Source organism: Streptomyces sp. CNT360 (genome assembly GCF_000424785.1).
Genome location: NZ_KE384246.1, coordinates 160,482 through 217,246 on the forward strand (window position 1 = coordinate 160,482; position 56,765 = coordinate 217,246).

Genomic DNA, 56,765 nt, shown 5'->3' on the forward strand with positions numbered 1-56,765 from the left:
GTCTCCCGCTCGTCGTACTCGGGACAGTCCGGCGACGGAACGCCGCCGCCCGCCACGACGCGGAAGGACAGGGTGCCCGGCTCGGCGGTGTTGCCCGCCTTGTCGGTCGCCCGGTAGGCCAGCGAGTGGTGTCCGACCCGGTCGACGACCAGCGGCTCGCTGTAGGCCAGGTACGGGCCGCCGTCCAGGGCGTACTCGACCTTGTCCACACCGGACTTGTCGTCGGTCGCCGTCAGCGTCACCGTCGCCTTGCCGAGGAAGTTGCCGTCCGAGTTCTTCTTGCCCTCGGCCTTGCCCTCGGTCGTCGGCGGGGTGGTGTCCACGTCCGGCGGCTCGACCACGGTGAAGCTCGCCGTCTTCTCCGCCGCCGCGTTGCCCGCCTTGTCCTTGGCCCGGTAGGCGACGGTGTGCTCGCCCACATCCGTGACCGTCAGCGGCGCGGTGTAGGGCTGGAACTCGCCGCCGTCCAGCGCGTACTCGATGGTGTCCACGCCCGAGCCGGCGTCCGAGGCGGTCACCGTGACCGTCGCGGTGCCCTGGTAGTTGCCGTCGGCGTCCGTGTCGCCCTCGACCGTGGCCGAGGTCTCGGGCGGCGTGGTGTCCTCACCGGGATCGCCGCCGGTCACCACGAGGGTGCCCTGCATCTGTGTGTGCCCCGGAATGGTGCAGTGGTATTTGTAGGTGCCCGGGGTGAGGGTGACTTCCTGGGTGTGCTTGCCGCCCTCCGCGTCGGCCGGCGAGGCCAGGATGTTGAGGTCGACGTCCTGGTTGTACTCGGGGTCGGACGTGGCGAAGGTGAGCGTGTGCGACATGCCGGAGGTGTTGCCGGTCGCCTCGCTGTTCTCGAAGACGATCGTCGCCTGGCCCGCCACGGCTGTCGCCGGGGCGGAGGCGTACTTGGTCATGTCGTCGTCCGCCGTCCAGGTCAGCACCTGGTCGGCGGCCTCGGGCGCGTCGTCCCGGGCCGCCGCCGCCGGCTCGTCCGGCGCCTGGCCGCGGCCCCACGCCGTCGCCGAGGTCAGCCCGAGCACCATCAGCAGCGCCGCCAGCACGGCGGTCAGCAGCCTGGCCCGTTCCCGTCTGCCCCGTCGTCCCGTGCCACGGGACGTACTCAGCGGCCCGCTCATCGGCCCGCCCCCTTCCGCAGCGCCGGTTCGGCCATGTCCCCGGGCGCCGGGGTCGGCTCGCCGCCCTTGTAGGTGACCCGCCACAGCGCCGACTTGTCGTCGGAGGTGAAGAAGCCGCGCCCGTAGTCGAGGACGTAGAGCGCCCCGTCGGGACCGAACTTCCAGTCCATGAGGTTGCGGATGCCGCCCTCGCCGACCGGGACGATGCCATCCAGGCTCTCCGCGTGGATCGGCAGCGCCCCGACCTCGCCCTTCTCGGGCATCAGCAGTGCATGGCGCGGCTGGTCCCCGTCGTACAGGTCGCCCACGAACCACTTGCCGTCCCAGTACGAGGGCCACTTGACGGCCGAGTCGCTCCCGGCGTCGTAGCGGTAGAGCGGGCCGTCCATCGCGGCCTGCCCGCCGCCCTTGAGCCAGTCCAGCTTCAGTTGCTGCTCGTCGAGCTTGTAGCTGGGCACGCCGTTCTCGTCCCGCGGATAGTCCGGCGCCCCGCCCTGGGGCGAGTACCAGATGTTGTTCGGCTTCGCAGGCGGAATGTCGACGAGGCCGTCGTTGTTCGGTGACTCGTTCTTGAGGTGGTCGCAGTCGTACCAGTCCAGCGGCTTGCTCGGATCGGGCAGGTTGCGGTCCCGGTAGGGCTGCTTGTTGCCCATGCAGTACGGCCAGCCCTGGTTGCCCGCCTCGGTGATCTTGGCGAACGTGTCGTACTTCGCCGGGCCCCAGGTCTCGCTCGGCTCCGTCGCGTCCGGGCCGACCCAGCCCGCGTACAGCGTGTCGGTCTTCTTGTCGATCGAGATCCGAGCAGGATTGCGCACCCCCATCACATAGATCTCGCCCCGCGTCTTGCCGCCGCCCTCGTCCGGCTCCTCGCCGGTGAACAGGTTGCCCTCCGGCAGCGTGTAGGTGCCGTCGTCCTCGGGGTGGATGCGCAGGATCTTGCCGTTGAGGTTGTTGGTGTTGCCGGCCGTGCGGCGCGCGTCCGAGAAGGAGACACCCTTGAAGTCCGGCTCCGGGTTGTTGCCCGAGTACCCGTCGCTGAACTGGGAGGAGTTGTTGTCACCGGTGGCGATGTAGAGGTTGTTCTTGGAGTCCCAGGCCATGCCGCCGCCCGCGTGGCAGCAGCTGTGGATCTGCACCGGCCACTTGAGCAGGACCTTCTCCGAGTCCAGGGCCAGCTTGTCGGTCTCCTTGTCCAGCGTGAAGCGGGAGACGCGGCGCTCGGCCATGTGCGTGTCGCGGTTGATCCGGTCGTGCGGCGTGTAGTGCAGGTAGACCCAGCCGTTCTGCTCGAACTTCGGGTCCAGCTCGATGCCGAGCAGACCCTCCTCGTTCTTGACCAGCTCGTCGCCGCCGCCCTTGTTGCCGAAGACGGTCAGCTCACCCGCGAGGCTGGTCTTCTTCGTCTTCGGATCCCAGATGTGGACCGTGGCGGTGCCCTTGCCGACGTCCGGGTCGTTCCAGTCGGTGACCACCGGCTGGGACGCGTCCTCGCCGCCCCGGCCGATGTAGAAGACCCGCCCGTCCTCCGCGGTGACCAGTCCGTGCGGCTCACCGATCTGGTCGTGCTCGCCGGGCTGGTTGGGTTCGGTCACCCGGGTCGCCTCGTAGTTGGCGGAGATCGCCGCCTGGCAGTCGGCGCGGGCCAGGCGCGTCGTCCACATCAGGGCGCCGCGCAAATGGCTGCGGAAGTCGGTCTCCTGGAAACTGGCGGCGGTGCCGCCCATGGCGGTGTAGAAGGACCGCCCGCCGTCGTAGTCACGGCACCAGGAGACGGGGTGGTCCCAACTTCCGGCGTCCTGGCCCGGGGCGTAGCTGTTCGCACGGACGCGGGCGACCGTGTGGACCTTGCCGGAGGGGTTCTCCTTCCAGTTGAGCCACTTGTCCAGCCGTTTCCACTCGACAGGCAGGTCCTTGGTCGCCGGGTTCTGCCGGTCGCCGACCTCGACAACGGCCTGCTGCGCCTTCGCGGGGCCGTGCTCGGCGGGACGGGCACCGATCAGGCCGGTGAACCAGTCGGAGTACGGCTCGGCACGGGCCGCGTCGTGGACGCCGAGGAAGCCGCCGCCCGCCTCCATGAAGCTCTCCAGACCGGCCTCCTGCTCCGGGTCGAGCACGTCGCCGTCGCCGGTCAAAAAGACGACCGCGTTGAAGCGGCCCAGCTTCTTGGCCTGGGTGAAGACCGCCGGGTCGTCGGTCGCGGTGACCGTGAAGTGCTCCTGCTCCGCGCCCTGTTGACCGATCTTCTCGATGGCCTCGATCGCCGCGTCGACGGTGGGCGACTCCTCACCCGTGGCGCCGTGGAAGAGCAGCACGCGCACGTCCTCGCCGCCCGGCGGGCTGGGCAGCGCCAGCTTCTGGGCCGGCGTGTCCGGCGGTGGTCCGGCGAGCGCCGGGCTGCCCAGCAGTCCGGCCGCCAGCGCCCCGGTCAGCAGCGCCGCCAGCCTTCTGCGCCGGGGTCTCGCCCGTTTTGCACGCGGTTGGTGCCGCATGAGTGATCCACCCCTCTTCTGTCAGAGAAACGTGGCAGAAGCTAGACCCCTTTCGGCGGTTCGCCAAGAGCTATGACCACAACTCGACGAACTTTGTCCCCGGTGTGGATAAACTCCCGCGGCGGCGCTACGGTCCCAGACTGATCCGTCAACTCGCTCCACTCAGTGCTCCATTGGCCTCACGCCCGGGGAGAACGAGAACGATGACCGGTACTCCGCACGTCCCCTCCCGCCGCACCTTCAGCAGACGCCTGCTCGCGGGCGGTGCCGCCGCGGCTGTCGGCTCCAGCGCGCTGACGGCCACCACCGCCGGGTCCGCACAGGCGGCCCCCGCCGCCGCCTCCGGCCAGGTGCGCAGGGCGGGCAAGGGCGGTCAGACCCGCAAGATCACGATGTACGCGGAGAAGCTCGCCGACGGGCAGATGGGCTACGGCCTGGAGAAGGGCAAGGCCACCGTCCCCGGCCCGCTCATCGAACTGGTCGAGGGCGACACCCTGCACATCGAGTTCGAGAACACCATGGACGTCGCCGCCAGTCTCCACCCGCACGGCGTCGACTACGACATCGCCAACGACGGCACCAAGATGAACAACAGCCACGTCGAACCGGGCGGCAAGCGGACCTACACCTGGCGGACCCACGCGCCCGGCCGCCGCAAGGACGGCACCTGGCGGCCCGGCAGCGCCGGCTACTGGCACTACCACGACCATGTCGTGGGCACCGAGCACGGTACCGGCGGTATCCGCGCCGGCCTCTACGGGCCGGTGATCGTCCGCCGCGAGGGCGACATCCTCCCCGACCCCGACCGGCAGTTCACCGTCGTCTTCAACGACATGACCACCAACAACCTGGAGAAAGGCCCCGACTTCGAGGCCACGGTGGGGGACCGCGTCGAGATCATCATGATCACGCACGGCGAGTACTACCACACCTTCCACATGCACGCGCACCGCTGGGCCGACAACCGCACGGGCCTGCTGGAAGGCCCCGACGACAACAGCCCGGTCATCGACAACAAGGTCGTCGGCCCCGGCGACTCCTTCGGCTTCCAGGTCCTGGCCGGTGAGGGGGTCGGGGCGGGCGCCTGGATGTACCACTGCCACGTCCAGAGCCACTCCGACATGGGCATGGCGGGGATGCTGCTGGTCGCCAAGGCCGACGGCACGGTGCCCGGTCACGAGGGGCACTGAGCAGCCACGACAGCACCGCGCGGAAGCGTGTTAAGCTGGCGTCGTTGCGGTTTTGGTACCCATGAACGTAGGCGCGCCTGAGCTCAGTGGCTCGGGCGCGTTCTTGTTTTCCGGAGTTTCTCTGGAGGGGGTCATTGCGGCGACGCGGAGCGCACGAGGTGTGCGGCTCCCAGCCACCTCTGGAGGAGACAAAAATGGCATCCGGCACTGTGAAGTGGTTCAACTCGGAAAAGGGCTTCGGCTTCATCGAGCAGGACGGCGGCGGCGCCGACGTCTTCGCCCACTACTCGAACATCGCGGCCACGGGTTTCCGTGAGCTCCACGAGGGCCAGAAGGTCAACTTCGACGTCACGCAGGGCCAGAAGGGCCCCCAGGCGGAGAACATCACCCCCGCCTGATGCGCGCGTAGCGCAGTAGGACCGCCGGGGCCCGCACCGTCGAGGTGCGGGCCCCGGCGGCATGTGGTCACCGTGCCGTTCCGCTCCTCCCGTCACGCCGCCCGGCTCCTCCTCGTCACGGCAGCATCCAGGCCAGCACGTTCGACTGGAGCAGCACCAGCAGGCAGATGGCGAGCAGCAGCAACAGGCTCCAGGCCACGGCCTTGCGGAAGAGCACGGCCTCCTTGCCGAGCAGGCCCACCGCCGTCGCCGCGATCGTGAGGTTCTGCGGGCTGACCATCTTGCCGACCACGCCGCCGGAGGTGTTGGCGGCGACCAGCAGCGTCGGGTCCAGGCCCGCCCGGCCCGCGGCGGTCTTCTGCAGCGTGGCGAACAGGGCGTTGGCCGAGGTGTCCGAACCGGTCACGGCCGTGCCCAGCCACCCGAGGATGGGGGAGAGGAAGGCGAAGGCCGCCCCCGTGCCCGCGATCCAGGTGCCGATGGTGATCGTCTGGGCCGACAGATTCATCACGTACGCGAGTGCCAGCACCGAGCCGACCGTCAACAGCGCCCAGCGCAGCGTCAGCACCGTGCGCCCGAACTCGCGCACCGCGTCCCGCATCCGCACCCGGTGGACGAGGGCCACCACCAGGCCGCACAGCACGAGCAGCGAGCCGGGGGAGGAGAGCCACGGGAACACGTAGACCGTGGTGGAGGAGCGCTCGCCGGTCGCGGTGAGCACCTTGCCGTCGAGCCACGGCCACCGCACGGAGACATCGGTGTCCGCCAGGAAGTCCGTGACCGGGTCCCAGAGCTTGGCGACGGAGAAGACCGCGATGACCACCAGATAGGGCAGGAAGGCCATCAGCACCCGCCCCCCGGCCAGCCGCCCCCCGCGATCCGCCGCCGCGCCTGCGCCCGCGGCACCGGCCGTCTCCGGGCCCGGCCCTGTTCCCGCCGCGTCCGTCCCGGGGCCCCCGTCCGTTGTGGGCCCCGCGTCCGTTCCGGAGCCCGCACCTGCCTCGGGGTCCGCGCTCGCCCCGGATGCCGTGCCCTTTCCGGGCCCTGCGCCTGCCTCGGGGCGCGTGTCCGTACGGGGTCCCGTGCCTGCTTCGGGGTGGGCGTCTGTTCCGGATGCCGCGTCTGCTTCGGGGTGCGCGCCCGTCCCGGGTGGTGTGGCCGCTCCGGGCCCTGCGCCTGCTTCGGGGCGCGCGCTCGTCCCGGGTTCCGCGTCCGTCTCGAAATCCGCGCCCCTCTGGGGGGCCGTGGCCGTTCCGGACGGGGGCGGAGGGGGTTCTTCCGCCGGGCCGGACACCGCCGCAGCGGTCGCGCCGCCGGCCTCGGCCTCCGGGCCGGGTGCGATCCCCGCCGAGCGGGTACCGTCGGCCGACGCCTCCAGGCGCTCGCGGGCGGCCGCGCGCCGCAGGTCCTCCCGTACGCGCTCACCGCCACTCGGCTGCCACACCCGCAGGAAGGCGACGACGGCGGCCAGCGCGACCAGGGAGGCGATGATGTCGGTGAGCTCGACCGAGACGAAGTTCGCACTCACGAACTGGGCCACGGCGAAGGTGCCGCCGCACACCAGCGCGGCCGGCCACGTCTGCCGCATGCCGCGTACCCCGTCCACGAGCGCCACCAGCAGCAGCGGGACGAACAGCGCCAGCAGCGGGGTCTGCCGCCCCGCGTACGCGCCGATGTCCGCGTAGTCGATCCCCGTGAGGCTGCCCGCCGTGATGACGGGCGTGGCGATCGCTCCGAAGGCCACCGGTGCGGTGTTGGCGACCAGCACCGTGACCGCGGCCCGTACCGGGGAGAAACCCAGCGTCATCAGCATCACTCCGGTGATCGCCACCGGGGCGCCGAATCCGGCCAGCGCCTCCAGCAGCGCGCCGAAGCAGAAGGCGATGATCAGCGCCTGTACCCGCGGGTCGTCGCTGACCAGGTTGAACGCCCGGCGCAGGTCGTCGAAGCGCCCGCTGACCACGGTGAGCTGGTACACCCACAGCGCCGCCAGCACGATCCACATGATCGGGAACAGCCCGAAGGCGGCCCCCTCGGTTCCGGACAGCAGCGCCAGGTGCACCGGCATGCCGTACGCCGCCACCGCCACCACGACGGAGACCCCCAGCGCGGCGAGCCCCGCCCAGTGGGCCTTCAGTCGCAGCCCGCCCAGCAGCACGAACAAGGTCAGCAACGGTAGTGCGGCCACCAGTGCGGACAGCGCGAGGCTGTCGGCCACGGGGGACAGGTCGGGCCGGTACATGGACACCCCTCACCCTCGGACAGCGCTCGTCACGGGGGCGGCGGCTCGCACCCCGGTTCGAACTGATCGTTTTGCAAGGTTGGTTCCGGACGGGCTCGCTGTCCAGGGGTCCGGCATGATGAGCTCATGTCCCGCCGCAAGGGCGCCCCGAAGGGCCGCCGTTCCGCCACCGCTCGTCCCGCCACCGCCCGTTCCGCCGCCCCTGGCCCCGCGGACCCGTGCCCCTGCGGACTCGCGCCCTACGGCCGTTGCTGCGGGCGGTTCCACAGCGGGGCGGCGGCGCCCGATACCCCGCAGGAGCTGATGCGCTCCCGGTACGCCGCCTTTGCCGTGGGCGACGCCGAGTACCTGCTGCGCACCTGGCACCCCGACACCCGGCCCGAGCGGCTCGACCTGGCCGGCGGCCCCCGGTGGACGGGGCTGGACATCCTCGCCTCCTCGGGAGGGAGCGCCTTCCACCGCGAGGGCACCGTCACCTTCCGCGCCCACTGGGTCGGAGCCGACGGTGAGCGCGGTACGCAGGAGGAGTGCAGCCGTTTCGTGCGGGCGGACGGCGGGTGGACCTACCTCGACGGCACCGTGGCCTGACGCCGCGTCAGTCCACCACGGCGGGGGCGGCTTACTCAGGTGCTGCATACACCTGATCCCCGCCGACTCCGTCGTCTTCGCCACCGGGCAGGAGAGCGAGCGCTGCTGCCCGCGCTACGGGCCGCGGGCATCCCGCACGAGACCGTCGGCGGTGCCCGCGACGCCGACGGGATCAACGCGGTCCGTGCCACCGCCGAGGCATTGCGGGCCGCCCACCGGCTGGGTACCTGACCTGTGGCGGCCCCCGCCGCTCCCCGCCTGCCGATCCCACGAAAGCCACCGACCGAAAGCAGCACCGTGCCCCATAGTCCCGACAGTCCCGACAGCCCCGATACAGCCGTCGTCGTCACCGGCATCGGCGCCCTCACCCCCGTCGGCAGCGACAAGGAGACCAGCTGGCAGGCGCTGCTGGCCGGCAGGTCCGGCGTGGCCGAGATCTCCCGCTTGGACGCGCGTGACCTCCCCACCCGCATCGCCGCGGAGGTCAAGAACTTCGTCCCCGAGGACCACTTCGACCGCAAGCGCCTGCGCCGCTCGGAGCGGTTCTCGCAGTACGCGGTGGTCGCGGCGCGGGAGGCCGTCCGCGGCGCCGGGCTGACGACGGACGGCGACCCCGAGGCCCGCCTCGGCGTGCAGATCAACAACGCGGTGGCCGGCTTCCCCGGCATCGAGGCGGCCACCGACCAGCGGCACCAGGATCCGCGCAAGGTCAGCCCCTACTTCGTCTCCTCCGTCATCCCGAACATGCCCGCCTGCGAGGTCGCCATCGACCTGGCCACGCACGGGCCGGTCAACGCCTCCGCCCTCGCCTGCGCCAGCGGCATCCACGCCCTGCTGGAGGCGCGCCGCACCGTCCTGGCGGGGGAGGCCGACGTCGTGGTGGCCGGCGGCACGGACTCGGCCATCACCCCCGTGATGTTCACCGGGCTGAGCACCATGGGCGCGCTCTCCACCCGCAACGACGCACCCGAGCGGGCCGGCCGCCCGTTCGACGCGGAGCGCGACGGCTTCGTCTTCGGCGAGGGCGCCGTCGTCTTCGTCGTCGAGTCCGCCGCCCACGCGGCGGCCCGCGGGGCGCGCCCGTACACGGAGATCAGCGGGGGCGCGCTCACCTCGGACGCCTTCCACGTGAGCGCCCCGCACCCCTCGGGGCGGGCATACCGAGACGGCGATGCGGCGGGCACTGGCCGCGGCGCACACCGCGCCCGAGGACGTCGACTACCTCTGCGCGCACGGCACGGCCACCCGGACCAACGACCGGCTGGAGGTCCAGGCGGTGCGCGCGGTCTTCGGTGCGGCGGCCGACCGGCTGCTGGTCAGCTCGCCCAAGTCGATGGTCGGCCACATGATCGGCGCGGCGGGCGCCCTCCCGGCGATGGTCGCGGCGCTCGCCATGCGGGACGGCGCGGTGCCGCCGACGATCAACCTGGACACCCCCGACCCCGAGTGCGACCTGGGCCACGTCCCGCACACCGCCCGCACGGCGGACGTGAACACCGCCGTGGTCGACGCCTTCGGCTTCGGCGGCCAGAACGTGGTGGCCGTACTGCGTAAGCCCCGGGACTGAACCGGCCTGCGGGCACCCGCCGTGCCGCGGGCCGGGTCCCCGGGCACGGGCGCGCCTACTCGGGCGAGTCCTGAAGGACGCGGAACTCCAGGCCCGCGCGGATCAGCCGCTCCGTCAGCGCCTCGCCCATCGCCACCGACGTCGTGACCTGACCCGCGGTGGGCGGCAGCTCGTCATGGGCCAGGGACAGGGCTGCCTCGCCGAGCATCTTGGCCGTCTCGTCGTAGCCGGGGTCACCGCCCGCGACCTCCGTGACGACCCGGCGCCCGCCGCCCCGGCCCACGAACCGCACCGTGAACCAGCTCCGCGCCCGCCGCGTCTCGTCCGGGCCCTGCCCGGAAGCGAGCCGGGAGGAGAGGAACCGGCGCAGCGCCGGAAGCTGCGCGGCGGCGAAGAGACCGCCGATCCCCGCGATGCCGCCCGCCACCGTCGGCAGCCGCTTGACGGCCGCGGAGTGGCTGTAGCTGAAGGCGGGCCCGTACCGCTCCAGCGCCGCGGCGGAACGCCCCACGACCTGCGGGTCGAGTGTGGGCAGCGGTACCGCCCACACGCCCAGCTCCGCGTCGTGCCGCACCCGGCCCATGGGGGTGCGGACCGTGCGGTCCGCCGGGCGCGGGTCGGCGGCGCGGCGCGCCTTGGCCACCTTGGTCATGCGGTCCGCGCGGGCGAACGCCAGCAGGGTGCTCTCGAACGTGCCGCCGGAGACGAGGGCGTTGGACCGCACGAACGCTCGCACGGTGAGCGGCACGCCCTCGGGCAGGTGGTCCACCGTGAAGCGGGTCCCCAGGTCGGCCGGGACGCAGTCGAAGCCGCAGCCGTGCACCAGGCGCGCCCCGGTCTCCTTGGCGCGGGAGTGGTGGCGCAGGTACATCAGGTCCACGAACTCCGGCTCGCCGGAAAGGTCGGCGTAGTCGGTGCCGGCCTCGGCGCAGGCGGCCACCAGGCGGGAGCCGTAGCGGATGTAGGGGCCGACCGTGCTGGCCACCACCCGGGTGCGGGCGGCCAGGTCGGCGAGGGCCGCGCCGTCGGAGGCGTCGGCTGTTACCAGCGGCACCTCCGCCACGCCGGGATGGTCGGCGGCCAGCCTCTCCCGCAGGGTCGCGAGCTTGGCGTGGCTGCGTCCCGCCAGCGCCCACCGGCACTGCGTCGGCGCGTGCGTGGCCAGGTGGCGGGCGGTCAGCTCGCCCACGAACCCCGTCGCCCCGTACAGGACCAGATCGAACTCCCGCTCCTTGCGCTCACCCGTCGCCGCACTCATTGCCATCCCCTCGAAGACCGACTGCAGTTACCGGCTGGTACTGGCCAGGGTCTCATTTCAGCAGACGGGACAGCCGCCGGTCGGCGAGGGGCTTGCCTCCGCTCTGGCAGGTGGGGCAGTACTCCAGGGTCGAGTCCCGGAACGAGACCGAGCGGACGGTGTCCCCGCACACCGGGCACGCCTCTCCCGCCCGGCCGTGCACCCGCAGCCCCAATCGCTTGCCCGCCTTCAGCTCGGCGGCCGACAGCCCGCGGGCCCGCCCGACCGCCGCACCGAGGGTGGCGTGGAGCGCCTCGTGCAACGTGGTGACCTCCTCCTCGGACAGGTCGGCGGCCAGCTTGAACGGGGACATCCTGGCCGCGTGCAGGATCTCGTCCGAGTAGGCGTTGCCGATGCCGGAGATCACCGACTGGTCCCGCAGCAGGCCCTTGAGCTGCTGGCGCCGGCCGCCCAGCAGGGCCGCCAGCGCCTCGCGGTCGAAACCGGGGGCGAGGGGATCCGGGCCCAGCCGGGCGATCCCGGGCACCTCCTGCGGATCCCGCACCACGTACACGGCGAGGCGCTTCTGGGTGCCCGCCTCGGTGAGGTCGAACCCCTCACCCGAACCGGCCTGACCAAGGGCGTCGGCCAGTTCCAGCCGGAGCGCGAGCGGCCCCTTCCCCGGGCGGGGCGGCGCGGCGGGCAGCGACTCCTGCCACCGCAGCCAGCCCGCCCGTGCGAGGTGGACGACCAGATGGAGACCGTCCGCTCCCGCGCCGTCGTCGACCACCATGTCCAGGAACTTCCCCCACCGCCGCACCCCCGTGAAGGCGTGGCCCTCCAGCGCGTCCACAGGCGGGTCGTACGTCTTGAGCACGCTGATCGCGACCGGCAGCACACGGTGGACGGTGCGGCCGGTCAGCCGCTCGTCCAGGAAGCCCGTGAGCGCCTCGACTTCGGGGAGCTCCGGCATGGTCCCTCCTCCTGCCAAGCGGTGGAGGGGACGCCTCGGGGAGCGGCGTCCTCCACCGGAGCGGTCAGGCCAGCCTGGCCTCGTGCGTGATGGTCGTGCCCCCGAGAGCCTGGCTGACCGGGCAGTTGCGGGCTGCGTCCGCGGCGGCCGAGGCGAACGCCGCCTGGTCGATGCCCGGAACCTCGCCCTCGACGGTCAGATGGATACCCGTGATGCCGGTGCCCGGCTGGAAGTCCACGGCCGCCTTGGTGGTCAGCTTGGTGGGCGGGGTGCCGGCCCCGGTCAGGCCGTTGGAGAGGGCCATCGAGAAGCAGCTCGAATGGGCGGCCGCGATCAGCTCCTCGGGGCTGGTCCGGCCCCCGGGCTCCTCGGCGCGCGCCGCCCAGGAGACCGGGTACTCGCCGATGCCCGAGGAGTCGAAGGTGACGGCCCCCGCCCCCTCTGTGAGAGCGCCGTTCCAGACGGTGTGGGCGGTGCGTGTGGTGGCCATGGTGCTCCTTCTGGCGAATCGTCGTCGGCCCCGGATGACCTCCGTGTCACCGGGGAGGGCGGCCGGGCGGCCGGGAGCGCCGCGGCACGGCTGCCCCGCGTCCCCGTCGCAGTACCCGATCCTGCGCCTTTGCCACGTCCCGCGCACCTCCCGACGCGCCGGAACCCTCCGCTGTGCCTGTGCCTGTGCCTGTGCCTGTGCCGGTGCCGGTGCCGGTGGCCGTCCCCGTGTCCGGCGCCCGTGTGCCGTCCGGCGGGAGGGCGTCGTCGGCACCGTGCGGGGGAGGCGTACGCCCGGTGGGCGCTGCATGCGAGGACGCGCCGCCCGCCCGGGCACCCTGTACAACAACTTCCGTATGTCTCACGGCAACTGCGGCGGTACGGTATGAGACCCGACGGGTATCCAGGAGTAATCGGGCTCGTTCGGAGAGTGAAAAGAGAGTGGGTGGCGCGCAGTTATGATCAAGGGCATCGATGTCTCCTCCTACCAGCCGGAGGACTACAGCACCCGGGGGATGGAGTTCGTCTTCATCAAGCTCACCGAGGGCAAGTCCTACACGAACCCGAAGTGGGTGGCCCAGCGCAAGACCGGACGCGACGCGAAACTGGTCACCGGCTTCTACCACTTCGTCCGGCCGGGCAGCATGAAGGCGCAGGCCGACTACTTCCTCTCCAAGATCGATCTGGTCGCGGGCGACATGCTCGCACTGGACTGGGAGGACCCGGACGTCAGCAACAGCGAGAAGGACGAGTGGATCAAGTACGTCCAGGATAAGGCCCCCAAGCACAAGGTCGTGCTCTACTGCAACGTCGACTTCTGGCTGCACCGCGACACGACCTCGTTCGCGGGGGACGGACTGTGGATCGCGCACTACAACGGGAAGCCCGGCGAGCCGGGGGTGAAGCACCGCTGGCGCTTCCACCAGTACACCAGCGACCCGATCGACACCAACCTGGCTGACTTCGACAGCCGCGACGCGCTGCGGTCCTGGGCGGGCGGCTCGAAGTAGCGGCGGGCCCGGACGGCGCCTTCCGCGGTTCCACGGGACGACGCCCACGGGCGGCGCGGGCCGGGTGCCGCCGTCCCGGCTCCCGGCGGCGGTGGGCGAGGGTCCCGCCCGGTGGCCGCGGCAGATACGCTCCCGTGCATGCCGGAAGCCAACTCCCCCTCGTCCCCCTCGTCCTCGTGCTCCACCGTCCGCGAGGAGGAGCCCGCCCCCGCACCAGAGCCCGCCTCCGCGCAAGCGGGCGTCCCAGAGCAGGTGGGGGTGCCCGCAGGCGAGCGCGTCCCTGCCCAGGCGGGCACTCCCGCGCGGCAGACTTCCCCTGCGGAAGCGGGCGCTCCCGCGGAGCAACGTGCCTCCTCGGAGGAGCAGACAACGCGGGAGGGCACCTCGTCGGAGGAGCAGCTACCGGGGGAGAGCGCTTCGGTGGGGGAACGGATACCCGTGGCGGGGAACGACTTGGAGGGGGAGCGCGCCCCTGTTGAGGAGCGCGCCGCGGCGGGGGAGCGCGTCCCCGCGGTGAGGGAGGGCGCCGCGGTGAAGGAGCACGCTCCGGCGGGGGAGCACGCCCCCGCCGGGGAGCACGCCGCGGTGGGCGGTGATCCCGTGCCTGCCGGGGAGGCGGCGCACGGTGTCGGGGAGGGCGAGCAGTCCCGGGCCGGAAAGGGAAGTGCGGCCGGACCGAGCGGTGGCCCGGCCCACCGGGGCGAGGCGGGCGACCGGGCGGAGCCCGGCGCCCAGGGCCGCCCGGCGGACCCCGGGGCGGCGGACGGCCCGGCCGTCGTGGGACCCGGCGTGGGCGACGACCAGGAGCGGCCGACGCTGACGCCGCGACAGGCGCGACGCGTCCGCATAGTCCTCTCGGCCGTCGTCATGCTCGCCGTCGCCGTCGCGCTGGCCGTCCGCCTCCGGACGGCGCCCTCGGTGCTCACCGTCGGCTTCTACGGGTTCGCCCTGATCCTCTCCGGTACCGCCATCGCTCTCAGCCGCCGCGGCCGCACCCGGGTGGCCACGGCGGTGCTCGCTTTCGGCTTCGTCCTCGTGCTGTTCGGCGAGTGGCTCGTGTGACCGGGCCGCAGCGGCGCGAGGCGGCCGGAGCGGGCGGCGGTCAGATCCACTCGGTGGGGTCACCCCCCACCGCACCCGGCATGCGTGCCCAGTCGCGGGGGCTGCGTGCGCTGTCCGGCGCGCCGTCCGCCTCCCGGGCGGCCGCGCCCTCCTCCGGCCCGAACCCGACGGGGGAGAGCGCGTAGCGCACGTGCCCCAGCGGGCTGTCGGCCTCCGTCAGCCACGGCGCGGGGTCCAGCGGCGACCGGGAGTCCGCCTCGACCGCCGCCGAGCCGGCCTCCCGGTGCGGCGCTTGCGGCTCGGCGGGAAGTTCCCGCATCAGCCAGTGGGCGGTGCGTGCCAGGGAGAGCCGCACCAGACGGGAGCCCGCCGTGCCCGTGCGCTGCTCGGTCAGGGCGCGCAGCAGCCCGGCGGCGAGCAGATAGCCGGTGCCGTGGTCGAGCGCCTGCACCGGCAGCGCTCCGGGCACCAGGCCGGGCGCGTCGGCGTCATCGGTCCCGTCCCTCTGCTCGTCCGGGCCGGGCGCCGCCTCCAGGCAGGCGATGCCCGTCGCCGCCTGCACCAGGCTGTCGAAGCCCCGCCTGCGCTGCCACGGGCCCGCCGTTCCCCACGCGCTGAGCTGGCCCACCACCAGGCCGGGGCGGCGGTCCATCAGCGACTCGGGGGCGAGGCCGAACCGGTCCAGGGCCCCGGGCCGGTAGCCGGTGACCACCACGTGCGCGGAGCCCAGCAGCTCCTCGAACGTCGCCTGCCCGGCCCGGCTGGACAGGTCCAGCAGCGTCGACCGTTTGCCCAGCCCCGTGTCGGCGTGCGTACCGGGGAACTCGGGCCTCTCCGGCGCGTCGATGCGGAGCACGTCGGCGCCCAGCAGCGCGAGCGTCCGGGTGGCGACAGGCCCCGCGAGGACACGGGTGAGGTCCAGGACGCGCAGCCCCCGCAGCCCGCCCGGCCCGGGCGGCCCCTCCAGGGGAAGGGTGCCGGCCGCGTCCAGCCGCTTCAGGGCGGCCAGCGGGGTGTCCACGACGGCCTGCCGCTGGGGGTGGGCCGCCCACTGCTCGACGGTACGGACGGCGACGGCCAGGCCGCCCTCCCGGTACACCGTCTCCTCGACGTCCCGGGCCCGACGGTCGGCCAGCTCGGCGGCCACCCGGCCCGCGGCCGCCTCGTCCTCGGCCGGGCCGTGGTCCGGCATGCCCAGTGCCGACAGCAGACGGGCGCGGTGGTGCGGGTAGTTGGCGTGGGTGCGGACCCAGCCGTCCGCGGTGCGCCAGAACCGCGACAGCGGAGCGAATGCGGCCGGAGCGTGCCCGTCGACGCGGACCAGCCGGTCGCTGTGGAACGCGGTGGCCACGGCGCCGTCGTCGACCCGGACCGGGGGCAGCAGTGCGCTGCGGGCCCTGACGCAGGAGAACTCGGCGGCGGCCAGCGAGCAGGCCGCCACCGCTGCGGAGGCCAGTTCCATGACGGGCAGCTCGGACGGGAGCAGGCCGGGGCGGCGCTCGCGTGAGACGCGGCCCAACAGCGCGGGGTCCCCGTCGAGCGCAGCCCAGACCTGAGCCGCCCCCGACGACTGGGCGTCCGCCTGCTGGGGCGCCTGCCCGGTCCGCCGGGCCGCCGCACCGAAGCCGGTCGCGGCGGGGGCCGGCCCGGACCGTCCGGATTCCCCGGACGCCGGCCCCAGGTCGAACTCGGTGTCGAACTGCCCCGCACGCGCGGAACCGTGCGCGGTGTGGTCCCCCCGCGACGCGGGCTTCCCAGCCCCTGAAAACTGATCCATACCGCGCATTTTGGCACTCGAAGGCGTCGGACCCGGTGACGGCGGGGCGGTCGGGGGCTCAGGTTGCGGCGGCCGGTCGTCGCACGGCAGGACGCATCGGCCCGGGTGAGCCGACCGACGGTGCCGCACGGTCGGGCGCGGGACGCGGTGCCGCGTACGGGTGGCGCCCCTTCGAGTCCGGCTCCTGGATCACCGTCGACTGCGCCGCGGGCCTGGGCTGCTGGGCGGCCGGCGAGCAGGGGCGGGTGGCCCGCGTGGAGCCGGGACGGTGACCTGGCCGCACGCCGTGTCCCTCGCTCAGGGGTGCATGACGATCTTGCCGACGTGCCCCCTCCGGGCGAGTTCCTCCTGCGCCTGAGCGGCCTGGTCCAGGGGGAAGGCCGCGGCGACGACGGGCTGGACCCCGCCCTGGCGGGCCAGGTCCATGAGGAGAGCGAAGTGGGTGGGCGTGTGCATCGCCGAGCCGATGATCTGCGCGTTGTGCAGGTAGAGGCGGCGCACATCGAAGGTGAGGCCGTATCCGCCCAGTGCCCCGGCGACGACCCACCGGCCCCCTTCGCGCAGCAGCGGCAGCCCGTCGCCCACCAGCTCGCCGGCCACGACGTCGAGCGCGACGTCGATGCCCTCCGGGGCGGCGGCGCGTACCTGCTCGGGGATGTCTCCCGCGCGGTCGACGACGGCGTGCGCGCCCGCTTCGCGTACCGCGCCGAGCTTGGGACCGCTGCTGACGGCGAGCACCTGGGCACCGCGCGCTCGGGCGAGCTGCACCAGTGCCAGGCCGACACCACCGGACGCTCCCGAGACGAGGGCCGTCTCCCCCTTGCGGAGCCGCCCTCGCTCGACCATGCCCAGCGCCGTGCCGTAGGCGGTCGGCAACGTCGCGAGCTGGTCGTCCGTGAGCGGGGACGCCGTCACGTCGTGGACGTGCTTTGCCGGTGCCGCCACGTACTCGGCGTATCCGCCGTCGCGTTCGCTTCCCATCAGGCCGACCGGGTTGGCATCCGGTCCGTCGGTGTCGTAGAGGGCGGGGTCGACCACCACGCGGCGGCCGACGAGGTCTTCGGTCACGCCGGTCCCGACGGCCGCGACCCGGCCGGACACGTCGGCGCCCTGGATGCGCGGGAAGGTGAGCGGGCCGCGCCAGCCCGACAGCGTCTCGGGGGCTCCCGGACGGCCGTAGGCACCCTCGCGGGTCCACAGGTCGGTGTTGTTCAGGGCCACGGCACGGACCCGGACCAGTACCTCTCCCGCCTGCGGGACGGGGATGGGAACGTTCGCCGCTTCGAGCACCTCCGGACCTCCGTGCCCGGTGATCCGTACTGCTCGCATGAGCTCGGGGGTCCCCATTGTGCGCGCCTCCTCGCAGGTATACTGATCGGTGAACATTCGCCACTGTACACCGATCGGTGAAGGGGAGCCTTGTGCAGGAAGCGCGGGCCATGACGCCGGCCGGCCGCCGCATCGTGGCGGCGGCCGAGGAGCTGTTCTACGACCGCGGCATCACGGCGGTCGGCGTGGATCTGATCGCCGAACGCTCAGGCGTCACCAAGCGGACCCTGTACAACCGGTTCGGGTCGAAGGACCACCTCGTGGCGATCTACCTGGCGGAACGCGACCGGCGCTGGCGCTCACACGTCCAGGACGCCGTCGACGCCTGTGACGACCCCGTCGCAGCCGTCACCGCCCCCTTCGACGCACTGCGCACCTGGAGTGGAACCAACGGCCGTGGCTGCGCGTTCATCAACGCGCTGGCCGAGCTCCCGGATCCCGCGCACCCCGCACACCGCGTCGCCGCCGCCCAGAAGACCTGGCTGCTGGACCTGTTCGAGCAACTCGCCACCAGGGCGGGCCACTCGGATCCGGCCGCCCTCGCCACCCGGCTCCTCGTCCTGCACGAGGGCGCCCTGGCCACCCAGCCCCTCCCGCTCGACACCCTTGCCGCGACCGCCGACCTGGCGCGCTCCCTCGTCGCAGCCGGCGCGCCCCCTCGTCCTGGTGCCGGTTGACGGTCCGCTCGACTTCGCCTCGGTGCCGGCGGTGCTCCTGGCCGAACCCGGCGGTCCGGCCGCTCACGGCCCGCGCGTCGGCCCCAGCGAGCCGCACGGCAGGGTGGTTCTGGGACCACCCCTGTGGGGGTGCTGGACCGCTGGTGGACCGAACGGACCGTTCATAGCGTTGCGTTCATGATGGATGACACGACCGGAGAACGAAGAGGTGCCACCCGGCGGACGGCGCTGCGTGGGCTGGGACTCGCGGCGGGGGGCACGGCGCTGGCCACCGGGCTCGGAACCTCGCCGGCCGCGGCGGACCCGCCCCGCAGGCCCGGAACCTACGTGCTGGTGCACGGCACCCACAGCGCCGGCGCATTCTGGACGCCGATTGCGCGGGAACTGGCACTGCGCGGCCACCGCGTCGTCATGGTGGACCAGCCGCGGCACGGCGCGGAGGCTTTCGTGGCGGAGTCGTACCAGCGGCAGGACCTCACCGCGATGGCGGTCGAGCCCTCCCCGCTGAAGGGCCTCGGCCTGGACGACTACGAGGCGCGCGTCACGGGCATCGTGCGGCAGGCCGCACGGAACGGCCCGGTGGTGCTGGTCGGGCACAGTCTGGGTGGCGTGTCGGTCAGTCGCGTCGGCGACGCCGTCCCGCACCTGCTCCACCACATCTGCTACATGGCGGCCTTCTGTCCCAGCCGCGCCCTGCCCACGGCGGACGCCTGCACGGCGGCACCCGAGAACGCGAACGCCGTCAGCCCGGTGGAGCTGACGGTGGGTGACCCGGACCGGCTCGGGGTGTTGCGGCTGAACTTCCGTACGGGTGTCAGCCGTGAGCTGGCCCTCCTGAAGGAGATGATCTGCGCGGACCATCCCGACGGCGACTTCCGCCGGATACTGGCCGGCATGCAGACCGACGAGCCCGTCGCCGCCTATGCGGGCCGAGCGGTCGGCCGGGCCGGCAACTGGGGACGCATTCCCCGCACGTACCTGCGTTTCGGCGAGGACCGTACGATCGCGACCGCGCTCCAGGACAGAATGATCGCGGAAGCCGACGCGGCCACACCCGGCAACCGCTTCCGGGTGCACGATTTCCCCGAGGCGTCACACGTCGGCCCGCTGGATCCCACCCCGGTTGCGGACGTCCTGGACACGCTCGCAGAGCAGGGAGGCTAGGTTCCGTCCGGCGGACGGAACCTGGGAGCGACTCCAACACGGTCCAGGCGGACACCGCACTCCGTCGGTCGCGTCGACCGGCCGATGGCCGGAGGCGGCTCGACATCCCGCCGGGCCCCTCGGCACGCGGCCGGTGCCCGAAAGGCCCGGCCGCGGGTCCCGGGAAAGGGACGACGCCCCGGCACCACCGCCGCGACGAGGGACTCGGACGGCGCCGGGGCGGGCCGACCCGCAAGATCCACCTTGTCGGCGAGGGCGGCTGCCGTCCTTCGGCCTTCCTCCTCGCGCCCGGTCACTGGGAAACGCACCGCAGACGACCGGGGTTCCGGACCGGGCCCGGGTTCCCCGTCCCGGGCGGTCGCCCCCCGTGCATCGGCCCGCGGCGGTGTCTACCGGACCGGCCGGTGCGGCCGGCGCTCATCGATCGCCGCGCAGGTACCGAGTGACCATGGCGACCAGCTCCGCCTCCAACCTCTCGACCTGGACGGCGTGCGGAGTCGCCAGGAGCTTGTGGGTGTTCATCTCGACCGCTCCCACGATGAGTTCCGCTGCCATGCCGAGGTCCTGCACGCCGACGTCCGGATGACGGGCGAGCAGGTCGCGCACCTGCTCCACCCGCACCTTGCCGTGCCGGTCGATCGCTTCGATCAGCTCACTGGAGACCGGAGCTTCCTCGATCATGATGCGCAGCAGCTGCGGGTCGTCGCGGTGGTGGTCGATCGCGTCGCGGACCAGGGCGCGCACGGTCTCCTCCAGGCTGCCGGGGCTCAGTTCCAGCTCTTCGGCTCCCGCCCAGGCGCCGCGGTCGATGTGCCGGACCAGCAGCTCGGCGAGGATGGCGTCCTTGTTGGGGAAGTACTGGTAGAGCGAGCCGATGGACATGCGGGCGTGTTCGGCGATGCGGTTGGTGGTGCCGGCGGCGTAGCCGTACTCGGCGAAAACGTGAGCAGCGGCGGTGAGGATGCGCTCGCGGGTGAGTTCGGCGCGCACCTGGCGGGGTTTGCGACGTGGGGCGAGACGGCGTTCGGCGGGAGCCATCCGTTGATCCTTCCGGGCGGCGGAATGCGAGTAGCAAAAAGATGAATGTTTGCTCAGAATAATGCCATGAACTGCGGAAACGAGAACCGGCAGGCACCGGAGGTGTGGCCGTGATCCCCCGGGTGAGCGTGCCCCGGGAGCGCAAGATGATCACGCTGGAGGTGCGGCGGCGTGAGCTGCTCACACCCGGCTTCGCCTGCGTGACCCTCGGCGGGCCCGGTGTGCGGGATCTTGCACCGGGGGGTGCCGACCGGGCTGTGCGCCTCTTCTTCACCAGGGAAAGGCAGGGCGAGCTGAGGATGCCGACCGCCTCGAACGAGGCGTGGATGGTGCAGGTGATGGTCATGCCCAAAGCCGTTCGCCCGTGGGTACGCAACCTGACCGTCCGCCGTCTGCGCGCGGCCGATCTGGAGCTCGACATCGAGTTCGCCTTGCACGGCGCATCCCCCATGACCTCGTGGGTGCGCCGGGTCCGCCCGGGCGATCCGGCCGGGGTCTTCGACCTGGGGACCACCTACCGGCTGCCCGAGCATGCCCGGAGACGACTCCTGGTGGGTGACGAGAGCGCGCTGCCGGCCATCCTGTCGATCCTGGAGACGGACCCGCGCCCGCTGCCCACCGAGGTCTTCGTCGAAGTGGCGACCGCCGCCGACATCCGGCCCGTGCCCGTACCCGCCGGCGTGCACCTCCACTGGCTCAGCCGCGACGACGAGACCCTGCGGCCCGGCGCCCGCGCGCTGGATGCGGTGCGCGAGCGCGAGCTTCCCGAAGGGCCCCTCTACGTCTGGACAGCCGGCGAGTCCCGGCTGGCCACCGGCGTCCGGCGGCACCTGGCCGACGACCGCGGCGTCCCCAAGCGGGACATCTCCTTCCACGGCTACTGGCGCACAGGCCGGTCCGCCCCCGGCTGAAAAGGAAACCCCATGCAGCATGCACACCGGCCTGACTCCCTGCGCCGGCTCACCTCCGCCGAAGAGATCGAGGCAGTCGTCGGCCGCCCGGCCGCAATGATCACGCGCAAGCAGATCGGCGTCCTCGACGCGGGATGCCGCAGCGTCCTGGCGCACAGCCCGGTCGCGGCCTTCGGCTACCGAGCCGCAGACGGCACCGCCCGGACCACCTTCGTCGGCGGCGCGCCCGGTTTCGCGCGCGTCCACTCCCCGAAGCGGCTCTCCTTCCCTGTTTCCGGGCCGACCGTTGCACGCGGTCCGGTCTCGCTGTTCTTCCTGCTGCCCGGGGTGGGCGAGGTGCTGCGCGTCAACGGCACCGCCTCCGCCCGCACAGGCGGGGAGACAGCCGTGGACGTCACCGAGGCGTACGTGCACTGCGCGCAGGCCGTCATCCGCTCCCGTCTGTGGGAGCCGCCCGTTCCGTTCCCGGCAGCCGATCCCGTACCGGGCGCGGGCCCGTTGACCGGTCCCGGCGTGGCCGAATTCCTGGCCGCCTCACCGTTTTCGGCCCTCTCCACCTGGGACACCGACAACGGCAGCGACACCAGCCCGCGCGGGGACCGTCAGGCGGTGGCCCGCATCCTGGACGACCGCACCCTGGTCCTTGCCGACCGCAAGGGCAACAGGCGCGCGGACACGCTGCACAACCTGTTGCAGGACGACCGGCTTTCGCTCGCCGCGCTCGTTCCCGGCCGCAGCGGCGTGCTGCACCTCCACGGGCGGGCGACGATCACCGACGACGCCGCGCTGCTGAAGACGATGGCGCTGCGCGGGGCCCCTCCGCACCTCGCGCTCGTGATCGACGTCGAGTACGCCGAGGTCAGCGGCAACGACGCCGTGGCGGCCGCCCGGCTGTGGACGCCGGACGGCCGGACCGGTCGCGGTCAGGCGCCCGACATGATGGCCCTGGGCAGCGCGCACCTGGCCGCCAACGCGGCCGAGGACGGACGCATGTCCGCGTGGCTGACCAAGCTCGTCACCCGTGTGCCGGGCGCGAGCCGGCTGCTGCGGAAAGCCATGGACCGCGCCTACGTCTTCGGACTGCGCAAAGAGGGCTACGACGACGTGCGGGCCCCCGTCGCCGATCGCCACCGCGAGGCGCCGCCCGCGGGCCGGGCGGCAAAGAGCCCGCTGCGGCCCGTGCGCATCCGCGAGATACGGCAGGAGACGCCGACCGCCCGCACGCTCGTCCTCGAAGACGCGACCGGTGAGGCCCGGCCGTTCGACTTCCACCCCGGACAGTTCTTCACCCTTGTCACGGACATCGACGGCCACCGGGTGCGACGCGCCTACTCGGCCTCCTCGGCTCCCGGCGCTCACCGGCTCGAAGTCACCGTCAAACAGGTGGCGGGCGGGCTCTTCTCCACGCACGCCCACGGCGGCTTGCGTCCCGGGGACCGCCTCGCGGTACGTGGCCCCTCCGGCGCCTTCCACGCACCGGCGCAAGCACCTGGACGAAGGGTGCTCATCGCGGCCGGCAGCGGCATCACGCCCCTGATGAGCATGGTGCGAGCCCACGTGTCAGACCCTGCTGCGGACGGCAGGATCGACCTTCTCTACAGCAGCCGCACCCCCGAAGAGATCATCTTCGGTGACGAGTTGCGCCGCATGGAAGAGAACCACCCCGACCGGCTGACGGTCACCCACGTCCTCACCTGCCGCGACGGCCGGCTCACCGCCGAAGGCATCCGCCGGTGGGTGACCGGCCTACCCGGGCCCGACAGCGCGCACCACTACGTCTGCGGTCCGGAAGCCCTCATGGTCACCGTCCGGGCCGTTCTGCAACACATCGGAGTGCCGGACGCGTTCATCCACCAGGAACGCTTCACCGGTGGCGTCCCCGCTCCCACCGCCACCGCGGAACCGCAGGAGATGAGGGTCGAGAAGGACGGGAGCTTCGTCGGAGCCGCCGTGGTCGAACCCGGCCAGACCTTGCTCGACGCCGGTCTCGCCGCAGGACTGCCCATGCCCTACTCCTGCACGGTCGGCAACTGCGGCGAGTGCAGGGTGCGCGTGCGCGGCGGAGAAGTCACGCACCCCGAACACACCTGCCTCGGCCCCGAGCAGCAGGCCGAGGGCCATGTGCTGACGTGCGTCAGCTGTCCGCTGTCCCAGGTGACCCTCGACATCGCCGATCCGGCAGCCCCCGACCGTCAATGAGGCCGGGAGGCGCAGCGCAGCAGCCGGCCGCGGGGCCGCCCCCTCACCGTGCCGAGACCGTGCCGACCTGTCGGGTCACGACCGCCGTCAGCACCGCTTCGACACGTGACCCTCCTCGCCCCGGGGCAGGACGTCCAGATCGCGGCGGACCACGGAGAGCCGCTTCCCCCACCGGTGGCAGGCGGCCGCGAATCCCTTGCCGGTGTACTCGACGTCCAGCACCCGGTCGTGGTAGGTCGTCGCGTACTGCCCGCACTCGTCGTACTGGCCGCACTCCTCGGTCACCGCGAAGTCGAAGCCCGTTGTGCGGTGGCGGGACAGCAGTTCCGCCGCGTTCTTCTGGCCCGCGGCCAGTCCTGCCCGGTGCGCGCGCCGGGTCAGCAGCGCGGCGAACTCCGCGTTGTCCTTGTGGTCGAGCCGGCCGCCCGAGCGTTCGTAGGAGTCGAGGTTGTCCAGCTCGACCGCTTGATAGCCCGCCTCGGCGCAGCCGTCGATCCAGCGGCCGACGATCCGGGCCAGCGCTTCGCGGTGCGACGCCGTCGCGGTGTCGAACAGCGCCTCGTTCCACTCGCGGTCCCGCACCGGCTGCCCGTCCTTGCCGCGCAGCAACAGCTCGGGGTGGCGCCGCTCCCAGTCGTCGAGCGCACCGGGCTGGGCCTGGAACGCGTTGACGTAACAGACGTTGTAGAGGCCGGCTGCCGGCTTGGCACCGCGGTCCCGGGAGACGACGCGGACGCCGGAGGGCGGCGCGTACCCGCCGCCGATCTGGTAGTCGAACCCGGCATGCAGGGGAGGCGGCTGCACCCGCCCGGCCGACCGGCCTTGGCGGTCACCGGGGCTGTGGTCCGTGGCGGGAACGCCGCCCCGCCCGTCGCCGCACCCGGTGGCGGCCGTGACCGCGAGCAGAGCGGCGGCCACGGCGAGCACCGCCCGCCTGCGCTCGAACGGTGCGGGGGCGGCAGGGCGATGCATGTGAGGGGCTCCTGGCAGGGAAGGGGCCGCCGGGACGGCGCCGGTCGAAACGGTGGGACCTGAGGACCTGGACGGGGGAGTGGTACTCGCCGGACGGGACGGGCCCGTCGCACGGGCGGGCCCGCCCGATGGAGCGGGCCCGCCGGGCGGGGCGGAGAGGGCGACGGGGGCTCAAGGGGCGCCGCGGCGCCGAGGCGACCGGGTGGCCGTGGGCGGGGCTAGGAGCCGCCGTCCTCGTCCGGGTCCGGTTCTGCGAGCACCGTCGGCAGACCCTGCTCCTCGAAGGCCCGGCGCGTCTCGTCCGAGAGGCCGCTGTCGGTGAGGAAGGTGTCGAAGATCTCGGGTCCGCCGATGCGGGCGAAGCACTTGACGCCCGCCTTCGAGGAGTCCGTCACCACCACGGCCCGCCCGGCGTGCTGGGCCATCAGCCGGTTGATCCGCCCCTCCGCCTCGTCGTGCACGGTGGCACCCGTGTGCGGGTCCATGCCGTTGGCCCCGATGAAGGCGATGTCCACGGTGATCTCACCGAGCATCAACTCGCTGTAGGGCCCCGTCAGCTCGAACGTCCGCGAATGGGCCACCCCGCCCGTCAGCACCGTCTTCACCTGCGGTCTGACGGCCAGTTCGTAGGCGATGTTCAGCGCGTTGGTGACGATCGTCAGGTGCGGCTGCGGCCCCGGCTCGGCCAGATCGGGCCGGGTCACCAGCGCGCGGGCGATCTCCGTGGTCGTCGTACCGCCGCTGAGCCCCACCACGCTGCCGCGCTCCACCATCGCGGCAGCCGCACGGGCCAGCGACTGCTTGGCTCCCACATGGTGTCCGCGTTTGTAGCGGATCGGCAGGTCGTACGTCACCGCGCTGAGCACTGCGCCGCCCCGGGTGCGGGTGAGCAGCTGCTGTTCGGCGAGCGCGTCCATGTCGCGGCGCATCGTGGCCGCGGAGACCTCCAGCTCGGTGGCCGCCTCCTCGACCTCCATACTGCCGCGCTCGCCGAGCAGTTCGAGCAGAGCGTTCATCCGCTCATGGCGCTTCACCTGACGTCTTCTCCTTCTCCCGCCCCTCGCCCCCCACCACGTTCAGCAGGCGCGCCGCCTCGCTGCGGACCGCTTCCCGCGCCGGGGCAATGTACTTGCGCGAGTCGATGAGCGCGGGATCGGCCTCCAGTACCTTACGCACGCCCTGGGTGAAGACGGACACGAGATGCGTCGATATGTTGATCTTGGTCATGCCCGCTGCCACGGCCGCCCGCAGTTCGGCGTCGGGAACCCCCGAGGAGCCGTGCAGCACCAGGGGGACCGCCAGCTTCTCCCGCAGCCCGGCGACGAGTTCCAGGTCCAGCTTCGCGGTGCGCTCCCGCATGGCGTGCGAGGAGCCGACGGCGACCGCCAGCGCGTCCACGCCCGTCGCCGCCACGAAGGCCAGCGCCTCGTCGGGGTCGGTCCGCACACCGGGCGCGTGCACCCCGTCCTTGCCGCCCACCTCACCCAGCTCCGCCTCGACGAAGACGTCGCGGTCGTGGCACCAGGAGGTGAGCCGCGCGGTCGTCTCGACGTTCTGCGCGTACGGCAGCGTGGAGGCGTCGACCATCACGGAACCGACGCCCGCCGCGACGCCCTGCCGTACCAGTTCGGCGTCGGTCACGTGGTCCAGGTGCACCGCGACGTTCGTCCGTGCGGCTTCCGCCAGCGCGAGCGTGGCGCGGGTGATCGGCAGCAGGCTGCCGTGGTAGCGGACGCAGTTCTCGCTGATCTGGAGGATCAGCGGGATGCCGGTGTCGTCGGCCGCGGCGACCAGCGCCTCGGCGGTCTCCAGGTGGATGACGTTGAAGGCGGCGGCGCCGGTGCCCGCCGCGCGGGCTTCGTTGACGACGACACCCGTGGAAACGAGGGGCATCAGGGGCTCCTTGGGTGGGAGACGGGCGGTTCGCGGCGAACCGCCGCGCGTGGGCCGGGCCGAGACCGCGAGCGGCGGACGACGGGCCCCGGACGGCTCGTCCTCGGATGCGGGGGTGAGCGGCGTATCGCGGACGGCGGTCGGGGTGGGCGGGTCGGCGGACGACGGGGTGGCTGCGGCGGGTCCCGGACGACAGCTCCGGCCGGCGGCGGTGGTCCTGGACGATGGCCCGGGACGCCGGGACGCCGGGACGCCGGGACGCCGGGACGCCGGGACGGCGGGAAAGGGGGCCCGGTGCGGCGGGCCCGGAGCGGTGGAGTCGGGGGCGGGTGCGGCGGATGGTGGTCGCCCGTGCTCGGCGTTCGGGCCCCGGGCCGCCCGCCCCGTGTGAAGCCGCCGGGCCGGCTCAGCCCTCCAGCATCACCGAACGCGTCAGGCTCCGCGGGCTGTCCGGGTCGAGCCCCCGGGCCCGTGCCCGCTCCAGCGCGACGCGGTGCACCAGCACCAGGTCGGCCAGCGGGTCACGGGTGCCGTGGCAGACGAACCGGGCGCCGGTCGCCGCGACGTCGCTCTCCAGCCCCTCCGGTGCCTGCCCGAAGAGCCAGGTGACCCGGCCGGGAGCGGCGATGGCTATCGGCCCGTGCCGGTACTCCATGGCGGGGTAGGACTCGGTCCAGCTCTGGGATGCCTCCCGCATCTTCAGCGCCGCCTCGTTGGCGAGCCCGTAGGTCCAGCCGCTGCCCAGGAAGCTGAACTGCTCGGCGTCCACCCACTCCTGCTCCACGGGGCACGTCAGTGCCTCCTGGGCGTCGCTCACCGCGCCCGCCAGGTCCTCACCCAGGTGTGCGCGCAGCAGGGCGAGGGTGGAGGTGGCGAACCGGGTCTGCACCACGGACTTCTCGTCGGCGAAGGGGAGTGCGACCGTCTCGTCGGACAGTTCGGTGGCCGGCGTCCCGGGGTCGCCGAGCACGGTGACGGTCGGGATCCGGCCGTTGACCGCCTCCAGGACGCGCAGCACCTCGGTGGTGGTGCCGGAGCGGGTGATGGCGACCAGTGCGTCGTATCCCCTGGGGTCGCCGAGGAAGGCCTCGGAGGCCGCGAAGGCGTCCGTGACGCCCTGCCCGGAGCCCTCCCGCAGGGCCGCGAAGGCCTGCGCCATGAACCACGAGGTGCCGCAGCCGACAACGGCCACGCGCGCTCCCGCGGCGGGCAGCGGAGAGCCTGCGGAGCCGATCCTCGCCGCAGCCCGCCACGTGTCCGGCTGGCTGCGCAGCTCCTGCTCCATGTGTGACGTCTCGCCCATGCGAGCAACCCCTCCTGGGAACGGGCCCACTGCCGGGCCGATGCGTAAAGCTGCGTGAAACATCTGACTTTCATGCAATTTTACGCATCGGCGCTCGCGCTGTCCATCCCACCGGCGGGTGAACTCCCGACGGGGCCGCCTCCGCGTGGTCCGCGCTCCGCACCGGCCCCACCGCCTCGCCTCGGCGCACCGGCCCCACTGCGCAGACCCCGCCGTGCAGGCCCTCCCCGGTTTCCGCGCAGCGGTCCCGGGGAGATGATCGCCTCAACGGCGCCGTGTCTCCACGAGGAAGCACCCGAACTCGACCGCCCGCACGTGCACCACGGCCACCCTCGGGTCCGCGCGCACCGAGGCCAGGCTCTCCCCCACGGTGCCCGCTGCCGTCCGGCCCGGTTCCACGAGCAGGCCGCCCAGGATGCGGCCCTTTGCCGCGTAGGTGCGCAGCACCCTGCGTGCGCCCGGCATCGGGTCGGGGCAGCCGCCGGGGGCGCCCGCGCGGCCGCCGCGGTCGGGCGGGTGGACGAAGACCGGGCCCGCCTCGTCGTACGGGCCCGGGCCCGCGCCGGTCTCCTCGGCCCAGCGGCGCAGCGGGGCGTACGACACCAGAGCGAGGGTCTCGCCCGGCCTGCTCCGCTCCAGGCGGCAGCGCAGCGATGTGCCGCCGTCGGTGTCGGTCGTCAGGCGGGGTGCGGCTCTCGCGTCGTCACGCGCCCGCAGCCGGGTCAGCGTCTCGGGCGCGAGGGCCCGGATCTCGTCACCAGTCATGCGACGAGCCTGCGCCGGCGCGCCGGCGCTTCGGCCGGGGCCATTCCGACGTGGCGTTCCGGGGGCTTGTGGAATGCGGGAGGGGTCCATAGCATCCCCGGTGTTACATCATTAGTGTCACAGTGCTGGGGGCTTGCTCGATGGCAGCAGCTCGGGAACAGGTGCCAGGCCCGCTGGCCGGGGTGCGCGTCGTGGAGCTCGCCGGGATCGGTCCCGGTCCGTTCGCGGCCATGACCCTCGCCGACCTGGGCGCCGACGTCGTCCGCGTGGACCGCCCCGGCGGCGGTTCGCTCGCCATCCCGGCCGAGTACGACGTCACCAACCGCAACAAGCGCTCCGTCCTGCTGGATCTCAAGCAGCAGCGCGGCGTCGCCACGGCGCTGGAACTCGTCGAGCGCGCCGACGTCCTCGTCGAGGGCTTCCGGCCCGGGGTGGCCGAGCGGCTCGGGGTGGGACCTGACGTCTGCCTCGCCCGCAACCCGCGCCTGGTGTACGGCAGGATGACCGGCTGGGGGCAGGACGGCCCCCTCGCCCGGCGCTCCGGCCACGACATCGGCTACATCGCCGTCACCGGTGCCCTCGGCATGACGGGACCCGCCCAGGGTCCTCCCGTCGCCCCCGCCAACCTGCTGGGCGACTACGCGGGCGGATCGCTCTACCTCGTCCTCGGCGTGCTGGCCGCGCTCCACCACGCCCGCGGGCCGCAGGGCGCGGGTCAGGTGGTGGACGCCGCCATCGTGGACGGCACGAGCCACCTCACCGCGATGATCCAGGGGATGCTCGCGGCGGGCGGCTGGCAGGACCGCCGGGAGGCCAACCTGCTGGACGGCGGCTGCCCCTTCTACGGCACCTACGCCACCTCCGACGGCGGCTTCATGGCGGTGGGCGCTCTGGAGCCGCGGTTCTACGCGGAGTTCGTCCGGCTGCTCGGCGTCGAGCAGGAGGCCCCGCCCCGCGACGACCTCGGCGCGTGGGGGCGGCTGCGGGAGGTGATCGCCGCCCGTTTCGCCTCCCGTACGCGCGCGGAGTGGACGGAGGTCTTCGAGGACACCGACGCCTGTGTGGCGCCGGTGCTCTCCCTCACCGAGGCGCCCGCCCATCCGCATCTGGCGGCCCGCGGCACCTACGTCGAGCACGGCGGCATCACCCAGCCCGCCCCGGCCCCCCGGTTCTCGGCGACGCCCACCCGGATCGCCTCGGGCCCCGCCCTGCCGGGCACCCACACCGACGAGGTCGCCAGGGAATGGGGGGTTCCCTCCCTCGCCGAGCCCGCAGGCGAACCGGCCGACGGCCCGGCCGCCGCGCACGACACCCGCACCGGACCGTCCGAAGGAGAGGGCCCCACCTCATGAAGCGACAGATCCTCACCGCGGACCACGAGGCGTTCCGGGAGACCGTACGTACCTTCCTCACCAGGGAGGTCGAGCCGCACTACGCGCAGTGGGAGCGCGACGGTGTCGTCTCCCGCGAGGCGTGGCGGGCCGCCGGCCGGCAGGGGCTGCTGGGGCTCGCCGTGCCCGAGGAGTACGGCGGCGGGGGAGAAGCCGACTTCCGCTACGCCGCCGTCCTCGCCGAGGAGTTCACCCGTGCGGGCGCGCCCGGGCTGGCCATCGGGCTGCACAACGACATCGTCGGCCCGTATCTCACCTCGCTGGCGACCGACGAGCAGAAGCGGCGCTGGCTGCCGGGCTTCTGCTCCGGCGAGACCGTCACCGCCATCGCCATGACGGAACCGGGCGCGGGCTCCGACCTGCAGGGCATCCGCACCACCGCCGAGGACAAGGGCGACCACTGGCTGCTGAACGGGTCGAAGACGTTCATCTCCAACGGCATCCTGGCCGATCTCGTGATCGTCGTGGCCGCGACGACGCCCGAGGGCGGGGCGCACGGGCTGAGCCTGCTCGTGGTGGAGCGCGGCATGGACGGCTTCACCCGCGGCCGCAACCTCGACAAGATCGGCCAGAAGGCGCAGGACACCGCGGAGCTGTTCTTCACCGACGTCCGGGTTCCGAAGGAGAACCTGCTCGGCGAACTCGACGGGGCGTTCGTCCACCTGATGACCAACCTCGCGCAGGAGCGCATGGCCATCGCCGCGGCCGGAATCGCCGCGGCCGAACACCTGCTGGAGATCACCACCGCGTACGTGAAGGAGCGCACCGCCTTCGGCCGCCCGCTGGCCAAGCTCCAGCACATCCGGTTCGAGATCGCCGAGCTGGCCACCGAGTGCGCCGTCACCCGCGCCTTCCTGGACCGCTGCATCGAGGACCACGCCAAGGGCGAACTGGACGCGGTGCACGCCTCCATGGCCAAGTGGTGGGCCACCGAACTGCAAAAGCGCGCCGCCGACCGCTGTCTGCAACTGCACGGCGGGTACGGCTACATGAACGAGTACCCGGTGGCCAGGGCGTTCACCGACGGCCGCATCCAGACGATCTACGGCGGCACCACCGAGATCATGAAGGAGATCATCGGCAGGTCGCTGCTCTCCTGAGCCGCCCCCGGCGCCGGCTCACCGGCCACCGTGCCGCCGTCCTAGGCACCCACACGAAAGGCACCCCTCGTGAGCACAGAAGCGTACGTGTACGAGGCCCTCCGCACCCCGCGCGGGCGCGGCAAGGCCAACGGAGCGCTGCACGGCACCAAGCCCGTCGACCTGGTCGTGGGCCTCATCGACGAGCTGCGGCGCCGCATGCCGGATCTCCAGCCGCAGGCCATCGACGACATCGTGCTCGGCGTCGTCGGCCCTGTCGGCGACCAGGGCTCGGACATCGCCAAGATCGCCGCGCTCGCCGCCGGGCTGCCCGACACGGTCGCCGGCGTCCAGGAGAACCGCTTCTGCGCCTCCGGCCTGGAAGCGGTCAACATGGCAGCCGCCAAGGTCCGTTCCGGCTGGGAGGACCTGGTGCTGGCGGGCGGTGTGGAGTCCATGTCCCGGGTGCCGATGGCCAGCGACGGCGGCGCCTGGTTCAACGACCCGATGACCAACTGGGACACCGGCTTCGTGCCCCAGGGCATCGGCGCCGACCTCATCGCCACCGTCGAGGGCTTCAGCCGCCGCGACGTGGACGAGTACGCGGCCCGGTCCCAGGAACTGGCCGCCCACGCCTGGAAGGACGGCCGCTTCGAGCGCTCCGTCGTGCCTGTACGCGACCGCAACGGGCTGACCGTCCTCGACCACGACGAGCACATCCGCCCCGGCACCACCGCCGACACCCTCGCCGGGCTCAAGCCCTCGTTCGCGGCCATCGGCGACATGGGCGGTTTCGACGCGGTGGCGCTGCAGAAGTACCACTGGGTCGAGCAGATCGACCATGTGCACCACGCGGGCAACTCCTCGGGCATCGTGGACGGTTCGGCGCTGGTTGCGATCGGCAACGAGGAGGTCGGCAAGCGGTACGGGCTGCGCCCGCGCGCCCGTATCGTCTCGGCGGCCGTCTCCGGAGCCGACCCGACGATCATGCTGACCGGTCCCGCTCCGGCCTGCCGCAAGGCCCTCGCCAAGGCCGGGCTCACCGCCGACGACATCGCCGTCGCGGAGATGAACGAGGCGTTCGCTGCCGTCGTCCTGCGGTTCCAACGGGACCTGGGCATCCCGCTGGAGAAGATCAACGTGAACGGCGGCGCCATCGCGATGGGGCACCCGCTGGGCGCCACCGGGGCGATGCTGCTCGGCACGTGCGTGGACGAGCTGGAGCGGACCGACCAGCGGTACGGGCTGGTCACGCTGTGCGTGGGGGGCGGCATGGGGGTCGCCACCGTGGTCGAGCGGCTGTGACCGCCGCGTCCCGCGCCTTCCGCACCACAGACCAGCTCTCACCCGGAACCGGAGACCAAGCCATGCCCCGCTCGACTCGAACCACCGACTCCACCGACTCCGCTGCCTCCACCGCCGCCTCGACCATCCGCTGGGACCAGGACAGCGACGGCGTCGTCACGCTGACCTTCGACGACCCCGACCAGTCCGCCAACACCATGAACGAGGCCTTCCAGAGGTCGCTGACCGCGGTCGCCGACCGGCTGGAGGCCGAGCGCGAGAGCGTGCGCGGCGTCATCATGACCTCCGCGAAGAAGACGTTCTTCGCGGGCGGCGACCTGCGCCTGCTCATCCGGGCGCGTCCCGAGAACGCGCAGGAGGTCTACGACAACGGCATGCGCATCAAGCGCGATCTGCGCCGCATCGAGACCCTCGGCATCCCCGTGGTCGCCGCCGTCAACGGCGCGGCGCTCGGCGGCGGACTGGAGATCGCGCTCGCCTGCCACCACCGGGTCGCGCTCGACGCGCCGGGCTCGAAGATCGGCTGCCCCGAGGCCACGCTGGGTCTGCTCCCGGCGGGCGGCGGCGTCACCCGTACGGTACGGCTGCTCGGTGTCACCGACGCGCTGTTGAACGTGCTGCTCCAGGGGCAGCAGTACCGCCCCGCGCGTGCCAAGGAGGTCGGTCTCGTCCACGAGGTCGTGCAGACCCGTGAGGAGATGCTGGCCGCCGCGCGGACCTTCATCGAGGCCAACCCGGAAGCGCAGCAGCCCTGGGACGCCAAGGGGTACCGGATCCCCGGCGGGACACCCGCCCACCCGAAGTTCGCCGAAAACCTGCCCGCATTCCCCGCCAACCTGAAGAAGCAGACAGGCGGCGCCCCTTACCCGGCGCAGCGCAACATCATGGCAGCGGCCGTCGAGGGCTCCCAGGTGGACTTCGAGACCGCCCAGGTGATCGAGGCCCGGTACTTCGTGGAACTGGCCTGCGGGCAGATCTCCACCAACATGATCCAGGCGTTCTTCTTCGACCTGCAGGCCGTCAACGCCGGCCGCAGCCGCCCGGACGGCATCGCGGAGCGGAAGGTCACCAAGGTCGCCGTCCTCGGGGCCGGGATGATGGGCGCCGGCATCGCCTACTCCTGCGCCCGGGCGGGCATCGAGGTCGTCCTCAAGGACGTCTCGCAGGAGGCGGCCGACAAGGGCAAGGGCTACTCGGCGCGGCTGCTGGACAAGGCGCTCAAGCGGGGCAGGACCACCGAGGCCGAGCGGGACGCGCTGCTGGGCCGCATCACGCCCACCGCCGATCCGCAGGACGTGGCGGGCTGCGACGCGGTGATCGAGGCGGTGTTCGAGGACCCCGCCCTCAAGCACAAGGTCTTCCAGGAGATCCAGGATCTCGTCGCCCCCGACGCCCTGCTGTGCTCCAACACCTCCACGCTGCCCATCACCGGCCTGGCCGAGGGCGTCTCGCGGCAGCAGGACTTCATCGGGCTGCACTTCTTCTCGCCCGTCGACAAGATGCCGCTCGTCGAGATCATCAAGGGCCGCGCGACCGGCGACGAGGCGCTGGCGCGCGCCTTCGACCTCGTACGGCAGATCCGCAAGACGCCGATCGTCGTCAACGACTCGCGCGGCTTCTTCACCTCACGTGTCATCGGGCACTTCATCAACGAGGGCGTCGCCCTGCTGGCCGAGGGCGTCGATCCGGCCACCGTGGAGCAGGCCGCCGCCCAGGCCGGCTACCCGGCCAAGGTGCTCTCCTTGATGGACGAGCTCACCCTGACCCTGCCGCGCAGGATCCGTGACGAGACGCGGCAGGCCCTGCGCGCCGAGGGCAGGGACCTGCCCGCGCACCCCGCGGACGCGGTACTGGACCGCATGGTCGACGAGTTCGGCCGCACCGGCCGCAGCGGTGGCGCCGGGTTCTACGACTACGACGAGAACGGCAGGCGCACCGGCCTGTGGCCCGGGCTGCGCGAGCACTTCGGCACGGACAGCCGGAGCGCCGCGGACGGCCCCGGCGAGGGCATCCCCTTCGCGGACATGCAGGAGCGGATGCTCTTCTCCGAGGCGCTGGACACCGTCCGGCTGTTCGAGGAGGGCGTGCTCACCACGGTGGCCGACGCCAACATCGGCTCCCTCATGGGCATCGGCTTCCCGGCCTGGACCGGCGGCGTCATCCAGTACATCAACGGCTACGCGGGCGGGCTGCCCGGATTCGTCGCCCGCGCACGCGAGTTGGGCGAACGGTACGGGGAGCGGTTCGCCGTGCCCGCGCTGCTGGCGCAGAAGGCCGCGCAGGGCGAGACGTTCACCGACTGACCCGGCGGCGGACGGCGGGCCCCGCGTCACTCCGGCGCGGGGCCCGCATCCGGGCGCGGCGCGCTCTCCTGCGGGAAGACCTGCCGCAGCTCCTCCTTCATCGAGCGCTGGAACGCGGTCACCAGCGCCTGGACCACCATCGGCTGCATGTGCGCGGACAGCGACTTCATCCGCTCCAGCCTCTCCGGGTCCGACTCCTGGCCCCGGTAGGGGTCCCACACCTCCTGCTTGAACAGCCGGCTCAGCTCCCGCGCCGCCGAGCGGGAGTGCTCCAGCACCACCTCGCGCGCGGCCAGCAGCGCCTCCTGCGAGACCGGCACCTGGAGCAGCCGCACGCCGAGCTGGACGAGCGTCGGATCGACGCGGAAGACGTCCGGGTCGGCCGTACCGGCGATCACGCTCATCGCCTCCAGCCGCTTGAGGTCGTCGTCGGTCAGCTCCCGGCCGACGCGCCCCTCCAGCTGGGCCCGGGTCGTCTCGTCCACCGTGTCGGGCATCCAGGAGGCGACGACCGCCCGGTGGATGGCCAGGTCGTGCGCGCTGATGTCGTCCGGGAGCCGTTGCAGGTAGCGCTCGATGGCGGCCAGCGTCATGCCCTGGTTCTGGAGTTCTTCTATGAGCGCCAGCCGGGAGAGGTGCTCGGGCCCGTAGTGGCCGACGCGGCGCGGGCCGATCGTGGGCGGCGGCAGCAGGCCACGGGTGCTGTAGAAACGGATGGTGCGCACCGTGACGCCCGCCCGGGCCGCGAGCTGGTCGACGGTGAGCTGGTCGGCGGAAGCCTCCGTGGTTCCTTCCTGGCGCCCCATCTGCCGTGCCCCTCTCACCGCCGTGCCGCCGGCGGGCCGTCCGAACCGATCACGTTCAACAGTATTGCTGTCGCACCACTCCTGTGAAACCTTCGGAAACCTCTTTCGGCTCCCGGAGGCGCCATGACCACGCTGCTGCGACTCCCCGTTGAGAACCCCGCCGACCTCACGCTCTGCGACCTCCTGCTGCGTGACGAGGAGGACCACGGCGAGCTCGCGGCGCTGTCCTGGTACCCGGCCGGTGTCGCGGACGGCGAGCCCACCACGCTGACCTGGTCCCGAGCCCGCCACCGGATCGCCGAGGTCGCCGCCGGACTGACCGCGCTGGGTGTCGCGCCCGGCGAGCACGTGCTGCTCATGATGGGCAACCGCCCCGAGCACTGGCTGACCGATCTCGCCCTCGTCCACCTGGGGGCCGTTCCGGTCTCCGTGTACCGGACGGCGGCACCCGAGCAGATCGCCCACATCGTGCGGCACTCCCGGGCGCGCCTGGCCGTGGTCGGCGGAGCGGACGACCGTGCTCGGTGGGAGCCGCTGCTCACCCGCCCGGGCGGCCTGGAGCGGCTCGTGGTCGCCGACGACGCCGCGGCCGGCCCGCACGTCGGCTGGAGCACCCTGGCGCGCCCGTACGAGACGGCCGTCTTCGAGCGGGCCTGCCGCCGGGTGCGGCCCGGCGACCCGGCGACCGTCGTCTACACCTCGGGCACCACGGGCGACCCCAAGGGCGTGGTCATCAGCCACCGCAACGTGGTCCTCAACGCGCTCGCCCTCGACCGGGTCGCCGAGGTGCCCGACCACGCCGACCACCTGTGCTACCTGCCCTTCGCGCACATCGCCGAGCGGATGCTGGGCATCTACCTGCCCCTCTCCCGCGCCGGCCACGTCCACCTGTGCGACGACCCGGCACAGATCGTCCCGCTGGCCCGCAGGCTGCGCCCGGCGGAGTTCTTCGGCGTGCCGCGCATCTGGGAGAAGCTCGCGGCCTTCGTGCGTACGGCCGTGGAGGCGCTGCCCCAGGAGCGGCGGGCAGCCGTCGAGGACGCGGGCGAGGTGGCCCGCGCCCACGTCCGCTGCCGCGAGCGCGGCCAGACGCCTCCGCCGTCCCTTGCGGCGGCGTACGCGCGCGCCAGGAGCGAGGTGATCGAGCCGCTGCTGGCGCAGGCCGGCTTCGAGCGGCTGGTGTGGACGGCCAGTGCCTCTGCGCCCATGCCGCCCGACGTGCTCGACTTCTGGGCCGGCCTCGGTGTCGCGATCATGGACGCCTGGGGGCTGACCGAGACGACCGGAGCCCTCACCCTCAACGGTCCCGACGCCTTCCGGCTCGGCTCGGTCGGCCGCCCGCTGGAGGGCACCGAGATCCGTACGGCGCCGGACGGCGAGATCGAGGTCCGCGGCACCACCGTCTTCGAGGGCTATCTGCGCTCCGACGGCACCGTCGAGCCCGGCACCGACACGGACGGCTGGTTCGCCACCGGAGATCTCGGCCGCATCGACGACGAGGGTTTCCTGTGGCTGACCGACCGCAAGAAGGAGATGATCGTCACCTCCACGGGGAAGAACGTGTCTCCGGCGCTGGTGGAGAACGCCCTCAAGGAGCACCCGCTGATCGGCCAGGCCCTGGTGCACGGGGACGGCCGCTCCTATCTGGTCGCGCTGCTGGTCCTGGACGGCGAGGCGGCCCCCGCGTGGGCGGCCCGCCGCGGGATCGACGCCACCCCGGGGGAGCTGCCGGACCACCCGGCCGTGCGGGGCGAGGTCGACCGGGCCGTCGCCGCCGCCAACGCGCGGCTCAGCAGCACCGAGCAGGTCAAGAGGTACCGCCTGCTGGCCGGGGAGTGGAGCGTGGAGACGGGCGAGCTGACGCCCTCGCTCAAGCTGCGCCGCCGTGTGATCACCGAGGCCCACCGGCGGGAGATCGACGCGCTGTACGGCGACCCGCCAAGTGAAGATCAGGTGTGAGATGTTCCCCCCTGTGACCTGCGTCACCGCATAGTTGGCCAGTGCAGGGAAAGGTGACGCCTTGGTCCGCAGCCGCGAGCGCGGCAGTCGGCCCGGCAACGCCCGTACCTAAGTGAGTTGGACCAATCGTGAGCAACGACGTCGTCCAGGACGCCATCCCGCCGCAACCCGGCGGAGGCGACCGGGCCGGATCAGCTGCCCCGCAGGGGGCGACGGACGCCGGGGACACCGGCTACAGCAAGGACCTCAAGGCACGTCACATCAACATGATCGCCATCGGCGGGGCGATCGGTACCGGACTCTTCCTCGGCGCGGGCGGCCGGCTGGCCTCCGCCGGACCGGCCCTCGCGCTGGCCTACGCCGTCTGCGGCCTCTTCGCCTTCTTCGTCGTCAAGGCGCTGGGCGAGATGGTGCTGCACCGCCCCTCCTCGGGCTCCTTCGTCTCCTACTCGCGCGAGTTCCTGGGCGAGAAGGGCGCCTACGTGGCCGGCTGGATGTACTTCCTCAACTGGTCGACCACCGGCATCGCGGACATCACCGCGATCGCCCTCTACACGCACTACTGGAGCTTCTTCACCGACATCCCCCAGTGGGTGCTCGCCCTCGTCGCGCTCGGCGTGGTGCTGGTCGTCAACATGATCTCCGTCAAGATCTTCGGCGAGCTGGAGTTCTGGTTCGCCGTGGTCAAGGTGGCGGCCCTGGTGATCTTCATGGTCATCGGCATCGTCCTGCTCGCCACCCAGCACCCCATCGACGGCTCCACCCCCGGCCTCGCCCAGATCACCGACCACGGCGGCGTCTTCCCCAACGGCCTGATGCCCGTCGTCATCGTCATGCAGGGCGTGGTGTTCGCCTACTCCTGTGTCGAGCTGGTCGGTGTGACGGCGGGCGAGACCGCCGAGCCGCACAAGGTGGTGCCCAAGGCCGTCAACGCCATCATGTGGCGCGTCGGCTTCTTCTACGTCGGCTCGGTGCTGCTGCTCGCGCTGCTGCTGCCCTGGGACCAGTTCGCCGACGGTGAGAGCCCGTTCGTGACAGTCCTGTCCAAACTCGGCGTCCCCGGTGCCGGCGACGTGATGAACCTCGTGGTGCTCACTGCCGCCATGTCCAGCCTCAACTCCGGGCTGTACTCCACGGGGCGCATCCTGCGGTCCATGGCCATGTCCGGCTCCGCGCCGAAGTTCACCGCACGGATGAACCGCAGCCAGGTGCCCTACGGCGGCATCCTGCTGACCGCCGCCGTCTGCGTCGTCGGCGTCGGGCTCAACTACGTGGTGCCGGGCAAGGCGTTCGAGATCGTGCTGAACATCGCGGCGCTCGGCATCATCAGCACCTGGTGCACCATCATGCTGTGCCACTGGGTGTTCGTGCGGCGCGCCAAGGCGGGGCTCATCGAGCGGCCGTCCTTCCGGCTGCCCTTCTCGCCGGTCACCGAGTGGGTGACCATCGCCTTCCTGGTCGGCGTCGTGGTGCTGATGTGGAACGACCCCGATGTCGGGCGCAGGACCGTGATGCTCGTTCCGCTGATCGCCGCCGCACTGGTCGCCGGCTGGTTCGGGGTACGGGGACGGGTACGGGCCGCCGCGGACCGGCAGGAGCTCCCGTAGCGGCCCGACCGGCTCCCGTGCCCGGACACCCGCCGCACGGCACGGGCGAACCCCCGCCCCTCCCGCCCGAACGGGCGGCAGGGGCGGGGGTTCGCCCGTTCCCGGGGAGGCTCAGCGCAGGCGCACCGGGAGTGCGTAGAGCTCGTTCTGGGTGACGGCCGGCTTGTTGCGCAGCTCAGCCGGATCGACGGCGAGGGAGAGCGCGGGGAACCGCTCGAAGAGGGCGGGCAGCGCCACCAAGGCCTCCAGCCGGGACAGCGGCGCCCCGGGGCAGACGTGCGGCCCGTGCCCGAAGGACAGGTGCCGTGTCGGCGTGCGCGTGACGTCGAAGCGCTCCGCGTCGGGCCCGTGCTGCCGCTCGTCCCGCCCGATGGCGCCGTAGGCGATGATCACCGCGTCGCCCTGTTCGAGGACCGTACCGCCGACCTCCAGGTCCTCGGTGGCGAACCGGATCAGCACGTGCGTGGTCGGCGCGTCCCAGCGCAGCGTCTCCTCGATGGCCGCCTCCCAGCTCACCTCGCCGGAGCGCACGAGGGCGAGCTGCTCCGGGTGGGTCAGCAGAGCCCGCACGGCGCTCACGATGAGGCTGATGGTGGTCTCGTGTCCCGCGGTGATCAGCACCTGCACGGTGGCGACGATCTCCTCGTCGCTGAGCGAGTCCCCCTCCTCGGCGGCGGCCAGCAGCGCGCTGGTCAGGTCGTCGCCGGGGGCCCCGCGCTTGTCGGCCACGATCCCGCCGAACAGCGCGCCGAGTTCGGCGATGATGGCCTGCACCTCCTCGCCGGGCGTGACGCTGCTGAAGAAGCCGTCGAAGAGGGTGCGCAGCCGGGGGATCTGCGTGGTGTCGACCCCCACCAGCTCCCCGATGACGGCCATCGGCAGCGGGTAGGCGAAGGCGGACTTCAGGTCCACGCGGCCCTCGGCGTCGGCCGCCGCCGCCAGCTCGTCCAGCAGCCCCCGGGTGATCTCCTCGATGCGGGGCCGCATGGCCGCCACCCGGCGCGGGGTGAGCGCCTGCGCGGTCAGCGTGCGCAGCCGGCGGTGCTCGGGCCCGTCGAAGGTCAGCATGCTGGGACCCGGATCGGCCAGCCCGATCAGCGGCCAGCTCCTCGGAATCTCCCCGCGCTGCCACGCCGCCCAGTGGTCGATGTTCTTCACCAGCCTGCTGTCGGTCAACAGCCGCCGCGCCTCGGCGTGGTGGGTGACCGCCCACACCCGTACCCCGCCGGGCAGCTCCACCGGAGCAAGGGGACCCGCGGCACGCAACCGGGCGCCCTCGCCCGCCAGATCGCGGACGAGCGGATCGAGCACGACCAGCCCGGCGGTGCCCTCGGGAGCGGGACCGGTGGCGGGTGCGCCGGTGCCGGTGACGGGGCACGAGAGGGGCTCGGTCATCGGGAGCCTCCTGCGGCGCTCGTGGGCGTGGGGGTGAAGCGGACCGGCAGCGAGGCGAGACCACGCAGGAACGGCGAGGGCCGCCACACCAGTGCCTGCGGGCTGACCGCCAGATCGACGTCGGGCAGCCGGTCCAGCAGTACCTCGATGCCGGTGCGGGCGATGCCTTCGGCGATGTCCTGCGCGGGATAGGGGCAGCGGTGCTCGCCGTGCCCGAAGGAGAAGAAGGCGTTGTTGCCGCCGGTGAAGACCGTACGGTCGGGCCGCACCTGCGGGTCGCCGTTGGCGGCGGCGAAGCTGAGCATGAGCAGGTCGCCCGCGGCGATGTGGCGCCCGGCGAGCTGGGTGTCACGGGTGGTCCAGCGGCCGGCGATGTTCTGGGTGGGCGTGTCCTCCCACAGCACCTCGTTCATGGCTTCGGCGACGCTGTGCCGGCCACCGGTCAGGGAGGCCGCGAACCGGTCGTCGGTCAGCATCAGGCGCAGCGAGTTGCCGATCCAGTCGGCGGTCGGCTGATGCCCCGCGACGATGTTGACCATCATGTCCTCGACGATCTCCTCGAAGGAGAAGCCGTCGGCGTAGTCGTGGTGCAGCATCCGGGAGGCCACCCCCGCCGCGGGGACGGCGCGCCGGGAGGCCAGCAGGGTTTCCATGGCGCCCTTGACCCGGTCGCGTCCCGCCAGGGCGCCGGCGCCGCCGTCCACCAGATCGTTGATGCTGGGCACCAGGGCGGCGCCCTCGTCGTCGGTGAACCCGTACAGTCGGGCGAGCACCAGTGCGGGCAGCACCTTGGCGTACTCGGCGATCAGGTCGGCCGAACCGCGTCCGCACAGTTCGTCGATCAGCCGGTCGGCGAACCGCTCGGCGTGGTCCCGCAGTTCGAACGGGTCGACGGCGGCCAGCGCGTCGCTGACCAGCGCGGAGCGGCGCTGATGCCGCTCGCCCACGGTGTAGAGGATCGACGGCTGCTTGCCGACCATGGGCAGCAGCGGCCAGTCCGCGGGGATGTTCGGCCACTGGTTCCACAGGCCGGAGTCGCGGCTGTAGAGCGCCGGGTCGGAGGTGATCTGGTGCAGCTCCCGGTAGCCGAGCACCAGCCAGCACGGCACGTCACCGGGCAGTACGACCGGGGCCAGCGGGCCGTGCTGCTCGTACATGTCGCGGTAGATCCGCGCACGGTCGTCGTTCTGGAACCGCGGGCCCAGCAGGGGAACCGGCTCGGTGCCCTGGTGCGCGGGGCAGCCGGGCGGCGGCGGGGCGGCGGGGCTGTGGTGCGGAGCGGGTGTCACTGGGCGGTCTCCCGGCGCGCTGTGGACAGGGCGTACAGGTGCTGCACGAGGGCGAGGAGGACGTCCTTGCTGGAGGTGCGGGAGCGCGCGTCGCACGTCAGCAGCGGTACCTCGGCGGGCAGGTCGAGAGCCTCGCGCACCTGCTCGGCGGTGTGCCGGGGGCCGCCGAAGTCGTTGCTGGCGACGATGAACGGCGTGCCGTGCGCCTCCAGCCGGTCGATGGCGTACCAGGAGTCCTCCAGGCGGCGGGTGTCCACCAGGACGACGGCGCCGAGGCTGCCGGAGAAGAGCCGGTCCCACAGGAACCAGAACCGCTCCTGGCCGGGCGCGCCGAACAGATACAGCACCGTCCGGTCGTCGAGGCTGATCCGGCCGAAGTCGAAGGCGATCGTGGTGGTCGTCTTGTCGTGCACACCGGTCAGGTCGTCGACGCCCTCCCCGGCCCGGGTCATCGTCTCCTCGGTGTTCAGCGGACGGATGTCGCTGACCGCCCGGACCATGGTGGTCTTGCCGACCCCGAAGCCGCCGACGATCACGATCTTCAGCCCCTGCGCCGCGGTGCTGAGCAGCGGGGGGCGGTCCTCGGTGTGCGCGGTCGCCACCGGGTTCGCTTCAGATGTTGCGGAGTCCAACGAGCACCTGCTTCAGGATGTCGGGATCGGGCAGTGCGTCAGCGGTCTGCGCCCGGCGCGGATGGCGAGCGGTGATCTTTCCCTGGGCGAGCAGGTCACCCAGCAGGATGCGGACCACGCTCACCGGCAGGCCCAGATCGGCGGCCAGTTCCACGACGGCGGTGGGGAAGCGGCAGATGCGGAGGATGGCGGCGTGTTCCGACTGCATGCCGCGCACGGGGGCGCTCTCACTGACCACCAGGGTCACCAGGTCGAAGGTGTCGGCCCCGGCCGCCGAGCGGCTGCGCCCGCCGGTCACGGTGTACAGCCGGTCCGGGTCCTCGTCCCGGCCCGGTCGCGTCATGCCGGTCCGCCCCCGCGCCCGTCACCCGCGGTCTGGTGGCGCGGCGGGGCGCTCAGGTGCTCGCTGAGCTGTTCGATCAACTCGTTCATGTTGTGGCCCACCAGGCCGACGTCGGAGTTCTCGTCCGCGACGACGGCCAGATGGGCACCGTCACCCGCCTCCACGACGAACAGGATGCCGCCGTAGAACTCCGCCATCGCCTGCCGTACGCCCCCGTTGCCGTCGCCGAACTCCACGGAGGCGCCGTGCGACAGGCTCTGGATACCGGCCGAGATGGCCGCGAGCTGGTCCGCCTGGTCGACGGAGAGCTCCGGCGTGCGGCACAGCTTGAGGCCGTCCCGGGACAGCACGAGGGCGTGCCGGGCCCCGGGGGTGCGCTCCAGCAGACTCTCCAGCAGCCAGTCGAGCTTGCTGTCAGTGATCATTCGGTGTCGTCCTCCGAGTGGGAAGAGGAGCGGGCGGGGGAGGGGGAGGAGGCCGTGGGACGGCCGCCTTCCGCGTCGGATCGGGGAGTGCTCTGCCGGGGCGCGTCCGTCTCGGCCGGGGACGTCCCCTGCACGGCACGGCGGAAGTCGCTGAACCGTGCGCCGGAGGGGCGCTCGGGGCGTGCGGCGGCCGGAGTCCGGCCGTCCTGCCCGCCCGGGCCCTCGGCGCCGGACGGGCGGTCGGAGGAACCGGGGCGGGACGCGGTGGCCCGGGCGACCGCCGCCAGCGTCTGGCCCCGGCGCCGCTTGGGCAGGCCGCTGGCGCCGTACTCCTGCGGCGGAGGCGGAGCGGTCGCCGACTCGCCGGTGCGCGGGCCCGCGTGCGCGCCGGACCCGCCGTCGTCACGCGCGCCGCTGCGGAGGCCGGCGTTCTCGCCGGTGCGCGCGTCCGGGTGCTCGCCGGTCTGTACGCCTTCGTGCTCGATCGTTCGTGCGTGGGTGTACGCGCCGGTGTCCGCGCTCCGGTGCTCGTCCGTGTGCGCGCTCGCAGACTCGGCGGGGTGGCTGCCCGCGCCCGTGTCGTGGCCGAGGACGGGCCCGCGCGTGCGCGGGGAGGGCTCCGGCTGCCGGGCGTGGGCCTCCTGCGGGCTGCCGTACCCGGCGGCCGGGGCACCGCTCCCGTGCGCGGCTCCGGCGACCGGAGCCGGCCGGGCCGCAGGGGCAGGAGCTGCCGCCGGGGCGGGGGTGTCCGCGCGGCGGGGCTCGGTCACCAGTTCCCGCGGGATGCGGACGAGTACGCCGGTCCCGCCGTGCGCGGAGGGCCGGAAGGAGACGGACAGGTTGTGCTTGCGGGCCAGCCGCCCCACGACGGCCAGCCCGAGCCGGGTACCGGAGAGCGTGGACAGGTCGCCGTGCTGCGCGGAGACGGCCTGTTCGGCACGGCGCAGTGCGACCTCGCCCATCACCAGGCCGCCGTCCTCGACGGTGACGACGATGCCGGCGGCCACCTCCTCGACGTACACGTGGACTTCGGAGGTGGGCGGGGAGAAGTTCGCCGCGTTGTCCATCAGTTCGGCCAGCGCGTGCATCACGCCCTCGGCCGCGTGGCCGGCGACGGCCGCCTCGCTCGTCGAGTGCAGCCGCACCCGCTGGTAGCCGCTGATCCGGCCCATCGCGCCGCGCAGGATCGACTCCATCACGATGGGCTTGGCCCATCGGCGGCCCGAACGGGCGCCGGTGAGCACGGCGATGGAGTCGGCGATCCGGCCGGCCTGCGCCGTCCTGTGGTCCAGGTGCAGAAGGTCGGCCAGCACGTCCTCGTTCGCGTGCCGGTGCTCCATCTCGCGCAGGTCGGCGGCCATGGAGGTGGCCAGCGCCTGGACACGTCCGGCCGCGTTGGCGCACGCGGACATCGCGGCGGCGCGCATGTTCTCGCCCTTGTGCACCTCCCGCGCGAGGGTGACCAGCACCCGGCGCTGCGTCTCGGAGGCCACCGCGGGCGCCTCGGCCAGCGCGGTCTCGGCGGAGCCGCCGCCGCGCAGCGTGTCCACCACGGCGGGCACCACCGCGTCGGCGAAGGAGGCGTCGGCACGGTCGCGTTCGGCCAGCCGCGCGTCCCGGGCCGCCAGGCCCGCGCGCAACTGCCGCCCCGTCAGTACCGCGCGGGTGGCCACGGTGACCGCCGCGCACAGGACGACACCGGCCGCGCCGCCGCCCCAGGCGACGGTGCTCCGCACGGACTCGTCGGAGGCGAACACGACGCTCACCAGCACGAGCGCGACGAGCACCACGCAGAGCAGCAGGGCGAGTGCCGTTCCGCCGGCGGTCCCGGCTCCCTTGGCCGGCGGCGGGGGTGTCTCGGGGGAGGTCATCAATCAGGTCCTAGGGGACGGAACCGGGCAGGGGCGAGAGCTGATGCCGCAGCCCTCCGATCAACGTCGCACCAATATAAGTCAGTTAGTGATCACGAAACGACGGTGGGGTGTTCCGGTTCGGAAGAGCGCGCGGCGCGGTCCGTGCGGACGCTCCGTCGCGAGTTTTCCGAGGACCTGGCCGGGATCGGGCGGGCCGCCGCGTGCGGAGGCATCATGGAGAAGTGTGAAGGTACGTGCGAGAAAACCAGCCCGGACCGAGCCGGAGCCCCCGCCCCCGGACGGCATGCTGTGGGACGTGGCCGGAGACATCCGCGTCCTGCTCACCCTGCCCGGTGCGCTGACCATGCAGGTCGCCCACCCCGCCGTCGGCGCCGGCGTCGACCAGCACTCCGTCTTCCGCACGGACCCCTGGGGCCGAGGCGTGCGCTCCGTGAACAGCGTGCTGCTGTGGGTGTACGGGGGCGAGGAAGGGATCGACGAGGGGCGCAGGCTCCGCGAACTGCACAAGACGATCCAGGGCGTCGATGCCCACGGGAGGCGTTACCACGCGCTCACGCCCGACTACTACGCGTGGGTGCACGCGACCGGCTTCCCCTCCTTCCGGCACGGACAGCGCTACCTCGGCCGCCGCCCCTGGACGGATGCCGAGGAGCGGCAGTTGTACGCCGAGTGGCTCCAGGTCGGCCGCGTCCTGGGCATCGACGACCGGGACATGCCCCAGACGCTGGAGGAGTTCTGGCCCTACTGGCACCGGATGCTCGCCGAGGAGATCGAACCGACCGCGGTCGTGCGTGAACTGGTCGAACCTGACACCGGGCTCCCCCCGCCGCCCCTCGGGCCCGCACCGGTCCGGGCCGCCCTGCGGGTCGGGTGGCCGCTGGCGGCGCCCCTCTTCGCCCGGCTGCGGCGGTTCGCGACCATCGGGCTGATGCCCCCCGACGCCCGGCGCGCGCTGGATCTGCCCTGGACGCCGCGCCAGGAGAAGCGGCTGCGGCGTCTGGGCCGTGTCGTCGCCCACGTGGTGCCGCTGCTTCCCGAACGACTGCGGTACCTGCCGTACGCCCGCCGGGCACGCCAGGCGCGGTGACGGTCACCACTCCCGGCGGGGCGTCGGTGTGACCAGGGGGCGCCTGCAGCGGGCGGAGTCCGGGTCCCTGTCAATAAACTGTTGACGCCCGCCGCGGTGGTGGCCCTGGACACCTCGCCGGTCGCTCCCGCGGCGGAAACGGCCCGCCCCGCGACGTGGGAGCCGGCGCCGGCAGTCCGGAACCCGGGGCGCCGCCCTCGCCCGCGACACCCGCCCCGCCGCCCCGTGCACCTCGCGGGACTCACCGGCTGAGTCGGCTGCCGGGGCCGCCACGCCCGCGGCGGAGCTGCCCGGCGCTGGGGCTGCCGTCCAGTCGTTCAACCGGACGGCGGCCCCAAAAGTGGCGTCAGTGCGCCGGGTGTTGCACCGAGTGAATCTTTTTCCACGAGGCGGGACGCTTCGGCGTGCTCTTCGCGGCGGATCCCTTCCCGGCGGAGTCCGGGCCCGCCTTCGGCTTGGCGGGCTGGTGGAGCCAGGTGTCGAAGAGGTCGGCCAGCGGTTCGCCCGACACCTTCTCCGCGTAGGCGACGAAGTCGCCCACGTTCGCGTTGCCGCCCTTGTGGTCCTGCGGCCAGCCCTTCAGGATCGCGAAGAAGTCCTTGTCCCCGATCTTCTTGCGGAGCGCCTGGAGGGCCATCGCGCCCCGGTCGTAGACCGCCGCGTCGAACTGGTTGTCCGGCCCCGGGTCGCCCGGCGCGACCTTCCAGAAGTCGTCGTCGGCCGGGTGCGAGGCGTACGCGTAGTCGGCCAGTTCCTGCGCCGTGCCCTCGCCCTGGTCCTCGGACCACAGCCACTGCGAGTAGGCGGCGAAGCCCTCGTGCAGCCAGATGTCCTTCCACCCCTTGAGGGAGACGCTGTCCCCGTACCACTGGTGGGCCAGCTCGTGGACGACGACGGAGGTGTTGGAGCCGTTGGAGAAGTCGTCGGGGCTGTAGAACGGGCGGGTCTGGGTCTCCAGCGCGTAGGTGGTGTCCGTGTGGGGCACGTAGCCGCCCACCGCGTCGAAGGGGTACGCGCCGAAGTAGCCCTCCAGCCAGTCGACGATCTCGCCGGACCGCTCGACGCTGGAGCGCGCCGCGCCGTCGACCTCGCCCAGGTCCTTGCTGTAGGCGTTGACGACGGGCAGCCCGGAGTCGGTCTCGCCGGTGGTGATGTCGAACTTGCCGAGTGCCAGGGTCGCCAGGTAGGTGGCCTGCGGCTGCCGGGACCGCCAGTTCCAGCGTGTCCAGCCCGCCTCGGAACGCTTCGACTGGAGGGTGCCGTTGCTGATGGCCTGGGTGCCGTCGGGCACGGAGACGCTGACGTCGTAGCTCGCCTTGTCGGTGGGGTGGTCGTTGCTGGGGAACCACCACCAGGCGGACTCGGGCTCGTTGGCTGCGACGCCGCCGTCCTCGGTGCGCAGCCACGAGGTGAAGCCGTTCACCTTCACGGTGGAGGGGACGCCGGAGTAGCGCACCACGACGGTGGCCTTCTCGCCCTTGGCCAGCGGTGCGGCCGGGGTGATCTCCAGCTCGTGCGCGCCGGAGGTGGCGAAGTGCGCCTTCTTGCCGTTCACCCGTACCTCGCTGACGTCCAGCGAGAAGTCCAGGTTGAAGCGGGACAGGTCCTGCTCGGCGGTGGCCAGCAGGGTGGCGGTGCCGTTCAGTTCATCGGTCTTCGGCTGGTAGCTGAGCCGAAGGTCGTAGTGGGAGACGTCGTATCCGCCGTTCCCGTAGTCCGGGTAGTAGGGGTCTCCCGCACCCGGCGCTCCCGGGGACGGTTCGGCCGCCGAGGCCGGGACCGCCAGCAGCAGCGAGGCCGCCACCATCGCACCCGGGACGATCAGTCTGTGACGCACGAGTCCTCCAGCTCTTCCGTCAACGCCGCCGCAGTGCACCCCGGTTCGGGCTGCCGCGTCAGGCGTCTTCACATCCGAAGGGTATGTACTCACGCGCCACACCGCATGTCCACAGCAACTACTGTCATACGTTCGCCATCCGGACGTCACACGCCGCCTGGTGCACACCCGGTGGTGCATCCGGCAGCGCCTCGGACGGCGCTCCGCACCGGCTGCGGGCGGCCGTGCCGGCCCCGGCTCACCCGGTGGCGGCCGGGCCCACCAGCCGCGCCGCGTCCACCGCGCAGCCCCACGAGACGGTGACACCTGCCCCGCCGTGCCCGTAGTTGTGCACGCACAGCGACGTGCCGCCGCGACCGTCGGGCACCCGCTCCGCCTCCAGCCGCACGCTGGGGCGGAACGGCCGCAGACCGACCCGGTGCGCGAGGACCCGCGCCTCCGCGACCTCGGGGCGGACGGCGGCGCAGCGCCGCACGATCGCCTCGGCGGTCGCCGCATCCGGCTCCCGCGACTCGGCGTCCTCCTCGGCGGTGCCGCCCAGGATCAGCCCGTAGGGCTGCGGCAGCAGATACGTCGTCTCGCTCGCCCCTGCGGCAGCGGCCACGTACCACTCCTCGACGCCCGGGTTCTCCACCACGAGGATCTGCCCGCGGACCGCGCGCACCGAGGGGTCGGGGACGAGTTCGCGGGCGCCGAGCCCGGCGCAGTTCACCACGGACGGAGCCTCGGCCGCCGCCTGTTCGAGGGAGTGCGCGGCGCGCTGTTCCCAGCGCCCGCCCGCGGCCTCGAACCGCCCCCGCAGGTAGCCGAGATAGGCCGGCATGTCGACGATCGGTGCCCGGGGCGGGGTCCCGGTGAGCGCCGTCCACTCCGCGGGCGGCGTACTGTCCGGCATGCTGCCGCGCACCAGCCGCACACCGGTCGTCGGCGGCTGCTCGGCGAGCCAGGAGAAGTGCCGGAAGGAGCGGACCGCCCACTGGAGCGCCTGCTTCTCGGGGGCGATCCGGTACGGCCAGATCAGGCCGCCCGCGACCGCGGAGGTCGTCGAGTCCGGCTCCTGGGGGCTCCACAGCCGTACGTCCGTGCCCCTTCCCCGACCGCCCCGACCGCCCCGGCGTTCGGCCAGCACCACCGCCGTGGTGAGTCCGATGACCCCGCCGCCTATGACGACGACGGCACCCTCGGGCGTGCCGCCGCCCCGCGTCACCTCAGTCATGACCCGGACAGTACTCCGCGGCCGGTCCGGTCCCCGTCGCCCCCTCCAGCGCGGTCAGCAGCGCCAGCGGGGTGGCCGCCGCCCAGGCCTGCGGCGAGCAGGCGTGCGGGTAGGGGACCGGGAACGGGTGCTCGGTGCGGGCGTAGCCGGCCAGCACCTCCGGGAGGCGGTAGCCGTGCCGGGCTGCGGCCTCCAGCAGACCGTCCGCCAGGCGCGCGGTCTCCTCGTGCAGGCCGTAGCGGGCCAGGCCCAGCGCGATCAGGGCGTTGTCCTGGGGCCAGATGCTGCCGCGGTGGTAGGACAGCGGGTGGTAGGGGGCCTGCCCGGCGGCGAGGGTGCGGACGCCCCAGCCGGAGAAGAGGTCGGGTTCCAGCAGCCTGCGCCCCACCGCCTCGCCGCGCTCCTGGTCCAGGATGCCGGACCACAGCAGGCGGCCCGCGTCGGAGGCTAGGGCGTCGAGCCGGCGGCCGGTTCCGTCCAGGGCGAGCGGCGGGAAGCCGCGGTCGGGCAGCCAGAAGTCGGCGGCGAAGCGCTCCCGCAGCGCCGCCGCGGCATCTTCCAACGCCTCGGCCCAGTCGGGGTCGTCCCAGGCGGAGCGGGCCAGACCGGCGGTGCGGCGCAGCGCGTCGTACGCGTACCCCTGCGCCTCGGCGACGAGCACCGCACCGCTGGGCAGGGAGCCGTCGGCACCGCAGACGGCGCCGGGGGAGTCCTTCCAGTTCTGGTTGGCCAGCCCCGCCTCGTGCGGCCGGTAGGCGAGGTAACCGAACTCCTCCAGCCCGCTCCCGCACAGCAGCCACCGCGCCGCCGCGCGCGCCTGCGGCTCCAGCCTGCGGGCCAGCGCTCCACCGGCCGCGCCCTGCTGCTGCGCGTAGGCGCCGAGCAGGACGAGGAAGAGCGGGGTGGAGTCGACGGAGCCGTAGTAGCGGCCGTAGGGGACCTGCCCGAAAGCGGCCAGCTCGCCGTGGCGCACCTCGTGCACGATCTTGCCGGGCTCCGCGATCAGGTCCGCCTCCTCCCGGTCGGCCTGGGTGGCGGCCAGCGCGAGCAGCGTCGCCTCGGCGAGCTGGGGCCGGTAGGGCAGGGCGAAGTACGAGGTGAGCAGGGAGTCGCGGCCGAAGAGGGTGAGGAACCAGGGCACGCCGGCGCCCGGCACGCGCAGCGGCTCCCCGTCCGGGCCCGGCACCGTGACCCGCAGCCCGGCCAGGTCGGCCAGCCCCTGCTCGCAGGCGCGGTTCAGCTTCTCCCCGTGCGGGCGGGCGGCGGGGAGGGGCGCGGCGGTCACGAAGGAGCGCCGGTCGGCGGCGAGCCGGGCCCGCACCGTCGCCGGGTCGTCGCCCAGGGCGGTGGCGGGGGAGTCCGGCTCGGGTGTGCCGTGCGGTACGGCCGCGGCCCGCAGCCGCAGTTCTGCCGTGCCGTGCGGGGGCAGCTGAAGGACCCAGCCGAGCGTGCACGCGGTACCGGGTGCCGCGCCGGCGCCGGACACGCCGTCGGTGCCCGCACCCTCCGGTGCTCCGCCGTCCTGCCGCGTCACGGAAGGAGCGGGGTCGGCTGTCACGACCGTCCGCGCGTGCCAGGCGGGACCGCGCCGGTAGTCGAACGCGACACCGTCCGGCCGCGGTGCGCTCCCGCGGGCCCCTCCGGGCTTCTCGAAGCTGCGGTGGTGGGAGCGCAGTTCCATCTGGTCGGCGAAGTCGGCGTCCACGGTCAGGGACAGGCGCAGAGTCGTCGCCGTGCCCTGGTTGCTGACGACCCGCAGCCACTCCGACAGCCCGCCGTCGGCCACGACTTGCTCACGCAGGACCGTACAGGCGGGCGGCGCCTCGCGGGTGCCGCGGGAGGTGAGGACGGCACCGCCCTGCGCACCGCCCTCGTCCCCCTCCGGGGCGGGTACGAGGACGACGGGCTCGGCCCCGTCGAGCCGCAGCTCCCAGCGGCTCAGGTGGCGGGCGTCCCGGCGGAAGAGGCCGCGCGGCATCGTCGCCCCGCCGGGCCCGCCGATGTCTCCCGAGGGGGCCAGTACCGCGAAGGTGCCGTCGTGCACGAGCAGGCGGTGTCCGGTCGCCGTCATCGTCTCAGGCTCCCTTCCCCGGTTCGGACGTCCGGGCGGGCGTGCGGGAAGGCGTCCGTGGGCCGGGAACGTGCGGCCGGGCCGCACCGGAGGCGTTGCGGGAGAGCAGGTCGAGGGCGAGCGCCGCCGTCCAGCTGAAGTCCCGCGCGCCGCGTCCGTGCCCGGTGTACGGGTCGAGGTACTCCGCGAAACGGCTCTCCGCCGCCGCGTGCAGCACCTCGGCGGCCAGTGTGTCGGCCTTTTCCCGGTGGCCGTGGAGGCGCAGACCGTGCTCCAGCAGCCAGTTGACGTTGAACCAGGCGGGCCCGCGCCAGTAGCGGTGCGGGTCGAAGGCGGCGCCCCGCAGGTCGTAGCTGGGCAGCAGGGGCACCGCCGTGCCGACTCCGAAGTGCTCCCCCGAGGCGCTGTCCGCGAGCGTCCCGGCGATCTGCGCGGGCAGGTCCGGCGCGATCAGCGGTAGCAGCCCGGCGGCGCTCCGTTCGGTCACCAGCCGTCCCACGGGTGCCCTGCCCTTACGCGTGGGCTGCGGGCCCGCGCGCAGGTCGCGGCAGAGGAACTGCCCCGCCTGGGGGGACCACAGCCGCTCGACGAGCGCGCGCGTCAGCGCGGCGGCCCGCTCCAGGTGGCCGTCCCCCGGGCGGCCGAGGGCCTCCGCGATGCGGGCCAGGGCGTGTTCGGAGGCGGCCCACAGCGCGTTGAATCCGGGGTCCTCCACGGCGAACGCGTGGTGGGCCTCCGCGTCGTGGTACCCGTGGTCGCGGTAGTCGGCGGCCAGCCGTACGTACCGCCCGTAGTCGAGGTCGGTCGGCCGGTCGGCGGCCGCTCCGTGCGCCAGGTCGGCACGCCGGAAGGACCCGGCCGCCGCGGGCTCGACCCGGGCCAGAGGACCGTCCCAGCACGGGCTGTTGTCCATGCCGGGTTCCCACGGGTGCACCACGGCTGCCAGCCCGCCGCCTCCCAGGTCCCGGTGGGCGGCCAGGTACCGGTGCCAGGCCGCCAGCCGCGGGTGGACCCGGGCGAGGAAGCCGCGTCGGGCGGACGCGGCGGGATCGGCGCGGTGCACCAGCCACGCCGCCAGGGCGTGCACGGGCGGCTGCACGATGCCGGACGTCTCCACGGCGTGGGGCGCTCCGGCTTGGGCGCCCGCACTCGACGAGCGCCAGAAGTCGGGGCTGGGGAAGTAGGCGCCGAGCGGCACGGCGCGGTTGAAGACGATGTGCGGCACCCGGCCGTCGCCCCACTGGGCGCCCAGCAGCGTCTCCAGTTCGCGCTGGGCCCGCACGGGGGACAGGTGGCGCAGCCCGATCGCGATGAAGGCCGAGTCCCAGCTCCACTGGTGCGGGTAGAGGCCGCGGGAGGGCACGGTGGAGCTTCCCGTCCAGTTGCCCAGCAGCACCCGGCAGGCGGCCCGGCGCAGGGTGCGGCGGCCCTGTGCGGTGAGCGGCGGGGCGGCGGGGCGCGCGAACGGTGGGACCGCCGGCCCGGCGGCCACGTCCGGCGGCGTCGTCATCGGTGCGCCCCGCCGGCCGGACCACTTGCCGGACCGTCCGCCGGTGCCGGTCCGCTCATCCGGGCCAGGAACGGCGGGATGGAGCGGACGGCCTCCGCGGGGTCGAGGTCGGGTGAGAGCCGGCACTCCACGGCCAGGAACCCCTCGTAGCCCGCGCTGTCCAGCGCACCCAGCCAGGCCGGCCAGTCCAGGTGGCCCGCGCCGGGCTGGAACCGGTTCGAGTCGCTGACCTGGGCGTGCCCGATCCACGGGGCGGCAGCGAGGAGGGCCGCCGCCGGATCGGCCTCCTCGATGTTCATGTGGTAGCTGTCGACGCCGATGCGCACCGCGTCGCACCCCACGGCCTGGAGCAACTCGACCGCCTGGCCGAGCCTGTTGACCATGTGGTCCTCGTACCGGTTCAGCGGTTCCAGGAAGAGCGTCACGCCCTCGGCGCGGGCGTGCTCGCCCAGTTCGGCCAGCCCGGCGAGCAGCACGTCGCGGTCCTCCGCCTCGCTGCGCGGCGGGGTGAACGGCGGCAGCCTGCGGGAGAACATGCCGTAGGAGGCGGGGGTCTGCGCGCCGAGGCCGCCGAGCTCCGCGATGACACCGAGCTGGGACTTCATCTGGTCGAGGGCGTCGCGCCGCTGGTCGGGGTCGAACGCGCCGAAGAAGTGGAGCATGTCGACGCAGACGGTCGGCATGACGACACCGTCCGCCTTCGCCCGGCGCAGTTCCGGCAGCCGGTCGCGGAAGTGCTGGTCCCCCTTTCCGCGCAGCTCGATGCCGTCGTAACCGGCTTCTTGGGCGAACTCCCACTTGCGCTGGAGGGTTTCCCCGGGCAGGAGCTGCTCCTGGCAGGCGGTGCGGAACATGTGCGGCGTGGCCTTTCGGTGGTGGGGTGGCGCGGTGGGTTGCGAGGGGGCGGCCCGGCCGGGCCGCTCAGAAGGCGAGCACCATCTGCAACGCCTCCTGCGGCCGCCCGTCCAGCAGTTCGTACGCCTCGGCGGCGTCGGCGGCCGGCACCACATGGCTCACGAGCGAGGCCACATCGATCCGGCCCTCGGCGACCAGCCGCAGGAAGGTGCGCTGCAGCCGCTCGACGCTCCACCGGCCGTCGAGCGGCTGGGGGACGCCGCCGATCTGCGAGCAGACGAGCTGGGCGCGGTTGTGGTGGAACTCGTCCCCGAGCCGCAGCCCGACACCGTCGCCCTGGTAGAACCCGGCAGCGACCACACGCCCTCCGACGGCGACGGAGCGCAGCGCCTCGTGCAGCGCGGGGTAGGCGCCGCTGATCTCGATCGCCGCGTCGGCACCGCGCCCTTCGGTCTCCTCGCGCACCCGCTCGGCGACGGCGTCGCTGCGCGCGTTCAGCGTCCGGTGCGCACCGTGGGCGCGGGCGTGTTCCAGACGGACGTCGAGCGCGTCGATGGCAGTGACGCGCGCCCCGTTGAGCTGGGCGAGGCGGGTGGCCAGCAGACCGATGACGCCCTGGCCGAAGACCGTGATGTCCTCGCCCAGATGGATGTCGGCGCCGAGGACCGCGTTGTAGGCGATGGCACCGACGCGGGCGAACGCACCAGCCAGCGGGTCGAGTCCGTCCGGCAGCCGGTGGCCCGTCAACTTCTCGGCGGGGACGACCCCTTCGCTGCGGTGGCCCCAGATGCCCCACACCGTCTCGCCGACGCGGGGGATGCCGGGGGCGCCGTCCAGTTCGGGGGAGACCTCGACGACGTCGCCCACCTCGGAGTAGCCCCAGCCCACGACCGGGTACGCGATGCCCGCCGCGCCGTCGTCGAAGAGCCGGGAGGACGGGTCCCAGGTCCGCGTCAGATAGGGGTTCGTTCCCCTGTAGGCGGTAAGTTCCGTTCCTGCCGATATGCCCGAATAGCGGGTGCGGACCCGCAGGTGACCCGGGGGCAGCGGCTCGCTTTCGTGTGCGGCCACCTCGACCGTACGCGGGCCGGTGAACTGGACAACTCGCTCCACAGGGGACTCCGAAGGCCGTGACGTCAGCAGTTTCGTCGAAGATACATCAGAGTTACGTCTTGTAAACAGACAGAACTGATGCTGAGATGCGGTTCTGGTAAGCGGAAGTCGGAACCGAGGGTGAGGTATGGGGACGTGGAAGCGGCGGTCACGGGTGACCGCGGCCGGGCTCGCCGGGATGCTCGGTGCGGGCCTGCTCGCGGGCTGCTCGGGCAGCGCCAAGGCGGGCCCGGACAGACCGGACGGGAAGATCACCGTGTGGACGCTGGAGAACCTGCCCGCGCGGATGGCGGCGACGAAGAAGGCCGTCGCCCGGTACGAGAAACGCAGCGGAGTCCAGGTCGATCTCGTCGGTGTCGACGAGGCCCAGCTTCCGCAACTGATCATGTCGGCGGCCGCCGCGGGTGACCTGCCCGACGTGATCGGCGCACTGCCGCTGGGCCAGGTCTGGCAGATGTACGGAAACGACCTGCTCAACACCGAGATGCCCGCACGGATCGTCGAGGACCTCGGGCCCGGCACCTTCGACGCCAACGCGCTGAAGCTCACCGCCGACGGGAGCAAGCGGCTGACCGTCCCCTCCGACGCCTGGCTGCAGCTCCTCGTCTACCGCAAGGATCTCTTCCGCAAGGCGAAGCTGCCCGCGCCCACCACCTACGGCACCCTGAAGAACGCGGCGAAGACCCTCGATCAGGGGGAGCGGGACGGCATCTCCCTGGCCACCGACCCCGGTGACGTCTTCACCCAGCAGAGCTTCGAGAACATGGCGCTGGCCGACGACTGCCGGCTCATCGACCGGAAGGACGGTGCCGGAGGTGAGAAGGACGTGGCACTGGACTCGCCCGCCTGCCGCCGCGCCTTCGCCACCTACAAGACGCTCGCCCGCGACCACGGCCCGGCCGGCACCCAGACACTGGACTCCACCCGCGCCACCTACTTCGCGGGCCGCTCCCCGATGCTGATGTGGTCCTCCTTCCTGCTGGACGAGCTGGCCGGGGAGCGTGCCGACGCCCGGCCGAGCTGCCCGCAGTGCAAGAAGGACCCCGGTTTCCTCGCGCAGAACAGCGGGATCACCACCGCCATGAAGGGCCCGGACGCCGCGCGGGCAGGCCAGTTCGGCGAGATCACCTCCTGGACGGTGACCAGGACGGCCGAGACGAAGGCCTCCCGCAGCTTCATCGAGTACATGATGGGCGCCGGATACGAGGACTGGTTCGGCATGGCGCCCGAAGGCAAGATCCCCGTCCGGCAGGGCACCGCCGACGACCCGGAGAAGTACACCCGCGCCTGGAAGCACAGCCGCCTGGGCGTCGAGGCCACCCACCGCAGGCCGCTCGACGAGATCTACTCCGACAAGCTGCTGAACGAACTGGCCGACGGCGTCGCCCACATGCGCCGCTGGGGCATCACCGACGGCGAAGGTGGGCTGGTCGGCGCCACCAACGGGGAGCTGCCGGTCGCCAAGGCCGTCGGCGAGATGACCAGCGGGCAGACACCACCCGGCGAGGCCGCCCGTGCGGCGAACGAGGAAGTCGGCGCACTGCGGAGGTCCCTGCAATGAGCACCACGTCCCCCACCCCGCCCGGCGCCGCCACCGGCCCCCCGGGCAGCGAACCGGCGGGCGGCGGCGCACGCGGCCGCGCCACACCGCCGCCGCGCCGCCGCGCGACCACCGGTGCGGACCGGGAGAGCCGCGCCGGGCTGGCCTTCGTGACGCCCACCTTCCTCGTCGTCCTGGTGGTCGTCGTCCTGCCCATCCTCTGGACGGTCCTGCTGGCCTTCCAGCACGCCCGGCTGGTCGACATCCAGGGCATGAGCCTGTTCGGCAACTGGACGCTGCACAACTTCGCCGGAGTCTTCACCTCGCCCGGCTTCTGGACCAGCCTGTGGACGACGCTGCTGTACACGGTCGGCGCCACCGTCGGGTCCGTGGTGCTCGGCCTGGTCGCGGCGCTCGCCCTGCGCACCCCCTTCCGCGGCCGCGGCCTGCTGCGCGGCTCGATGCTGCTGCCCTACGTGGCGCCCGTGGTGGCCGTCGCGTTCGTGTGGGAGATCGCGCTGAGCCCGCAGTTCGGCATCGTCAACGAGTGGGGTGGCAAGCTGCTGGGCTGGGACGACCCGATCGCCTTCCTGTCCACCCGCTCGTGGGAGGTCTCCTTCCTCGGGCTGCACTTCGACGTCCCGCTCGCGCTGCTGACCGTCATCGCGTTCGAGACCTGGCGGTACTTCCCGTTCGCCTTCCTCTTCCTGCTCGCCCGACTCCAGGCC

General features: G+C 72.9%; 48 protein-coding genes and 1 pseudogene (2 of these 49 cut by a window edge). 22 read left to right on the forward strand and 27 right to left on the reverse strand.

Features of this window, described 5'->3' with window-relative positions; translation table 11 throughout:
• Positions 1-1,127 carry the 5' portion of an OmpL47-type beta-barrel domain-containing protein gene (locus tag H297_RS0131435; protein ID WP_051352341.1) on the reverse strand. It extends 865 nt beyond the left edge of the window, so the window shows 1,127 of its 1,992 coding nt (coding positions 1-1,127); it begins with the start codon at positions 1,125-1,127; its stop codon lies beyond the left edge, outside the window.
• Positions 1,124-3,616: a ThuA domain-containing protein gene (locus H297_RS0131440; RefSeq protein WP_027740275.1), complete on the reverse strand. Its 2,493-nt coding sequence runs from the start codon at positions 3,614-3,616 to the stop codon at positions 1,124-1,126. Before H297_RS0131440 ends, H297_RS0131435 begins: the two co-directional genes overlap by 4 nt.
• A gap of 203 nt (positions 3,617-3,819) precedes the next feature.
• Between H297_RS0131440 and H297_RS0131445 the strand changes: the two genes are divergently transcribed.
• Together H297_RS0131445 and H297_RS0131450 are read left to right on the forward strand one after the other, a co-directional pair.
• Positions 3,820-4,806 carry a multicopper oxidase domain-containing protein gene (locus H297_RS0131445; RefSeq protein WP_027740276.1) on the forward strand — a complete coding sequence of 329 codons (987 nt, stop codon included), beginning with the start codon at positions 3,820-3,822 and terminating at the stop codon, positions 4,804-4,806.
• Positions 4,807-5,000: 194 nt separating this feature from the next.
• Positions 5,001-5,204, forward strand: coding sequence for a cold-shock protein (locus H297_RS0131450; protein WP_027740277.1), 204 nt, complete (start codon positions 5,001-5,003; stop codon positions 5,202-5,204).
• 115 nt (positions 5,205-5,319) lie between these two features.
• On the opposite strand, the gene H297_RS44725 is transcribed toward H297_RS0131450, so the two are convergent.
• A complete protein-coding gene (locus H297_RS44725; protein ID WP_486589751.1) occupies positions 5,320-7,446 on the reverse strand; it encodes an L-lactate permease in 2,127 nt (708 codons plus the stop codon).
• 126 nt (positions 7,447-7,572) lie between these two features.
• Here H297_RS44725 and H297_RS0131460 point away from each other — a divergent pair, with 126 nt between their 5' ends.
• From H297_RS0131460 to H297_RS44735, 4 genes and pseudogenes are all read left to right on the forward strand, one after another.
• Positions 7,573-8,034 (forward strand): YchJ family metal-binding protein, encoded by a 462-nt coding sequence (locus H297_RS0131460; protein WP_027740278.1) that lies wholly within the window; start codon positions 7,573-7,575, stop codon positions 8,032-8,034.
• A gap of 39 nt (positions 8,035-8,073) precedes the next feature.
• On the forward strand, positions 8,074-8,265 hold the full coding sequence (locus H297_RS43890) for a hypothetical protein (protein ID WP_199787299.1): 192 nt from the start codon (positions 8,074-8,076) through the stop codon (positions 8,263-8,265).
• A gap of 66 nt (positions 8,266-8,331) precedes the next feature.
• Positions 8,332-9,033: pseudogene (locus tag H297_RS44730) on the forward strand (beta-ketoacyl-[acyl-carrier-protein] synthase family protein); the annotation flags it as partial.
• 172 nt (positions 9,034-9,205) lie between these two features.
• A complete protein-coding gene (locus tag H297_RS44735) occupies positions 9,206-9,601 on the forward strand; it encodes a hypothetical protein (protein ID WP_027740281.1) in 396 nt (131 codons plus the stop codon).
• A 55-nt stretch (positions 9,602-9,656) separates the two neighbouring features.
• Here the strand turns inward: H297_RS44735 and H297_RS0131480 are convergent, their stop codons facing one another.
• The 3 genes from H297_RS0131480 to H297_RS0131490 form a co-directional block, all read right to left on the reverse strand.
• Positions 9,657-10,859, reverse strand: coding sequence for a saccharopine dehydrogenase NADP-binding domain-containing protein (locus tag H297_RS0131480; RefSeq protein WP_027740282.1), 1,203 nt, complete (start codon positions 10,857-10,859; stop codon positions 9,657-9,659).
• A 52-nt stretch (positions 10,860-10,911) separates the two neighbouring features.
• Positions 10,912-11,811, reverse strand: a complete 900-nt coding sequence (locus H297_RS0131485; protein WP_027740283.1) for a DNA-formamidopyrimidine glycosylase family protein — start codon at positions 11,809-11,811, stop codon at positions 10,912-10,914.
• Between the two features lie 64 nt (positions 11,812-11,875).
• Positions 11,876-12,301, reverse strand: a complete 426-nt coding sequence (locus H297_RS0131490; protein WP_027740284.1) for an OsmC family peroxiredoxin — start codon at positions 12,299-12,301, stop codon at positions 11,876-11,878.
• 457 nt (positions 12,302-12,758) lie between these two features.
• Here H297_RS0131490 and H297_RS0131495 point away from each other — a divergent pair, with 457 nt between their 5' ends.
• Both H297_RS0131495 and H297_RS44740 read left to right on the forward strand, forming a co-directional pair.
• Entirely contained in the window at positions 12,759-13,310 is a 552-nt protein-coding gene (locus tag H297_RS0131495; RefSeq protein WP_027740285.1) for a GH25 family lysozyme, read from the forward strand.
• A 138-nt stretch (positions 13,311-13,448) separates the two neighbouring features.
• The gene (locus H297_RS44740) at positions 13,449-14,372 is read left to right on the forward strand and encodes a collagen-like domain-containing protein (protein WP_486589752.1); all 924 of its coding nucleotides are present in this window, start codon (positions 13,449-13,451) and stop codon (positions 14,370-14,372) included.
• Between the two features lie 40 nt (positions 14,373-14,412).
• On the opposite strand, the gene H297_RS0131505 is transcribed toward H297_RS44740, so the two are convergent.
• Complete coding sequence (locus H297_RS0131505) at positions 14,413-16,158, reverse strand: CoA transferase (RefSeq protein ID WP_027740286.1); 1,746 nt, start codon at positions 16,156-16,158, stop codon at positions 14,413-14,415.
• A gap of 26 nt (positions 16,159-16,184) precedes the next feature.
• Here H297_RS0131505 and H297_RS44745 point away from each other — a divergent pair, with 26 nt between their 5' ends.
• Positions 16,185-16,421 carry a hypothetical protein gene (locus H297_RS44745; RefSeq protein WP_078514911.1) on the forward strand — a complete coding sequence of 79 codons (237 nt, stop codon included), beginning with the start codon at positions 16,185-16,187 and terminating at the stop codon, positions 16,419-16,421.
• 25 nt (positions 16,422-16,446) lie between these two features.
• On the opposite strand, the gene H297_RS0131510 is transcribed toward H297_RS44745, so the two are convergent.
• Positions 16,447-17,496 (reverse strand): zinc-binding dehydrogenase, encoded by a 1,050-nt coding sequence (locus H297_RS0131510; protein WP_027740287.1) that lies wholly within the window; start codon positions 17,494-17,496, stop codon positions 16,447-16,449.
• Between the two features lie 92 nt (positions 17,497-17,588).
• On the opposite strand from H297_RS0131510, the gene H297_RS0131515 reads away from it, so the two are divergent.
• Entirely contained in the window at positions 17,589-18,155 is a 567-nt protein-coding gene (locus H297_RS0131515) for a TetR/AcrR family transcriptional regulator (protein WP_027740288.1), read from the forward strand.
• Positions 18,156-18,482: 327 nt separating this feature from the next.
• The gene (locus tag H297_RS0131520; RefSeq protein WP_027740289.1) at positions 18,483-19,319 is read left to right on the forward strand and encodes an alpha/beta fold hydrolase; all 837 of its coding nucleotides are present in this window, start codon (positions 18,483-18,485) and stop codon (positions 19,317-19,319) included.
• 417 nt (positions 19,320-19,736) lie between these two features.
• Here H297_RS0131520 and H297_RS0131525 read toward each other — a convergent pair whose 3' ends face one another.
• Positions 19,737-20,357: a TetR family transcriptional regulator gene (locus H297_RS0131525; protein ID WP_027740290.1), complete on the reverse strand. Its 621-nt coding sequence runs from the start codon at positions 20,355-20,357 to the stop codon at positions 19,737-19,739.
• A 146-nt stretch (positions 20,358-20,503) separates the two neighbouring features.
• Between H297_RS0131525 and H297_RS0131530 the strand changes: the two genes are divergently transcribed.
• Together H297_RS0131530 and H297_RS0131535 are read left to right on the forward strand one after the other, a co-directional pair.
• The gene (locus H297_RS0131530; RefSeq protein WP_051352353.1) at positions 20,504-21,268 is read left to right on the forward strand and encodes a siderophore-interacting protein; all 765 of its coding nucleotides are present in this window, start codon (positions 20,504-20,506) and stop codon (positions 21,266-21,268) included.
• Positions 21,269-21,280: 12 nt separating this feature from the next.
• Positions 21,281-23,467 carry a 2Fe-2S iron-sulfur cluster-binding protein gene (locus H297_RS0131535; RefSeq protein WP_027740292.1) on the forward strand — a complete coding sequence of 729 codons (2,187 nt, stop codon included), beginning with the start codon at positions 21,281-21,283 and terminating at the stop codon, positions 23,465-23,467.
• An 87-nt stretch (positions 23,468-23,554) separates the two neighbouring features.
• On the opposite strand, the gene H297_RS0131540 is transcribed toward H297_RS0131535, so the two are convergent.
• The 5 genes from H297_RS0131540 to H297_RS0131560 form a co-directional block, all read right to left on the reverse strand.
• A complete protein-coding gene (locus H297_RS0131540; protein ID WP_027740293.1) occupies positions 23,555-24,439 on the reverse strand; it encodes an endo alpha-1,4 polygalactosaminidase in 885 nt (294 codons plus the stop codon).
• A 218-nt stretch (positions 24,440-24,657) separates the two neighbouring features.
• Positions 24,658-25,473 (reverse strand): DeoR/GlpR family DNA-binding transcription regulator, encoded by an 816-nt coding sequence (locus H297_RS0131545; RefSeq protein ID WP_027740294.1) that lies wholly within the window; start codon positions 25,471-25,473, stop codon positions 24,658-24,660.
• Complete coding sequence (locus H297_RS0131550) at positions 25,460-26,332, reverse strand: class II fructose-bisphosphate aldolase (protein ID WP_027740295.1); 873 nt, start codon at positions 26,330-26,332, stop codon at positions 25,460-25,462. Before H297_RS0131550 ends, H297_RS0131545 begins: the two co-directional genes overlap by 14 nt.
• A 406-nt stretch (positions 26,333-26,738) precedes the next feature.
• Positions 26,739-27,635, reverse strand: a complete 897-nt coding sequence (locus H297_RS0131555) for an SIS domain-containing protein (protein WP_027740296.1) — start codon at positions 27,633-27,635, stop codon at positions 26,739-26,741.
• A gap of 264 nt (positions 27,636-27,899) precedes the next feature.
• A complete protein-coding gene (locus H297_RS0131560) occupies positions 27,900-28,400 on the reverse strand; it encodes a DUF1203 domain-containing protein (protein WP_027740297.1) in 501 nt (166 codons plus the stop codon).
• A 140-nt stretch (positions 28,401-28,540) separates the two neighbouring features.
• On the opposite strand from H297_RS0131560, the gene H297_RS39595 reads away from it, so the two are divergent.
• The 4 genes from H297_RS39595 to H297_RS0131580 all read left to right on the forward strand — a co-directional run bounded on the left by H297_RS39595 (position 28,541) and on the right by H297_RS0131580 (position 34,478).
• Positions 28,541-29,752, forward strand: coding sequence for a CaiB/BaiF CoA transferase family protein (locus H297_RS39595; RefSeq protein WP_051352342.1), 1,212 nt, complete (start codon positions 28,541-28,543; stop codon positions 29,750-29,752).
• Positions 29,749-30,891 carry an acyl-CoA dehydrogenase family protein gene (locus H297_RS0131570; RefSeq protein WP_027740298.1) on the forward strand — a complete coding sequence of 381 codons (1,143 nt, stop codon included), beginning with the start codon at positions 29,749-29,751 and terminating at the stop codon, positions 30,889-30,891. The genes H297_RS39595 and H297_RS0131570 overlap by 4 nt, the downstream gene beginning before the upstream one ends.
• A gap of 69 nt (positions 30,892-30,960) precedes the next feature.
• On the forward strand, positions 30,961-32,175 hold the full coding sequence (locus H297_RS0131575) for an acetyl-CoA C-acetyltransferase (protein WP_027740299.1): 1,215 nt from the start codon (positions 30,961-30,963) through the stop codon (positions 32,173-32,175).
• Between the two features lie 62 nt (positions 32,176-32,237).
• The gene (locus H297_RS0131580) at positions 32,238-34,478 is read left to right on the forward strand and encodes a 3-hydroxyacyl-CoA dehydrogenase NAD-binding domain-containing protein (RefSeq protein ID WP_037795810.1); all 2,241 of its coding nucleotides are present in this window, start codon (positions 32,238-32,240) and stop codon (positions 34,476-34,478) included.
• A 26-nt stretch (positions 34,479-34,504) separates the two neighbouring features.
• Here the strand turns inward: H297_RS0131580 and H297_RS0131585 are convergent, their stop codons facing one another.
• Entirely contained in the window at positions 34,505-35,284 is a 780-nt protein-coding gene (locus H297_RS0131585) for a helix-turn-helix domain-containing protein (RefSeq protein WP_037795811.1), read from the reverse strand.
• A 123-nt stretch (positions 35,285-35,407) separates the two neighbouring features.
• Here H297_RS0131585 and H297_RS0131590 point away from each other — a divergent pair, with 123 nt between their 5' ends.
• Together H297_RS0131590 and H297_RS0131595 are read left to right on the forward strand one after the other, a co-directional pair.
• Positions 35,408-37,243, forward strand: a complete 1,836-nt coding sequence (locus H297_RS0131590; RefSeq protein ID WP_027740302.1) for an AMP-dependent synthetase/ligase — start codon at positions 35,408-35,410, stop codon at positions 37,241-37,243.
• Between the two features lie 128 nt (positions 37,244-37,371).
• Positions 37,372-38,850: an amino acid permease gene (locus H297_RS0131595; protein WP_027740303.1), complete on the forward strand. Its 1,479-nt coding sequence runs from the start codon at positions 37,372-37,374 to the stop codon at positions 38,848-38,850.
• A 111-nt stretch (positions 38,851-38,961) separates the two neighbouring features.
• Here H297_RS0131595 and H297_RS0131600 read toward each other — a convergent pair whose 3' ends face one another.
• The 6 genes from H297_RS0131600 to H297_RS0131625 are packed head-to-tail and all read right to left on the reverse strand — an operon-like array spanning position 38,962 to position 44,805.
• Positions 38,962-40,245 (reverse strand): cytochrome P450, encoded by a 1,284-nt coding sequence (locus tag H297_RS0131600; RefSeq protein ID WP_078514913.1) that lies wholly within the window; start codon positions 40,243-40,245, stop codon positions 38,962-38,964.
• Complete coding sequence (locus tag H297_RS0131605; protein ID WP_027740305.1) at positions 40,242-41,534, reverse strand: cytochrome P450; 1,293 nt, start codon at positions 41,532-41,534, stop codon at positions 40,242-40,244. Before H297_RS0131605 ends, H297_RS0131600 begins: the two co-directional genes overlap by 4 nt.
• The gene (locus H297_RS0131610) at positions 41,531-42,166 is read right to left on the reverse strand and encodes an ATP/GTP-binding protein (RefSeq protein ID WP_027740306.1); all 636 of its coding nucleotides are present in this window, start codon (positions 42,164-42,166) and stop codon (positions 41,531-41,533) included. Before H297_RS0131610 ends, H297_RS0131605 begins: the two co-directional genes overlap by 4 nt.
• Positions 42,147-42,509, reverse strand: coding sequence for a DUF742 domain-containing protein (locus tag H297_RS0131615; RefSeq protein WP_027740307.1), 363 nt, complete (start codon positions 42,507-42,509; stop codon positions 42,147-42,149). The genes H297_RS0131610 and H297_RS0131615 overlap by 20 nt, the downstream gene beginning before the upstream one ends.
• The gene (locus H297_RS0131620) at positions 42,506-42,934 is read right to left on the reverse strand and encodes a roadblock/LC7 domain-containing protein (protein WP_027740308.1); all 429 of its coding nucleotides are present in this window, start codon (positions 42,932-42,934) and stop codon (positions 42,506-42,508) included. Before H297_RS0131620 ends, H297_RS0131615 begins: the two co-directional genes overlap by 4 nt.
• Positions 42,931-44,805 carry an ATP-binding protein gene (locus H297_RS0131625; protein ID WP_027740309.1) on the reverse strand — a complete coding sequence of 625 codons (1,875 nt, stop codon included), beginning with the start codon at positions 44,803-44,805 and terminating at the stop codon, positions 42,931-42,933. The genes H297_RS0131620 and H297_RS0131625 overlap by 4 nt, the downstream gene beginning before the upstream one ends.
• A 286-nt stretch (positions 44,806-45,091) precedes the next feature.
• On the opposite strand from H297_RS0131625, the gene H297_RS0131630 reads away from it, so the two are divergent.
• The gene (locus H297_RS0131630) at positions 45,092-45,895 is read left to right on the forward strand and encodes an oxygenase MpaB family protein (protein ID WP_027740310.1); all 804 of its coding nucleotides are present in this window, start codon (positions 45,092-45,094) and stop codon (positions 45,893-45,895) included.
• Positions 45,896-46,241: 346 nt separating this feature from the next.
• Here H297_RS0131630 and H297_RS0131635 read toward each other — a convergent pair whose 3' ends face one another.
• The 6 genes from H297_RS0131635 to H297_RS0131660 all read right to left on the reverse strand — a co-directional run bounded on the left by H297_RS0131635 (position 46,242) and on the right by H297_RS0131660 (position 54,497).
• Positions 46,242-47,732 (reverse strand): M1 family metallopeptidase, encoded by a 1,491-nt coding sequence (locus H297_RS0131635; protein WP_027740311.1) that lies wholly within the window; start codon positions 47,730-47,732, stop codon positions 46,242-46,244.
• A 238-nt stretch (positions 47,733-47,970) separates the two neighbouring features.
• Positions 47,971-48,948 (reverse strand): FAD-dependent oxidoreductase, encoded by a 978-nt coding sequence (locus H297_RS0131640; RefSeq protein ID WP_037795814.1) that lies wholly within the window; start codon positions 48,946-48,948, stop codon positions 47,971-47,973.
• Positions 48,941-51,019 carry a glycogen debranching N-terminal domain-containing protein gene (locus H297_RS0131645; RefSeq protein WP_027740313.1) on the reverse strand — a complete coding sequence of 693 codons (2,079 nt, stop codon included), beginning with the start codon at positions 51,017-51,019 and terminating at the stop codon, positions 48,941-48,943. The genes H297_RS0131640 and H297_RS0131645 overlap by 8 nt, the downstream gene beginning before the upstream one ends.
• Before the next feature lie 4 nt (positions 51,020-51,023).
• A complete protein-coding gene (locus H297_RS39600; protein WP_078514917.1) occupies positions 51,024-52,529 on the reverse strand; it encodes an MGH1-like glycoside hydrolase domain-containing protein in 1,506 nt (501 codons plus the stop codon).
• Positions 52,526-53,383 (reverse strand): sugar phosphate isomerase/epimerase family protein, encoded by an 858-nt coding sequence (locus tag H297_RS39605; protein WP_051352343.1) that lies wholly within the window; start codon positions 53,381-53,383, stop codon positions 52,526-52,528. The genes H297_RS39600 and H297_RS39605 overlap by 4 nt, the downstream gene beginning before the upstream one ends.
• Positions 53,384-53,450: 67 nt before the next feature.
• Positions 53,451-54,497: a zinc-dependent alcohol dehydrogenase gene (locus H297_RS0131660; RefSeq protein WP_027740314.1), complete on the reverse strand. Its 1,047-nt coding sequence runs from the start codon at positions 54,495-54,497 to the stop codon at positions 53,451-53,453.
• A gap of 127 nt (positions 54,498-54,624) precedes the next feature.
• Here H297_RS0131660 and H297_RS0131665 point away from each other — a divergent pair, with 127 nt between their 5' ends.
• Positions 54,625-56,058, forward strand: coding sequence for an extracellular solute-binding protein (locus H297_RS0131665; protein WP_027740315.1), 1,434 nt, complete (start codon positions 54,625-54,627; stop codon positions 56,056-56,058).
• A protein-coding gene (locus H297_RS0131670; RefSeq protein WP_027740316.1) for a carbohydrate ABC transporter permease crosses the window boundary here: on the forward strand, positions 56,055-56,765 show its 5' portion. 333 nt of this gene lie beyond the right edge of the window; only the first 711 of its 1,044 coding nucleotides appear in the window; the start codon lies at positions 56,055-56,057; the stop codon falls past the right edge of the window. Before H297_RS0131665 ends, H297_RS0131670 begins: the two co-directional genes overlap by 4 nt.

Coding starts and splice junctions, on each gene's coding strand:
- H297_RS0131440 (WP_027740275.1), bottom strand. CDS start 3,616: ATGCGGCACCAACCGCGTGCAAAACGGGCGAGACCCCGGCGCAGAAGG.
- H297_RS0131445 (WP_027740276.1), top strand. CDS start 3,820: ATGACCGGTACTCCGCACGTCCCCTCCCGCCGCACCTTCAGCAGACGC.
- H297_RS0131450 (WP_027740277.1), top strand. CDS start 5,001: ATGGCATCCGGCACTGTGAAGTGGTTCAACTCGGAAAAGGGCTTCGGC.
- H297_RS44725 (WP_486589751.1), bottom strand. CDS start 7,446: ATGTACCGGCCCGACCTGTCCCCCGTGGCCGACAGCCTCGCGCTGTCC.
- H297_RS0131460 (WP_027740278.1), top strand. CDS start 7,573: ATGTCCCGCCGCAAGGGCGCCCCGAAGGGCCGCCGTTCCGCCACCGCT.
- H297_RS44735 (WP_027740281.1), top strand. CDS start 9,206: ATGCGGCGGGCACTGGCCGCGGCGCACACCGCGCCCGAGGACGTCGAC.
- H297_RS0131480 (WP_027740282.1), bottom strand. CDS start 10,859: ATGAGTGCGGCGACGGGTGAGCGCAAGGAGCGGGAGTTCGATCTGGTC.
- H297_RS0131485 (WP_027740283.1), bottom strand. CDS start 11,811: ATGCCGGAGCTCCCCGAAGTCGAGGCGCTCACGGGCTTCCTGGACGAG.
- H297_RS0131490 (WP_027740284.1), bottom strand. CDS start 12,301: ATGGCCACCACACGCACCGCCCACACCGTCTGGAACGGCGCTCTCACA.
- H297_RS0131495 (WP_027740285.1), top strand. CDS start 12,759: ATGATCAAGGGCATCGATGTCTCCTCCTACCAGCCGGAGGACTACAGC.
- H297_RS44740 (WP_486589752.1), top strand. CDS start 13,449: ATGCCGGAAGCCAACTCCCCCTCGTCCCCCTCGTCCTCGTGCTCCACC.
- H297_RS0131505 (WP_027740286.1), bottom strand. CDS start 16,158: ATGCGCGGTATGGATCAGTTTTCAGGGGCTGGGAAGCCCGCGTCGCGG.
- H297_RS0131510 (WP_027740287.1), bottom strand. CDS start 17,496: ATGGGGACCCCCGAGCTCATGCGAGCAGTACGGATCACCGGGCACGGA.
- H297_RS0131515 (WP_027740288.1), top strand. CDS start 17,589: ATGACGCCGGCCGGCCGCCGCATCGTGGCGGCGGCCGAGGAGCTGTTC.
- H297_RS0131525 (WP_027740290.1), bottom strand. CDS start 20,357: ATGGCTCCCGCCGAACGCCGTCTCGCCCCACGTCGCAAACCCCGCCAG.
- H297_RS0131530 (WP_051352353.1), top strand. CDS start 20,504: ATGATCACGCTGGAGGTGCGGCGGCGTGAGCTGCTCACACCCGGCTTC.
- H297_RS0131535 (WP_027740292.1), top strand. CDS start 21,281: ATGCAGCATGCACACCGGCCTGACTCCCTGCGCCGGCTCACCTCCGCC.
- H297_RS0131540 (WP_027740293.1), bottom strand. CDS start 24,439: ATGCATCGCCCTGCCGCCCCCGCACCGTTCGAGCGCAGGCGGGCGGTG.
- H297_RS0131550 (WP_027740295.1), bottom strand. CDS start 26,332: ATGCCCCTCGTTTCCACGGGTGTCGTCGTCAACGAAGCCCGCGCGGCG.
- H297_RS0131555 (WP_027740296.1), bottom strand. CDS start 27,635: ATGGGCGAGACGTCACACATGGAGCAGGAGCTGCGCAGCCAGCCGGAC.
- H297_RS0131560 (WP_027740297.1), bottom strand. CDS start 28,400: ATGACTGGTGACGAGATCCGGGCCCTCGCGCCCGAGACGCTGACCCGG.
- H297_RS39595 (WP_051352342.1), top strand. CDS start 28,541: ATGGCAGCAGCTCGGGAACAGGTGCCAGGCCCGCTGGCCGGGGTGCGC.
- H297_RS0131570 (WP_027740298.1), top strand. CDS start 29,749: ATGAAGCGACAGATCCTCACCGCGGACCACGAGGCGTTCCGGGAGACC.
- H297_RS0131580 (WP_037795810.1), top strand. CDS start 32,238: ATGCCCCGCTCGACTCGAACCACCGACTCCACCGACTCCGCTGCCTCC.
- H297_RS0131585 (WP_037795811.1), bottom strand. CDS start 35,284: ATGGGGCGCCAGGAAGGAACCACGGAGGCTTCCGCCGACCAGCTCACC.
- H297_RS0131590 (WP_027740302.1), top strand. CDS start 35,408: ATGACCACGCTGCTGCGACTCCCCGTTGAGAACCCCGCCGACCTCACG.
- H297_RS0131600 (WP_078514913.1), bottom strand. CDS start 40,245: ATGACCGAGCCCCTCTCGTGCCCCGTCACCGGCACCGGCGCACCCGCC.
- H297_RS0131615 (WP_027740307.1), bottom strand. CDS start 42,509: ATGACGCGACCGGGCCGGGACGAGGACCCGGACCGGCTGTACACCGTG.
- H297_RS0131620 (WP_027740308.1), bottom strand. CDS start 42,934: ATGATCACTGACAGCAAGCTCGACTGGCTGCTGGAGAGTCTGCTGGAG.
- H297_RS0131625 (WP_027740309.1), bottom strand. CDS start 44,805: ATGACCTCCCCCGAGACACCCCCGCCGCCGGCCAAGGGAGCCGGGACC.
- H297_RS0131630 (WP_027740310.1), top strand. CDS start 45,092: ATGCTGTGGGACGTGGCCGGAGACATCCGCGTCCTGCTCACCCTGCCC.
- H297_RS0131640 (WP_037795814.1), bottom strand. CDS start 48,948: ATGACTGAGGTGACGCGGGGCGGCGGCACGCCCGAGGGTGCCGTCGTC.
- H297_RS0131645 (WP_027740313.1), bottom strand. CDS start 51,019: ATGACGGCGACCGGACACCGCCTGCTCGTGCACGACGGCACCTTCGCG.
- H297_RS39600 (WP_078514917.1), bottom strand. CDS start 52,529: ATGACGACGCCGCCGGACGTGGCCGCCGGGCCGGCGGTCCCACCGTTC.
- H297_RS39605 (WP_051352343.1), bottom strand. CDS start 53,383: ATGTTCCGCACCGCCTGCCAGGAGCAGCTCCTGCCCGGGGAAACCCTC.
- H297_RS0131665 (WP_027740315.1), top strand. CDS start 54,625: ATGGGGACGTGGAAGCGGCGGTCACGGGTGACCGCGGCCGGGCTCGCC.